The organism is Gemella morbillorum (genome assembly GCF_900476045.1).
Classification (GTDB): domain Bacteria; phylum Bacillota; class Bacilli; order Staphylococcales; family Gemellaceae; genus Gemella; species Gemella morbillorum.
Genome location: NZ_LS483440.1, coordinates 576,714 through 634,384, shown reverse-complemented (window position 1 = coordinate 634,384; position 57,671 = coordinate 576,714). Strand labels below are relative to the sequence as shown.

The following is a 57,671-nucleotide window of genomic DNA, read 5'->3' as shown; positions in this document are numbered from 1 at the left end:
CTTTTTTACCTGTATGAATATAAGGAAAAACATTAATTGCTACATTTGCGTAAACTCCTGAATAAATTTGAGACTGGTCCAATATAGGTTGAACATTTCTATCTACTATTTGAGGCTGTCTGTCAGCGTTTGAACTGGCAGTAAACACCCAACACCCTTTACATTCATCACCAAACGGAGTCCCATCTTGTTTAACTCCGTCTCCATCATGAATAGGATTAGCAACCACAGGAGGCATTATCCCGTTCCATTTTTCGTTAAGACCTTTTTGAGTAGCTGCTTGAATTGCAGCATCTAAACTTTGCTTACTTGCTAAGTCGCTTTTTGGTAATAAAATAGTCGCGCTATATTTTGGAGCTTGCTCCGGACTGTTTGAATATGGTTTAAATACGTTCACATAACTTAATCTTACATTTTGTACTACTGCTGTTGTTTCGTTTGTCATAATTTTATAATCTCCTTAATTTCTGTTTTAATTTAATGGTTTAAAAATGCTTGTCACATTTACAGTATTTGTTATTGAAGGTCGTTTGTCATTTTCAAACACTAGTGTAGGCTTACCTTCGCTGGTTACTACCATATCACCTACTAGCGTTGTAAATTGTTCTTTGCCTAAGGCTTTTTCTAGTTTAGCCAAAGTTAAAGGCACTTTATCATAAATTATCGCTTCATCAATACCTCCGTCTATTAATTTCTTAAGTGCTTCATCCTGGTTAGACCAAGAGCGCGAAGTTCTTCCAGCTACCGCCTTAAGACCTTTCACATCTTCACCAGCTAAGCATAGGTTAAGCGCATAAGCTTTTAAATCATTAACCCATTTAGCAATATCCTCACCTCTTGAGATATACTCGTATAGCTTATCTTTTGGAATCTCATTAGGGTTTAGATGTATTTCAGACTCAAGAGTTAAATTATTCTCAGCTCTAGCAGTGCAAATATTTCTCGCTTTGCAGAACTTACAAGCCTTAGCAGAAGGGACTAACTCACCTTCACCGCTTAACGCTTTTTCGGCTTGTACTTTGAAATAATCGCCCCACAGGAGAAGCTCTGTTAAATTGGCAGTCCAACTAGATATATTATTAAGTCTCGGCTGAACTATATTCATTTCAACGTGCTCTATTTGATATATCAGACTGAACGCTTCGTAAGCACCCAGCGCATACAAGATAAGCTGTTCATTTTGTTCTGCTGAAACAGGAACACCTTTACCGTATTTCAAATCAACGATAGAAAGCGTGTTGCCTTGAATAATAATACAGTCACAAGTCCCAAATCCTCCCGGAACCCAGCTAGAAAAATCAACTCTTTTTTCAATCTCAATGTAAGGCTGAGATGAATAACTCAAGGCTTTTTCTTTAATGAAATCCACATAAGAATCTGTATAAGAATCCATTTCAGTTTGATATAATCCATTTTCTTTAAGCTTTTTAACTGCTGCATTAAGCTTTCTTTTTCCAAATCCTTTTGGATCTAAATAATGCTTAAGTTTAAGTTCACTTAATTCGTGCGCTAAAGTCCCTTCCTTTGCATACACAGATTCGCTATCTGGAATACCATCTTCCATCTGCACGCTACCAGGACAAGTCGCCCACCTACTAGCACCGCTAGCGCTAAGCTTAGCATGCGCCCTTTCTTTGTGATTAATTTCAGTCATTAGATATCCGCCCCTAACTCCCTTAATTTAAGCGCAAAAGCTCCAAAGTTCTCCTGTGCTAAATGTGCCAATGATACAGCATTAAATTGTTGTAATAAGCCTTGCAACTGTTGAATTTTTCCAGCTTGCACTAATGCACCAGAAGCACGTTGTAAATCTTCTAAAGTATAAGTTTTCGCAGTCGTTGGCACTGCTGTTTGCACCGGTTGAGTTTGTACTGGAGCGGTATTTTGCGCTGGGGTAATTGGGACAACATTTTGAATTTCTTGAACTGGTTGATTTATATTAGTTGGAACTGATGATATATTTTGGGTAGAAATGCTTCCCACATTAAATTCACCATTACCCAGTTTAATAAGAACATCTTCCAACAAATTCACATCTTCTTTGCTCGCAATAATTACATTTACGTTTACTTTTAATTCCATTTTTAAAAATCTCCTTTATTTTAAATCTTTTAATAATCTTCTGCCTTCTTGAATGTATTGGATCTTAATATTGTGGTCAGTACATTCTTGGATATTGGATATTACTACATCTACTAATTTTTTAAGATATTCTCTTCTTGAGAACTCTTCGGGTGTTTGATTATACTCTTTTAAATAAGACAAGCTTTCCAGAGCCGTATAACATCCATTTTCGATTAAAATTTCACCATTATTTTTTAGTTTACTTATAGCCATCCTCATTTTGGAATAAGGAAAACCTAAGTCATTAACCAAATCATATTTGCTGCAACCAGGATTATTAAAAATATAATTCCTAATTGCTTGAGTTAAATTAACTCCAACATTCTTCCTCATTTTTAAAATCCTCCATTTCACAGACTTTGTTGTCTAAGATATCTTGTGCTTCTCTTATTTTTCGTCTTTCCAAACTGTCAAAATGTACTTCGTCAAGTATGTCAGATATTTTATTACTCATAAAACGGATATCTTCGATAATGTCGGAATATCTTCTAATTCCCATTGTGCTACATACCTCCTAACCTATCTAATAAATCTTGTGCAATCTCTTTTGGAACTTGCTTACCGTCAAGAACAACACACTTAATCTTCTTATCCTGGATAAGCTCTTTCTCTTGTTCGTTCAGCATATCTTTTAACTTGTCTATGGTTGCTATTTCTTCAACTCGAGGACTGCTTGCTGGCTTATCCTCTAAATGATTTAACCAAAATTCACCATATCTAATTATTTTCTGAATATCATCCTTTGGATTTTCGTGTTTCTTATTAGCTCTGATTCCGTATTTCAAAATGTTAGCTTGACAAACACTGCCAAAGTCTTTTACTGTTTTTTGAATTAGATCTATTGTTTCTAAATTTCCAATTTTGTAATGTTGTGGATCTTTAATGTTATTTTCTGTCACTTGCTTTTTCTCCTTTTTTGTGTTATTTTATAATTGAATTTTTTATTAAGTAGCTGTTGTTTTAACGGCTGCTTTTTTTAATACCCCTCTTTTTGCCTTTGAATATTAACCATTGATTTTTTAATGTACGCTTCAAACAAAGCTTCTAAAGAATAATAAATCATTGCAATATCTAGGATTAACTCAATAGCAAACTCTGTTGATTGGATATATACAGTGTTTCCAACTCGCTTATTAAATAAGTATCCCGTTTCAATTTCATTGATCATAGCTTTTTTATGATTTTTATTTTCAATACGTTTTAGAATAAAAGCACATCTATCAATGCTATATACTTGCTTATCATTGTTCATTAGAGATAGTGCAAATGCTAAACAGTCTGCTAATTCATCAAGTTGTTTTTCTTTTGGAGTTTTATTTTGTTTCCAATCTTTGAAAAATCCTATAGCGTTGTACCATTCGTGAAATTCTTCACATAAAGCAGTTTCTATGTGTATTTTGTTCCATATTTTGATATGACTATCAACTTTTCTTTGCAGTTCTTGTAATTCTATTAATTTGTTATGTAATTCATATTTATTCAATTTGTTCCTCCTATTCAAAATACTTTTCAAATCTCTTATCAAATCCAACCCACATTGACCCAGTTACTAATATGTATCCTGCAAAAAGTTGTTCGAACTCAAATTTAGTCATTGCTAATGCACACAGGAAAATTATTGTAAATGTCCAGTATATTAGGTTTAATGTTCTTTTTTGTAAATGTTTAATCATTGCTGTTCTCCTTTCAATTTGTTTAAATCTATGTCTAATACCGTTGCTATTTTAATTACGTGATTTAATCTAGGATTCTTTGATTCCCCTTTTAAAATGGAATAAATTGTTTGTTCAAAAATCCCCGTTAACTTTGCTAACTTGTATTTACTCATGTTTAATTCTTTTAAACGTTCATTTATTAACTTATTAAACTCTTTCATAAATGTTTGACCTTCTTTCACTATTAATAGCTCAATATGAAATAAATAAACGGAACATGTAATACTATCGCCCAGGTGACTATCTCTAAAGTTCTATTTTTCGTTTTCTGGGCGTAAATAATTAAACATAAATTTATTAACATAAGCACCACATATATACATTTAAATTGAACGCTCATCTCTATTCTTTTACCCCTTTCATTAACTTCTTTGATATGTGCTAGATCTCTTAAATTTAAATTGTATTTTCTTTTAAAAACTTATTAACTTCGCTTTCTAGGTAAATGTATTGTCTACCTACTTTAGTAGGTCTAAGTCCTCGAATATTAAGTTCAGCTAAGGTATCTTGACCTATATTTAACTCTCTGCAGAGTTCTTTTTGGTTAAACCTTCTATCAAGAACTAACTTTTCTTTTAAAATCTGATAAACTTTCTCCGCGATTGTGTCGATAAGTTTGTCAATAAAATCACTAGAGAACATATTAATCACTCCTTTCTTTTTGTGATATAATTACCTCAAAGGAGGTGAATTATAATGAATGATATTAGTTTAAATTATTCTTTAGTTTTGACTGAGGGTAAAATCAATATTGATACATCTTTCGTTGGTGACGGTGAAATTACAAGAATTATTATCGAACAAAGTAAAGATGTGATTGCTCAACTTCAACTTTTGCCTAAAGAAGTAATATTATATTTTGAGCAGCATAAAGATAGGATCATACTTAAATCAAATAAAGAATTAATTCAAAAAGAAGATAAAGTTTATATTAACTTTTAATCTTCCCCACCCTCAATTCAATAGAGTTGGGGGTAATTTTTATACTCGAATAATTTTTCCCATCTGTCACTACTGTTTCAGATTTTAATGTTTTATTATTTATAACTTTTTCTTTTTCAACCATTAATTTTCTCCTTTCTTTTTTTTATTAAGATTACGGTTAAACCGTAACTAATGATTAAAAAAAATAATTGCGATTTAATCGTTAACGTAAGTTAAAAAAATAATTTGGTCATATTTTATACCGTATACTTTTTCAATTTTTTTTATTATGGGTACATCTGGAAAACTTGTTCCGCGCTCATAATTACTAAGAGTGTCTTTGCTTACACCTATTAGTTTAGAGGCTTCTAGTTGAGATAATTTCAATTTTCTTTTTCTCCATTCTGCCAAAGGTAACCTTGTTTTATTAGGTATCATTTCCTCACCTCCTGAATTTATTATATTACGGTTAAATCGTAAAGTCAAGTATTTTTTTCGGTTTTTTCGTATTTTTTTAAAAAAAGATTGAATTTTTTACGATAATATCGTATAATAAAAGCATAAAAGAGGTGATAACATGAGTAATTTAGGTAACAAAAAAACAATGAGCAATAATTTGAAAAGATATTTAAGAATTAATAAAGTTTCAAGAACCCAACTATCTGAAAGTTTAGGAATAAGTTATTCAACAATAAGTGATTGGGTAAACGGAAAATCTTATCCTAGAATAGATAAAATAGAAATGATGGCTAATTATTTTGGGATAAATAAATCTGATTTAGTAGAAGATAAAGCAAACCAAAAAGAAATTGATATAGCAAATATGGTTAACGATTTAATGGACAATTTAAATAGTAATCAAGCCTTAATGTATAGCGGGGAACCAATGGATGAAGTAACAAAAGAATTAGTGCGTGCTTCAATCGAGCAAGCAGCAAGAATTGCTATGGCACGTCACAAAACTGAAAATGACAATTAAAGATGTCTACTATTCCTTAGTTGAGGAATTTGGAACAACTAATCCATTCAATATCGCTAGACAATTAGGAGTAACAATACTATTTAACGATTTAGGAACAAATAAAGGGCTATATCATACGTTAGAAATTAGTAACAAAACATATCACTACATACACATTAATAATAACTTATCTGACGAGGACAAACGATATACTATGGCTCACGAACTAGGACACTTTATTTTGCACAGAGGTTCAAACTTGCATTTTCTTAGACGTATTTCAAGAGTACCATTATCAAGGCAAGAGATAGAAGCTGACCTATTTGCAAGCTATTTTATTGTGTCAGATGAAGAAATTAAAGAAATAAACAATATTACTCACATATCAGAATCATTTAAGATTGATTATAGAATATGCGAAGAAAGAATTAAGTATTTAGATAGCTAAAGTTAACTAGCTATCCATTATGGTTTAAAACCGCCAAAATATACAAAGGAGAAATACAATGAAAAAAAGTAGGTTATTATTAAGTTTAATATTAACAGGATCAATAACATTGACGGGGTGTTCATCAAAAACAGAGAATAAAGAAGAGACAAAAAAAGAACAAAAAGAAGAGCAAAAAGAGAAATTAACTGTTGAGAATATTAAATATGAAAATAGAAAAGATCCAAATATAAAATACATAAGTTTTGGAATAATCAAATTAAATTCTCAAGAATGGTCTGGATTGACAGATGAGAAGATTAATAATTTCATCAAAGCATGGGAAGAAAAAAGAGATGCTTATCATCAAAAATTTCTAATAATATACAACGAAAGTACGCAAAAAGCAATAATATCTGCAGGAACAAACGAATCTATCAACTACAGAGCTTTTGAAATAAATGTATCTCAAAAAGAAAGATTTGATGTTTCAACTCCAACAAACAGTATGTATTTATGGGACGAAAAAGAAAAAGCATATATTCATGTGGAATCTAAAGAAAAATTAAATTTAAAATAGCTGTATTGCAGATTGCAATACAAAAAAACTCCCTGCACCCCGCCAAGAGTTAGAGAGTTTTTTAATAACAGTAAGTCCGTTTCGAGAATTAATATATCGTCATATATTAATAGATCTCTCAAAACTACTTAAGATGTGTATATTATATCATATACATAATATCAATTCAATCATTAATTTCTTTGATATGTGCTAGATAGAAAGGAAATGATGAAAAATGATTAAACAATATGAAAAAAACGGAAAGAAATTTTATAAATTTCGAAATATTTACATTGGTATAGATCCACTAACCGGTAAAGAAATAAGAAAATCAAAGTCAGGCTTTAAAACAAAACGTGAAACTGAAATATACATAGCAAACTTACGAACAGAATATGATAATAAGAATTACATTAACAGTAATGATATCAGCTTTTATGAGTTATATGAATTATGGTTTCAAAGTTATAAGGATACCGTCAAACCTAGTTCACTGTATGTTACACAAAACGTATTACAGCATATATTAGAGTATTTTGGGAATGTAAAAGTAAAAAAGATAACTACTCTTTTTTGTCAAAAATATTTAAACAAAAATAAAGACTTTTCTTATAGTCATGTAAAAAAGTTGAAAAGTTATACAAGTTTAATCTTAAAATATGCTGTTAAAATGCAAATTATCCAGTTCAATCCTATGGATAATGCAACTATTCCCAAAAGAAACGAAAAAACTAAAAGTGAAGATACTTTATACTATACTAAAAATGAATTAAAACAATTCCTTGAAATAGTAGACAGCTACAATAATACTGAATGGAAAGTTCTATTTAGACTACTTGCATTTACTGGAGCAAGAAAAGGTGAAATACTGGCGTTAACGTGGAATGATATTAATTTTTCAGAAAACACTATTGATATAAATAAAACTTTAGCAAGTACAAAAACTGCTGTTGTTATCCAAACACCAAAAAGTAAAAGTAGTATTAGGAATGTTTCTATAGATACAGAAACTGCACGGTTGTTAAGATTATGGAAATTAAAACAACGAGAAGAATTTTTAAAACTTGGCATTATTCCAAAAACTAAACAACTTGTATTTTGTAATAGTCAGAATGGTTTTAAATGGATATTTTTCCCTAACTATACATTAAAAAAGATATGTAATCAACATAATTTTAAATTAATAAAAATACATGGTTTTCGTCATACTCACGCTTCTTTGCTATTTGAAAGTGGTAATATGAGTATTAAAGCTGTACAACATAGGTTAGGTCATTCAGATATTCAAACTACTATGAATATATATACTCACGTTACACAATTACAAAAAGATAATTTAGGTAATGATTTTGCTAAATATATGGAGATGTAATAAAAGTCGTTACAATTCCGTTACAATCGATAAAAAAAGGAAAGCCGAAGTGTCTCAAACGGCTTTCCTATAAGTATTTAAAAAATTATCTTCTTAATCCTAGAGATTTAATTAATTCACGGTATCTTTGGATATCTTTTTTAATTAAATAGTCTAGTAAGTGACGACGACGGAAAACTTTTTTAAGTAATCCACGACGACCTGCGTGATCTTTTTTATGAGTGTTTAAGTGCTCAGTTAAAGCATCAATTTCTGCAGTTAATACTGCGATTTGTACTTCTGGAGAACCAGTATCTGATTCATGAGTACGATATTTAGCGATAATTTCTTGTTTTCTTTCTTGACTAATTGCTGCCATTGCAATTTCCTCCATATAATTTTATTTTCCCCTTAATCCTAGTATAGAATCTGGAGTGTTTCTAGACCACGAATAAGGAACTTTAGTTATTGTACACTATTTTTTTATTAATTTCAAGTGGAAAAATTTTAAAATATCTTTTTTTCACAAACATCCTTATCTATTTGCAGTTGTTCTTTTAAATGATTAAAACTATCAAATTTTTTTTCAGGTCGGAGAAACTCATAAAAATATACTTCTATTTTTTCTCCATAAATATCTTCATCAAAATCTAAAATATGAGTCTCTATAGATTTTTTATCTTTAATGCCTGATACAGTTGGATTATATCCTATATTTGTTAATGATTTATATATTTTTTTACCAACCATAGTTTTAGTAAGATAAACTCCGTTCGTTTTTGGTAATAAATAATTTTCTGTTAAATCTAGATTAGCTGTTGGAAAATTAATTGTTCTACCTAATTGTTTACCTTTTATTACTGTACCAACAATAGAATATGCTCTACCTGAAAATTTAATATATGAAACAAAATCATTATTTATAACAAAGCTTTTTAAAGTTGTTGTTGATATCTTATGATGCTCTATCTCTTCCTTTTCGTGAATACTAACCTTTATTCCAGAATCTAGAATCATTTCTGGTGTGCCCGAACCTTTTACACCATATTTATAATCATACCCGAAAAAGACCTTTTCAACCTTTAATTTTTTTAAAATTTTATCAATAAATTCTATTGCTTCTAAATTTTGTAATTGTTCATTAAACTCCAAATAATAAACTTCCTCTACACCAAGTTCTTCAAAAATTTTCGATTTCTTTTTTAATGGAGTTAAAGATTCTTCTTTAGATTTTGCAAAATACTCTTTTGGACTTTTATCTAGTGTAATTACTGTTGGTACATATCCTTCCCTGGCTTCTGATACCATTTCAGAAATTATCTTTTGATGAGCTTTATGAACCCCATCAAAAAAACCCAATGCAGCTATCCTCTTTTTATTACTTTTTTCTATTATATTGTAATCAGAAATATTAAAAATTTTCATTTCTTATTTACCTACTCTATTATTTTTGGAAATGTAGTTTTCACATGTAATAATTCATCATCTGGATTTTTCAGATAATAAATAGCTATTGCCTCGTTTTCATATGTGAATACTATTCCATCTGTAAAATCATAGTCTGGGAATTGATTTTTTCTAAATCTAAGTCCATTCATAACTTGTTGCGCCCTAAATTTAGGAATTTCTACAAACTGATATTCCTCTAAGGCATATTCTTTTTTTAATAACTTTTCTTCTAGCTTATTTTTTTCAAGTAATTGTTCTACTTCTAAAAGTGTTAAACAATTATCTAATTCTATTTTCCCACTACGAGTCCTTGTTAGCTTACTCATTGTACTCGGTAAATTCAATTTTTTACCAATATCAGTAGCTATAGTTCTGACATAAGTTCCTTTCCCGCAAGAGATATTAATAGAAAAATAAAATTTATTATCTTTATAATAATCACTACCCTCAATAAACTCAACATCATAGATATTAACTTTTCTTGACGGAATTTCTACATCAAACTTTCCTGCGCGTGCGTATTCATAAAGTTTTTTTCCTTTCACCTTTACAGCTGAGTAAATTGGCGGAGTTTGTTCAATTTCCCCAATCAAGGTTTGTAAAATATCTTTTATTTTATCTATATCGATATCATCAATGTTACATTCTTCTAACACTTCGCCAGTCAAATCTTCAGTAGTTGTTTTAATACCTAAACATACTTCCGCACGATAGCTTTTACCCAAATCCATAGCGTAATCACTAACTTTAGTTGCTCCGCCTAATAAAAGTAGTAATACCCCATCTACTTCTGGATCTAGCGTACCTGCATGTCCTATTTTCTTCATTTTTAGGATTTTTCTTGCTTTGAAAACAACATCATGACTAGTTATTCCACGTTGCTTATAAATCGGCAATATACCCTCAAACATTATTTATTTTCCTCTTTTTCTAAGCATTTAGGGCACAGTCCATATACTTCAAATTTGTGACCATCAATCCTATATCCTTTTAATTCATCAATTTTTAGATTATCACAGACATGAATATGTATAATTTTTGCTTTACCACACCCTAAGCAAATGTGGTGATGATGGTGATGATCTTCTTCTAAACATCCTATTTTAAAATATTTTTCACCCTTTATCTCTGTAGTTTCTAAAATTCCTAGTTCTTCATAAGTACTTAGATTACGGTATATCGTATCAAAACTTAGCCCTGGATAAACCTTTCCTAAGGTTTCCGACACAAACTTTGCATTTATATATCTATCTTCAGTTACTAACAACTTTACCATAGACTTTCTTTTATCTGTATATTTATATCCTTTTTCTTTTAAAAGCTTCATGATTCTATCAACTTTTTCTTCTGTTGTTGTCATAATAACCTCCAAAATTTATTTTTTGAAATCTATAAATTCTCCACTTCTTAACATAGCTATTTCATCTTTATACGGTGCTATGTCCTTATTTTCACCATACCATGGTGTTTCTAGGATTTTCGGAATATTAGTGAACTCTTGTAAATGAACTATACGATTAATTGCTTCAAAACCAATTCCACCATAACCAATGTTTTCGTGGCGATCTTTATGTGCTCCTAAAGTATTTTTACTGTCATTGATATGTAAAACTTGAATACGATCAAGCCCTACTATTTTATCAAACTCAGTTAGTACTTCATCAAGGTTGTTTACTATGTCATACCCACCTTCAAAGACATGGCATGTATCGAAAGTAACAGTAAGCTTTTCATTTAAAGTTACACCGTCGATTATTTTTGCAATTTCATCAAATGTTCGTCCACACTCACTACCCTTACCAGCCATTACTTCAAGAGCGATATTTGTTTTCATATCTTTTGTTAAAACTTCATTAAGTCCTTTTATTATACTAGCTATACCAACATCAGCACCAGCTTTAACATGAGAACCTGGGTGTAAAACTATATTTTTAGCACCAATTTTTTCAGTTCTTTCTATTTCCAATCGTAAAAAGTCAACAGCTAACTGATAAATATCAGGCTTTATTGTATTAGCAAGATTAATTATATACGGAGCGTGTACTACTATATCACTAATATTGTTTTCTTCCATTGCCTTATGCGCTTCATCAATACGTAATTCATCAATAGATTTTCTTCTCGTATTTTGAGGAGCACCTGTATAAATCATAAATGTATCACTGCTATAGCTCGCTGCTTCTTTAACAGAGCCTAACATCATGTCTTTCCCAGACATTGATACATGAGATCCAATCTTTAAATTTTTCATTATTTACCTCTATTTGCTTTATTACTTCTTTTAGCGAATTTTCTTCTTTCTTTTTGTTTAAGTTTATCCATTTTATATTTATATTTTTTCTTATAACCTGGTTTAACTTTTTTAGAAACACGCACTTTTGATTTTAATTTTTCCGTTAAATTATGATCAGCAACAACTTTTTTTCTACTTTGACGTTTATTTCTATCTTTAGTTTCAATAAACTCACCATTTTTTATATCTTGGTGATTAAATTCTATTCCTCGGCTTTCAAGAATTTGTAATTTTTCTTCATCTTTATTATTGTAGATTGTAATACAATCGCCATTTAAACCAGCACGCCCTGTACGTCCAGCTCTATGAATAAAGAAGTCTAAATCATTAGGAATATTATAGTTAATTACATGGCTAACACCTTCAATATCGATTCCTCGACTCATTAAATCACTAGCAACTACATAAGTAAAATCTAAATTATTAATACGACGTTGCATTTGTTTTCGTTCACGTGGTGTTAAATCTCCGTGAAGAACTCCAACATTTAGTCCTTTTGAAATTAAATAATTACTTACTTCCTCAACTTCTGTTTTTTTATTCGCAAAAATAAGTGCTAAATAAGGATTAATAACTGTTGTAATTTCATATAGTTTTTCTAAACGCGTTGAACTTTTTTCTGGAATTAGAATGTATTCAATTTTTCCAAATTTCGCATTATCAACTTCGATATATTGAGCATTTTTCAAATATTTTTTTAAGAAATGATTCATTTGAGTAGGAATAGTTGCTGAAAATACTAAGAATTGACAGTTTTCTGCAGTACGTTTAGAAATTTTATCAATATCTTCCATAAAACCTAAATCAATCATCATATCACATTCATCGATAACTAAAGTCTCTACTTCTTTAATAGCAAGAGCACTTGCACGATCTAATTCTAAAACACGAGTAGGCGTTCCGATTATAATGTGTGGTGCATTTGATACTCTTTCTATATCTCGATTCAAATCTTGACCACCAATGCATAGCGTAATTTTTATATCATCTTCACTAAACTCTGCAATATGGACTGCCATATCATAAAGTTGACGAGATAATTCTCGTGTTGGCGCCAAAATTATACTTTGAGTCTTTTTCTTTTCTACATTTAGCTTACTAAAAATTGGTAATAGGAAAGAGTGACTTTTCCCACTTCCTGTTTGCGATTTTGCCACAATATTTTTACCTTTTAATACAGGTGAGAATACTCTTTCTTGAATTTTTGTAGGATTATCAAATTTTAAATCTACTATTGCTTTATTTACAAATTCATTAAATTTATATTGTTCAAATGACTTTGATAACATAAAAAATCTCCTTTTTATTTTTATCTCCATTGTGAATTTCTTATGATTCACGCTTCAAATATTAAAATACTAAGTTCCTCTAGTATTTGATGTACACAATAAACCATTTTCTATTATACAATAAATACCGCTAATAAGCTATAAAAAACAATTAAAAAGGTTAGCTTAATCATTAATTTAAACACTAAGCTAACCTTTTTATTATCTTAATTATTTTATTATTTCAATACCTGAACTTGTGCCCAAACGCTCTGCACCTAATTCAACATATTTTTCAGCAGTTTCTTTATCTTTTACACCACCGCTAGCTTTTACTTTTGCGTGGTTTCCTACAACACTTTTCATAAGCTTGACATCTTCAAATGTTGCACCACCTGTACCAAACCCAGTTGAAGTTTTAACAAAATCAGCTTTTGCCTTCAATGATAATTCACAAGCCTTAACTTTTTCTTCATCACTAAGGTAGCATGTTTCTATTATAACTTTCAAAACATTTTTTCCTATAGCTTCTTTTATTTGACGGATTTCTTCTTCAACATATCCATATTCTCCATCTTGCAACTTAGCGACATTTATAACCATGTCAATCTCACTAGCACCATTTTCTATTGCTTCTTTCGCTTCAAAAACTTTAGCTGCTGTTGTCATTGCTCCTAGCGGGAATCCAACTACAGCTGCAACTTTCACATCTGTTCCTTCCAAGTATTTTTTAGCATCTTTCACATAGCAACCATTGACACAAACACTATAAAACTTATGTTCAGCCGCTTCTGCACATAATTTTTCTATATCTTTTTGACTTGCTGTTGCTTTTAATATAGTATGATCAATATATTTATTTAATTCCATATTTCTACCTCTATTCTATTATTTCTAAAATATTTTTTATACCTTTTTGTTCTTTAGAACCAACGACATATGCATCTATAATCATAGCCCTGCTTTGTTCTATATTTTTATCATCATTATAATGAATTTCTGCTATTAGGTCACCTTTTTTTACTAGGTCTCCTACTTTTTTCTTTAGTAATATTCCTACTGCATGGTCTATTTCATCTTCTTTCGTTGCGCGCCCGGCACCTATAACCATAGCAGCCTTACCTATTTCCTCAGCCTTAATTTTTTCTACAAAACCATCTTTAGTTGAATAAACTTCAATTATTGATTTTGGTTCTGGTAATAACTTATAGTTATTAACTACCTGTCCATCTCCCCCACTAAGATCTATAAAGTCTTTTAAAATTTCTAAAGCCTTCCCATTTTTTATTACTTCATCTATTTTTTCGCTAGCCTCTTCAAAAGTCTCAACTTCACCTTTATGTTTAAGTGCAATATAAACAATTTCATAAACAACTTCTTTTAAATCAGCCGACCAATGACCTTTTAGCGCCTCGATACCTTCTATTATCTCATTAGCATTACCTATATTATATCCTAATGGTTCATCCATATTAGTAAGAACAGCAATAGTTTTTCTTCCAACACTATTACCTATCTCAACCATTCGACGAGATAATTCACGTGCATCTTCTATAGTCTTCATAAAAGCACCATCACCTACTTTAACATCAAGTATTATTAAGTCGGATTGTATGGCTAACTTTTTACTCATAATACTGCTGGCTATTAACGGGATACTATCTACTGTTGCTGTAACATCACGTAACGCATAAATTTTTTTGTCCAATGGTACAATATTATCACTGTATCCCATAAGTCCAACTCCTGTTTTACCTGCTACTTCTACCAACTCTTCTTTTGTTAAGCTAAACTTGAAATTTTCTATTGATTCAAATTTATCAATAGTTCCTCCTGTATGACCAAGCCCTTTTCCAGAAAGTTTAGCTGTAGCCATTCCTAAAGCTGCTAAAATTGGTCCTAAGACAACTGTAACTTTATCACCAACTCCTCCAGTAGAATGTTTATCAACTAAGTAATAATCAAGATTATCAAAAGTAATTATGTCCCCTGAATTACGCATTTTCAATGTAAAATACGTTAACTCCTCTTTTGTCATATTGTTAAAATACACAGCCATTAAAAAAGCACTCATTTGATAATCAGGGATAATTCCTGCTAAATAACCCTCTAATAGAAAATCTATTTCTTCTTTAGTTAGTTCTTGCCTTTTCTTTTTTTTATCTATAATATCGACAGCTCTCATAGTAATCTCCTTTTATTTTTAACGACTATAATTATATAACTCTACTCCCTCTATATTCTTATTATAATTTCTGCTAAAATAAAATATGTTTTTTATATATAATCTATTATTTCTATTTATATACTCATATCCTAAACTATAATTAACAATCTTTACAATAATATTTTGTCATTCCATACTTATCGATTTCTAAAAATATGTTATCAGATATCTTTATAATCTGTAAAAATTTCTTTTCTTTCAAAAACTTATTTAATTCTTCTTCATTTTTTTTGCTATAGATTATCTTATCACGAATAAAGTACATTTTATATCCTAATAATGTTAAACTGTAATTTTTATATTTGAATAAAATTTTAAATAAAATAAAAAATATAATTAATAAGAACGCTAATTTAAAACTAAAATACAGCTTTTCATTTATAATTAAAAATGTCATAATAATCATTAAAATCAAGTATCCATAATCGATTCCTCGTTGTTTTTTTAATTCTTTATTTGAGCATACAAAAATATCGCTAGGTCTAGAACAAACTAATAAAATTAGTGAAAAAATAGAATATAAAATAAGAACTAAGCATAGTATTGTATCTATCGGATCCTGTTTTATTATAGTATAAATTAACAGGACAAAATAAAGAGGTATAAATGAATATATACAATAACTTATATAGTTAAAAGTTTTCTTCATAATTATACCTCCTAATTTTTATCTTTTACTTTTTGGTTTTGACAAAATTTCTGAAAAAATTACATCATTAACAATTTTTTCTTTATCGATAATTTTAGAGTTTGAATATATCTCTTTTTCTCTATCTACTATTACACGAGTATTTTTTTTAGGTCTATTTTTAAATTCATTTGAGCGCTTAATTTCTTGAGAACTTTTCTCTGAAACTTTTGGGTTTTTCTTTAGCTTTCTGGTTTTTTGGGTATTTTGTTTTTTTTGATTACCATCTTTCATTTTATCTAGAACAAAAGAAATTAATGCAATTAATGCAAAAAATATTGCCGTATTCATACTTTACCACCTTGTTTCCTATTCAAGTATTCTTTTGCAATTAAACCTCTTACCAGATTTTCTCTAGAAAATTCTAATCTAGGTATATTATTTTGTTCAAATGTTTGTTGTCTGAAATTTCGCTGTTGATTGAATTTACTTCTTCCTTTATTATAATTGTCATTATAATATTTTTGATATTCGTTAATAGTATTTTTATTTGTCCTATTTTCTACTGAAACTATATTTTTTCGTGCTTGAGCTTTTTGTTGTATTAGTTCACGCGAAGGTTTCATTTCACTTAATTTACTATACACACTAGACGTTACTTCTTGTTGCATCGGCACTTTCTTGTTTGTTTCGTATCCCGTATCCATAGATTCCTTTATACGTCGCATTTCTTCAACAGCTCTTAATGCAGCTTCTCTTGCACGTTCTAGTTCCATCTGTTTGGAATTATCTAAATTTTTATGATATTTTTTACTATCTGAAGCAAAAACTGTAATAAAAATAACTAAAAATATGATAACTATAATTGGTACGGCAAAAATTATAAATGTCATTTTAGCCCCTCCTTTATTTAGTTATTATTTTTCTTGTGTTTCTGGTTGAGACATACGTTTGATTGAATCTCTCATTCCTGTATCCGCTTCTAAGTTTTTATAATTCATATAATCCATAACACCTAAGTTCCCATCTTGGAATGCTTTTGCCATAGCAAGTGGTAACTGTGCTTCTGCTTCTACTACTTTCGCGCGCATTTCTTGAATTCTTGCTTTCATTTCTTGTTCAGCTGCTACCGCCATTGCACGACGTTGTTCAGCTTTAGCTTGCGCGATGTTTTTATCAGCAATAGCTTGTTCTGTTTGTAAGTTTGCACCAATGTTTTGACCGATGTCTACATCTAAAATGTCAATCGATAAGATTTCAAATGCAGTACCTGCATCAAGACCTTTATCAAGAATTGTTTTAGAAATTCTATCTGGATTTTCTAATACTACTGTATGTGATTCAGATGACCCGATAGTTGATACAATACCTTCACCTACACGAGCGATAACTGTTTCTTCCCCAGCTCCCCCAACAAGTCTTTCAATATTTGCACGAACTGTAATACGAGCTTTGGCCTTAACCTCAATCCCGTTGATAGCTACCCCTGCAATATAAGGTGTTTCTATAACTTTCGGGTTAACGCTCATTTGAACGGCTTGAAGCACATCACGTCCTGCTAAATCAATAGCGGCACATCGTTCAAATGTTAAGCTTACTATATTTGCACGGTGTGCAGCAATAAGAGCATTAATAACTCTATCTACATTCCCTCCAGCTAAATAGTGACTTTCTAGCTGATTTATTGTTACAGCTAATCCCGCTTTATGAGCTTTAATCATCGGATTAATTACTCTACTTGGAATAACACGTCTTAAACGCATACCAACAAGTGTAAAGATACTAACTTTAACACCAGCTGCTATAGCACTAATCCAAAGTCCAAGCGGAAAGAAAGTGAAAAATATTGATAATACAATTAGTACTACCACTAAAATTATACCTGTGAAAACTAATTCTGGCATAACATTTCCTCCTTTAAATTATTAAATTTTTTTTACAACTATACGCATACCTTCGACACGTATAACTTCAATTTCATTACCTTTTTCTACAAAATCCCCATCTGTAACTACATCAAATTTTACATTATTTAGAGCTGCTACTCCCGCTGGACGAAGGTCAGTATACGCTAGCAATTTTTTACCAATTAAATCTACTCGGCTCTCACTTGCAACATAACCTTCTTCTGTAGAAATTGCATCATTCAACACTAGTTGATTTAAGAAAGCTAATTTTTTATTTAACAGTTTTCTATTAAATAAATATAAACCTACGCCTAACATAAATGATACAATTATGATGAATGCAATATTATAAGTTGATTCATTAACATAAATTATTGCATAAATCAAGGTAATTATACCTACAGTCCCAACTATTCCTCCTGGTATAAACATTTCCAAGCCAATAAGTGCTATTCCTCCAAGGAAAAGAACAAATACAAAAATACTTAACCCCGTTGAATAAGAATGTAAAGCAATATATATTGCCAAACTTAGAATGGAAAGTACTCCATAAAAATTAAATTTTTTTGAGAATAGTTGTTGACAAAATGTAAGTGACATTAAGATTAAAATAATCCAATCAAGGTACAAATATAAATTTGCCATTTAATCACCTCATTTTTATATATTCTTTTTCTAAATAAGTTAGTAACTCATTTCTCGTAAAAATATTTCCATGTCCTGGAATTGCATACTCGAAATCAATTTTACTAATCTTATCGATATAATCGTGAAGTTTGATTTTATTATAACTCATTGGCTGTGTATAATAATTTTTAGCATGACTATCTCCTAAAAATAATACCTTTTCGTCAGCAATATAAATTAAAAATGCATCATCAGAATGCGAATTATCGCTACTGAAACAAGTTATCTTTATTCCTCCCAAGTTAAGATTAAAATCTGCACTTTTAGGCATATCTGGAATTTTTATTTTTATTTCATAATTCTCATAGACTTTTTTTAGCACATCTGCGCTATATTTTATTTCAGTTCCCACTTCCACTCTTTTATATAAGCTTTCGTCATCCCATTTTAACTTAGATAATTCTATTAGAGAATCTTTTGCTCGTTCTGTAGAAATCACTGGAATATCTAAGTATCCTGCACCAAAACTATGATCCCAATGATGATGAGTAAGAATAACATAACTTGGTTTTGGCAAAGAATTTTCCTCAAGTTCTTTTAGAAACTCCGCTACTTGGCTTGGACCATTGCCCGCATCAAGCATAACAGAAAAATTTTCTCCCTTTACATATCCAATGGTTGGTTCCAAATACATATAACGTTGTTTTGTGTAATAAAGCTTTTCTGAGAATTTAATTAGCATCCTTTTTTACTTCCTTTTGATTATAGATATATTATAGCATAATTAATAATTATTTACAAACTTGTCTTCTTACATAAAACAGCTGTAAAAGAGCATTTAAAGACACTTTTACAGCTGTTTTTATTTTATAATATAATATTCTAGAATAGTGCTAATGCTACTAAATAAAGATAGTAAAATAACAATCCTATAGCCAACACTACAAACATTGCATAAACTAACCAAGTTACTAGATATAAAGTATATCCTAATGCTTTAACAATATTGGTTATACTCAACCATAAATGTCTACCTATCGCTAGAAGTATAGATATTACACCACCATTATAAACTTCTTCTTGGTTGTCTAAATCACCAAATTTAAATACTGACTTTAATTTCATCATAATTACCGCCTCCCAAGATATTTTTTCTCTACACCATTATTATACTATATAAATCTTTATATTAGCAAATAATTATAATTAACTTTTATAAGAAAAAAATTAAAAAATTAATTTCGCTAACTAATATATAGAAAAATAGAAAAATACTAGAGTATTTCTACTCTAGCAATAGTATGGAGATGGCGGGATTTGAACCCGCGTCCAAGAAAACCTCCCCTTAGCTTCTACATGTTTAGTTTACCTATTAAATTTAATTTTTCACTTAAGCCGATAAACGGGCAATGAAAAACGAGTTTGATTATTCTCTTATTTACCACTACAAACGGAAGTGATAAATCGTAGACTGCTATTAATGAACCGATTAGCTTTGCCACAGTCGAACAAAGTAATCAGCCTTTAGCTATTAAGCTGCTAAAGCGTAATTTGTTTTTTCGCCAGTTATATTTAACTGAGTGTGTTATTAAAGGAGCCAACCCTCCTACATGCCACCAAGAAGACTAGCATCCCTGTCGAATCCTAAACATCCCCGTTTTGATGATGAATTTATTTTACCATAAAATTTACATTATGTAAAATTTAAAATTGTATGGTATAATCAAGTTGAATTAAAAAATTAGGAGGTAAATATGCAAACACTTATTAATGAACTTCGTCCCAAAAAAATTACTGATATAATTGGACAACAACATCTTATTGGAAAAAATAAAGTTCTAACAAAAATAGTAGAAAGCGAAAAAATGTTTTCATTTATTTTATATGGACCTCCTGGTACGGGTAAAACTTCAATAGCAAATGCATTAGCTAACGAATTAGATTATAAATTCAAAATATTGAATGCTGTAAACTGTTCTAAAAAGGATTTAACTACGGTCATTGAAGAATCTAAACGATTTAAAAAAGTTCTTTTACTTTTAGATGAATTCCATAGATTGACAAAACCTATGCAGGATATTCTTCTCCCTGAAATTGAATATGATAATATTTATGTTATCGGTTGTACTACCAACAACCCTTATCATACTGTTAATCCTGCTATAAGATCTCGCCTTATGATTTTTGAACTAAAACAAATTAATGAAGATGATATTTACAATTATCTAAAAAAAATAGCAAAAAACAATGACATATTTTCTAAAAATCTTTCTATTGATGACGATGTCTTTAAAGCTATCGCACTTAATTCATCAGGTGATTTAAGATTTTCACTTAATACATTTGAAATTTTATATAACTTATCCAACGAGGATGAACATATAACAAAGGAAAAACTTCTGAGTTTATCACTAGGAAAATTCAAAAACTATGATAAAGATGGCGACGCTTTTTATGATATTATTAGCGCCTTTCAAAAGTCTATTCGAGGAAGTGATGTTGATGCATCGTTATATTACCTCGCACTACTAATTGACAGTGGGGATTTAGATACTATTTATCGTAGAATGACAGTTATAGCCTATGAAGATATCGGGCTTGCAAATCCGAATATTGGTCCATTCGTTCATGCCGCGGTAGAAAGTGCAAGAATGCTGGGTCTTCCTGAAGCTCGTATTCCTTTAGCAAATGCTGTTATTCAATTGGCACTTTCGATAAAATCAAACAGTGCAATTATGGCAATCGATAATGCCTTAGCTGAAACAAATCGCAATCCTAAGTTTATTATTCCAGACCACTTACGTGATAGCCATTACTCTGGAGCAGAAAAACTTAATCGTGGAGTCGGCTATAAATATCCCCACTCTTATCCAAGTGGCTATGTAAAACAACAATATTTACCTGATAACTTGGTAGGTTCTTTATTCTATACACCTAAAACAAATAATAAAAACGAACAAAATCTTAATGCATATAAGAATTTTATTGATAGTCAAAAATAATCTTATTAAGCATATTAGCACATTCCTAAAAAAAACGTTAGTCATAAAATTATGACTAACGTTTTTACTATTCTCCTAGAACTTTAACTTCACATTCTAGTTTAACGCCAGAATGTTTAAATACTTCTTCTTGAACTTTTTTTATTAAGTTTTTATAATCTTCACAAGTAGCATTATTTATATTCACCATAAATCCAGCATGTTTTGTTGAAACCTGAGCTCCTCCCACAGTCAATCCTTGAAGACCAGCATCTTGAATTAATTTCCCTGCAAAATAACCAACCGGTCTTTTGAAAACAGAACCACATGAAGGATACTCTAATGGTTGCTTTTCTTCACGCATTTTATTTAGTTCATTAACTCTAGCTATTATTTCTTCTTTGTTTCCATCTATCATTTTAAAGTAAACTTTAGAAATAATCTCTCCTGTTTCTTGAATTACAGAATGTCTATAAGAAAAATTCATGTCCTCATTAGAATACACTTTCTTATTACCTTTTCTATCAAAAACTTCTACTTTTTCTACTACTTCTTTCATTTCACCACCATAAGCTCCAGCATTCATAAAAATTGCACCGCCTACACTTCCTGGTATACCGCATGAAAATTCAAGATTAGTCAAACTATTTTCTATACAAAAATCAGTAAGTTCTTTCAATGTTGTTCCTGCATAGCACGATAATATATTTTCCTCCGATAATTCTATATTATTCATATCACTAGTTATAACAACAATTCCACTTATTCCAGTATCAGAAATTAAAACATTAGATCCATTTCCTAAAATAGTCAATTCTATTTTGTGGTCATAACTATATTTGATTATATTCTGAAAATCTTCTTCTGTTTTTACACGTACTAAAACCTCAGCATTGCCTCCCGTTTTAGTAAAACTGTATTTTTTTAGCGGTTCATTAAATAATACTTCACTATTACGAACAACACTTTCTATACCTTGTGCTTTAATCATCTATTTCTACCTTCTTTAACATTTTATTTATAAACTCTAATTTTTTATTTGAGTAATCTTTAAACGTATATTCTTTATTAATAAGTTTAAATTCATTATACTCAGCCTTTAATTCCTCTTTTTCAAAAACCTTTTTTAATTTTAAAAAATCGTTATGTATTTCTGTCCCGCGTTGAACTACATATAATATTACATCATAGCTCATAGAAAAATAGTCTGTAAGTCTCGCATACTTAATTACACCCTTAGTACCATTATGAGCTATTCTATGATAACTTATATTATTTAATCTTTTTTCGTCAAATGTTGTTATCTCATGTAAATTTTCTACAACAACAAGTATATCAACTATTTTTTCCCCAATAACATCTGTTGTACTTGTTGCTCCGATATGGATAAATTCACATTTAGGCATTTTAGGAATTTCTCTTATTTTTTTTATCTCATCATCGAATATTTTAATGTATTTTTTGTTTTCTATAATTTCTTCAATACTAACAGTTCTCTTATTCATACTAAATCCTATCATAAAATTTAACACTTTTATTATTATAGACGTTATTCGATATAAAGTAAAGTTATAGTTAAATTTTAATACAATTATACAAGTTTTATTTTAATACTTATCTACCTACAGTCGCTATAACAAAAGCAGTCTACTTGGTGATCGTTTATCATTCCTATCGCTTGCATATAGCTGTATATGATTGTACTTCCTACAAAAGTAAATCCTCTTTTTTTCATATCCTTGCTTATTTTATCTGATAATTCAGTATTACTAGGCGCATCTTTATAAGATTTCAGATTTGAACTAAGTGTTTTAAAATCTGTAAATTGCCAAATGTAGTTGTCGAAAGTTCCAAATTCTTCTCTTACTTTCAAAAAGGCTAATGCATTTTTTCTCACACCATATATTTTTAACTTATTTCTAATAATACCCTCATCTTCTAGTAAAGAGTTTAAATAGTCATCGCTATAATTCGCGCAAATATTATAGTCAAAATTATCAAAAGCTTTTCTAAAATTTTCTCGTTTTTTTAGAATTAATGACCAACTAAGTCCAGCCTGCATCCCTTCTAAAATTAAATACTCAAACAACTCTCTTTCATCATGAGTTTTTCTTCCCCATTCAGTATCGTGATATTTTGTATCTAACTCTCCTTTTACCCATGGGCATCTAATCTTTGTCATTAGTTTCCTCCATATTTTCTTTTACTAGATTTATCATATCTCTAATACGACGAATATTGTAACGCTCTTTTTTATCTATTTCTAAAAAGAACCCATCTTTAGCAATAATTCTCACATCTTTATGTGGCATCAAGGCAGCAAACAATTCTTTTCCTTTTAATTTATTTACTATACCTTTTTCAAAAGTTACAATTACTTTGTTTGCAAGTTCTTTAACACTTGTAACTCTCGACTCTTTTGCTTTAACTTTTAAGTAACAAATATCAATTAAATTAGTAACCTCTGTGCCAAAATCAGAAAATCTATCAATTAAATCTTCTACTATACTATCAATTTCCTCATCAGTAATAACGCTATTTAATCGCTTATAAAAATCTATTTTGTCTGCATCACTACTAATATATTCTTTTGGAATAAATGCATCTACATTTAATTTAATCTCAAAATCATCATTTTCTGCTTCAAAAAGATCTTTTTGAAGTTTTGGAGCGGATTCTTTTATTATATTTTCATAATACTCTGCATCTTGTGTTTTATCTCGTTCCAAAATAGGTTCTAATATACCTTTTTTCATTTGAATCTCTTGCTCTAACATTTGTGAATATAATGTATACCCTACAGAGTCAATAAATCCATGTTGTCGGCCACCAAGAACATCTCCCGCTCCTCTAATTGATAAATCTTGCATAGCAATTTTAAATCCACTTCCTAAAGTTGTAAAATTCTTAATTGCTGATAATCTTTTCTCAGAATTTTCTGTAAGAGCTTTGAATGGCTGATACATTAAATAAGCATAAGCTTCTCTACTGCTTCTTCCTACACGTCCACGAAGTTGGTATAGCTGACTAAGACCAAAACGATCTGCATCTTCTACAATAAGAGTATTAACATTAGAAATATCAATTCCTGTTTCTATTATTGTAGTTGTAATTAATAAATCATATTTTCTATCAATTACATCAGACATAATACGCTCAAGTTCACGTTGTGTCATTCTACCATGTGCGTATGCGATATTTATATCTGGCAATAATCTTTTCAACTCCAAATATTTTTCATCTATGCTATCTACTCTATTATAAACATAAAATACCTGCCCACCACGAGAAACTTCATTCATAATCGCTTCTTTAACTATCATGTTATTTTGCGCGGTAACAAAAGTCTGAATCGGTTGTCGTTCACTTGGTGGGGTTTCTATTACTGACAAGTCACGAATACCTATCAAACTCATATGTAATGTTCTTGGTATTGGTGTTGCACTTAGTGTCAGAACATCAATCGTATTTTTTAAGTGTTTTATCTTCTCTTTGTGTTTAACACCGAAGCGTTGCTCTTCATCAATAATCAATAAACCTAAATCTTTATATTTAAATTTATCATTAAGAAGTTTATGTGTTCCGATAATAATATCAATTTTCCCTTCTCGTAATCTCTTGCAAATTTCTGTAATATCTTTTGCACTTTTGAAACGACTAACTACCTCTATATTAACAGGAAAGTTTGCAAAACGATTAACAAAGTTTTCATAGTGTTGCTCAGCTAAAAGTGTTGTTGGTACTAAAACTGCTACTTGCTTTGCATCCATAACTGCTTTAAACGCAATACGCATGGCAACTTCAGTTTTCCCAAAACCTACATCTCCACATAAGAGCCTGTCCATTGGACGTTGTTTTTCCATATCACGTTTTATTTCTTCAGTTGCTTTTAATTGATCATCGGTAGGTATAAAAGAAAAGTCATCTTCAAATTCTTGTTGCAAGCTACTATCAAAACTATATGCATAACCTGAACTTAATTCACGTTTTATATACAATTTAATCAAGTCTTCCGAAATATCTTCAATTTCACGACGAACTTTATTTTTACTTGTTGCCATTTTTTAGTTCCAAGTTTATTTAGTTGTGGTTTTCTGTTATCTGTTGAAGCAGTATATTTTTGAATATAATTCATATTGTTAATATCAACATAAATAACATCTCCACCATCATAAACTATTTTTAAAAAATCTTTATACACTCCGTTGACTTCGATATTCTCTATTCCCTCATAAAGACCAATACCGTGGCTTATATGAACAATATAATCGCCAATATTTAATTCTTGATAATTTCTTATTTTTTCAGAATTTGTATATTTAAATTTTACACGACGTTTTTTTCGTTCTTCTTCTGTAAATAATTCACGCGGTGTTAATAAAAATATTTTATTTTTCTTATCTTCAAAACCTTTCAAATGGTATTTATTAACGTCAATGAAAATCTTCCCATTTTTTATTCCGTAATAAATATCATCATAAAAATAATTATCAAATAAAATCTTTTCAACATAATCTTTTTGTTTTTGAGTATTTAAAGAAATTAAAACTTTATAATCATTATCTAACTTTTCTCTTATTTCTTTAGTTAAGTATTCTTCATTAACATAATACACCAGGTCCGTAATATCTATATTATAGTTTTTCTCTATAATCTTTTCGTTTAATTTTAAATTAGATAAATAGTACTTTCTCACTTTTTTATTTTGAATTTTTTCAAATGCATTATCATCAACAATATTTTGGTGAATATATGTTCTATTAATTTCTTGTAAATTTGTTAAGAAATACTGACGCAAACTTTCAACTTTTTCTGTGATTTTATGATAATTATCAAAGAAAATAACAACATCCTCTGTAAAATAATCTGCAATACTAAAAGTATGTTCATATATTAGATTAGAAAAACTCTCTAATTCACTAAAATCCCCAGTAGCTCTATATATTTCTATTTTTTCTTGTAAATAGTCACTAATATCCTTATAGTTTTCCTCTTGTTTAAGTTTTTCATCTTTCAATCGTTCTAATATTTTTGTTACGGCAATATCTTTTTCTTCATTCGTTAAGAAAAAGTCATTCGTTGGATATATAGTCACATTTTCTACTTTTTCTAGAGATTTTTGCGTAATTTCATCAAAAGTACGAATACTATCTAACTCATCATCGAAAAAATCCAAGCGTATAGGTTTTTCATTTAATGGACTAAAAATATCAACTATACTTCCTCTTTTCGAAAATTCTCCTACTACATCGACACTGTCAACACGATTATAACCCATATTAACTAGTTTTTTCTGCAAGTCCTCAAAATTTATTAATGTCTCTATATTAATTTCAAATGTAGTATTCAAAAATTTTTCAGGATCTTTTAATGTTCTGTAGCTTGCTTCAATAGGAATAATTATTATACTTGGAACTTTTGAAACTAAGTTTTCCAGCACTTTTATAGAATTTTGTACTAAATCATTACTTTTAGCTGTGTGTCTTTTTAAAATATCTATTTCTGGATAAATATATGTTTCTTTTTCTAATGTAGTAATCAATGAAAAAAGTTCTTCTGCTTCCGCTTTATCTTGTGTAATTACAACAACATTCTTATTGCTTTTAACAAATTCATTATAAATTTCTAATACTTTTGTTGTTATATTTTGTCCATAAATTCCAATATTATTAATTTTTTTGTCATAATCAAAATCTACTATCTTCAACAATTCTTGTTTTAACATGCTCTCTCCTTATCTTTCCATGACAAAGAGCAGGACTCAAAACAAGTTTCCTACTCATTTTTTATCACTGCTTTTATACTAATTATATTTATTCATTAATTCCACAAAACTCATTTTTGAAAAATCTTCTATACAATTTATACTCTTTGAGTAAATCTTTTCAATATCTATCATTTCATCTTTAGAAAATCTTCCTAGCACATAATCTACTACTTTCATAGGTGGAGTTGGTCTATCTATTCCTATTTTTAAACGATTGAATTTTTCAGTTCCAAGGTGACTTATAATACTCTTGAGACCATTATGACCACCGCTACTTCCTTTAGCTTTTAATTTAAAGTTAGCTGTCTTTGTATCTAAATCATCATAGATTACTAGAATATCTTCTATGTCAATTTCAAAATAATCATAAAATTTTCTTAACGCTTCACCTGAAAGGTTCATGTAAGTTGTCGGTTTTATAAGTAAATATTTAATTCCATTGTAGTACGTTATCGCATAATCAGCATTAAATTTATTTTTATCAAAATTTATATTCCACGCTTTTGCAAGTTCGTCTAAAATCATGAAACCTATATTATGTCTTGTATTTTCATATTGTTTTCCTGGATTTCCTAATCCTACTATTAATTTCATTTGTTGCCTCTTTCAATATATATTTTACTATCGACTCTATTAGAACTACTTAAAGAAGGCAACGAACTCGTTGCCTCCTTTTTATTTTTATTTTTTAAAATTATTCAAAAAGAACACTTACTGGTTCATTATGGTGTATTCTATAAATAGCCTTAGCTATTAAATCACCAACACATAGTGGAACCATTTTATCTAATTTTTTCTCTTCAGGTATATCTATTGTATTAGCATATACTAATTCTTTAATTGGAGAATTTTCTATTCTTTCTAATGCTTGTCCACTTAATACCGCATGCGAACAACTTGCATAAACTTCTTTTGCCCCTCTATCTTTAAGTGCTTGAGCACCTAAAGTAATTGTACCTGCTGTATCAATTATGTCGTCGATAAGAATGCAAATCTTCCCTTCGATATTTCCAACAATATTCATAACCTCAGCAACATTTGGTTTAGGTCTTCTCTTATCAATTATTGCAATAGGTGTATTAAGAGCATCAGCTAATTTTCTCGCACGAGTAACTCCTCCATGATCTGGTGATACTACAACTACTTCTTCCATATTAGAAAGTTTGCCTTTGAAGTATTCAGCAATAATAGGCACTGCCATCAAGTGATCTACTGGAATATCAAAGAATCCTTGAATTTGTAATGCATGAAGATCTAAAGCAATAATACGATTTGCTCCTGCAGTTTCTAATAAGTTTGCCACTAATTTTGCTGTAATTGGTTCACGACTTCTCGCTTTTCTATCTTGACGTGCATACCCATAATAAGGTATTACAACGTTAATAGTATCTACAGAGGCACGTTTTAATGCATCAATCATAATCAATAGTGTCATTAAGTTGTCATTTACAGGACCACTAGTAGATTGAATAACAAAAACTTCACATCCACGTACGCTTTCCTCTATATTAATAGAAACCTCTCCGTCACTAAATTTTTTAACACTACATTTACTTAGCTCTACTCCTAGTGACTTTGCTACTTGTTTCGCTAATGGAATATTAGAGTTCAATGAAAACAGCTTCAATGGTTTATCTACAAGCATATTAAATTTTCTCCTTAAAATTTTGGTTCGATAGTAATACAGACGTATTCCGCTTATTATTATAGCATAAATATTTTCTAATTTCTACTAAATTTAGGCCAGTAACACTAAAAATAAGAAAGTTTTAAAATATATTAACTACGTTCATTATATATTTACACAAAACAGAAAATTATGTGAATTACTTTTATTTTGCTTTTCTTAAAGTATATGCTATTATATTGAATTATAAGGTAAAGAATATAATTGTATTTATCAATTAGTACAATTTCTGTTTTTTAATTATATAGTAATATAGTATAAAAATGATACCTCTTCTTTTCCTTACAAATTATTTATAAAGGAGTGTTTTTATGGATAAAATTTTTGAACTTATTGAAAAAGAACAACACAGACAAAATACGAATATCGAGCTTATAGCTAGTGAAAACTTTGTATCGCAAGATATTTTAAAAGCTACTGGAAGTATATTAACTAACAAATACGCTGAAGGTTATCCTGGTAAAAGATATTATGATGGGTGTGAGGTTGTTGATGAAATTGAAAGCTTAGCTATCGAGCGTCTTAAAGAATTATTTGGTGCAAAATTTGCTAACGTTCAAGCTCACTCAGGTTCTAGTGCTAACATCGCGGTGTATATGGCATTACTTTCTCCTGGTGATACTGTTTTAGGTATGAGTATGGATGCTGGCGGGCACTTAACTCATGGAAGCCGTGTAAACTTTTCTGGAAAGTTATATAATGTTGTATCTTACGGAGTAACAAAAGATACTCATACTATTAACTATAATGAAGTTTTAAAATTAGCCAAAGAACACCAACCTAAAATGATTATTGCTGGAGCTAGTGCCTACTCTCGTATAATTGACTTTGCTAAATTTAGAGAAATTGCTGATGAGGTAGGTGCATATCTTATGGTTGATATGGCTCATATCGCTGGGCTTGTGGCTACTGGGCTTCATCCTAGCCCTCTTCCTTATGCTGATGTTGTAACATCTACAACCCATAAAACTCTTAGAGGCCCACGTGGTGGAGTTATTTTAACGAACAATGAAGAAATTGCAACAAAAATCAATAAAATGATTTTCCCCGGGGCACAAGGTGGTCCATTAGAACATATCGTAGCTGCTAAAGCAATTTGCTTTGCAGAAGCATTAAAACCAGAATTTAAAATCTATCAAGAACAAGTTCTAAAAAACATTCAAGTAATGGTGAATACTTTTAAAGAAAATAATATTCCTGTTATTAGCGATGGTAGTGATAACCATTTATGTTTAATCGATACGTACTCTACTTATGGAGTAACTGGTCATGATGCTAGCCTTTTATTGAGTAAAGCTAATATAACGTGTAATAAAAATGGTATTCCTTTTGATACACTACCTCCTATGAAGACTAGTGGTCTTCGTTTAGGGGTTCCCGCAATGACTACTAAAGGCTATATTGAAGAAGATTTTATAGAAATAACAGATATTATCTGCTCACTTCTTAAAAATGGAGAAAATTACTTAGAAGAAGCAAAAACTAGAGTGAACGCCCTGGTTTCAAAAGAAAGAAAAGAATTTAGATAATAATTATACCGAAGATTACATATCTTCGGTTTTTTATCAAGGTAAAAAAACGAAAAAAATTTCATTAAAAATAATAATTTTTCTAGGTTTGAGTTCTAAATCTTTTTGTGCAATTATAAGGGGAAATATTCACTAAATACTGTTCAAAAATTGTAGTATATTTTTTAAAAGTATAAACCTCTTTAAGTATAAATATTTTTATATGAACGTTTTAGCTCATTACTAACTACACTTTTTATTTCCCTTATTAATTAGTTGAAGAAGCGTCCTTAAAAATTCACCTATAAAGTAGAGTTTTTCTTGTTATATCTTTAGTTCACTAAAGTAAATGATTAAAATAAAAGACTTACTCTTCTAGCTATTTTACCCAAATCGCTCTAGCTTTTTTACCATATCTTTATTAATAATTATAGAAAATGTATTTTTATTTTCTTAGTTGATTTTATCAGACTTTCATGATATATTTTAGTTAACAAGTATATACTTAATAAATAAACTAATATATAACCAAAGATATTAGTTTTAGGAAAATAAAAACATTTAAGTTGCCTGCTTTAATCTTGTCTTTAGGAGTAATTTAATTATGAATAACAAATATTATGATGTAATAGGTCTAATAATCTTTCCTATTTTATACTTTTTTTATATAAAAAATACATTAAATATAAGTATAAGTCAATATCACATAAAAACCTTTATTATACTATACTTAATAATAATATTAACTATAATTATTAAAAATTTATATACAAAGAAAAATAATAAAAGAAGATAATTAATCCACTTTTATTATTTTTTTTCTAACTATTTCTTACCTTACAAATTATTTCTAATTAAGCAATACTATTTTACCTTCTAACTAATATTCTATTAAATTTGTTCATTTTTTATAATATTCTTATATCTATATTTATTTTTAAAAAATAAAGAGTTTTATATATATTTCTCTTTTTTATATGTATATTTAAATTATTACATCGAAGTTATTACCACTATTATAAATCCACCTTTATATCTCTAAAACCGTACATTACCTAAGGTAAATATAAAAAGAACTCAAGGTTAGATGTTTTACACTTGATTTTATATTTTTTTTATTGACATAGTTCGGTTCTTGTGGTATATTTATTAAACTTATAAGGAGATATAAACATATGACTATAAAAAATATTTTTAAAGCATCTCTTTTTCATAGCATTCACTACGGAAAAATCGAATTTTTAAAAGATGCTATCATCACAGTATTAGAAAATGGAATTATTAATGAAGTTATAAGAAATAATGATCCTAATTATGCGGAAAAATTAACTGAATATTCTTCTCATCAAAATTTTTATGATTTTGGGGATAAGATACTTTTACCAGGATTTATAGATTTACATATCCATGCTCCTCAATGGCCACAAGCAGGATTAGCACTTGATGATGAACTTAGTTGTTGGTTAGATAATTTCACCTTCCCTTTAGAAGCTAAGTACGAAGACGTTAATTATGCAAAAGAAGTTTATACCGATTTAGTAAAAACTCTACTTGCTAACGGAACTACATCTGCTATGTATTTCGGTACTATCCATAACGAAGCAACACTTGAACTTGCAAAAATTTGCGCTGACCTTGGTCAACGTGGATTCGTCGGAAAAGTCGTTATGGATGATAAAACTATGAACCCAAATTTTTATCGCGATTATTCAACGAAAGAAGCATTAAAAAATACTGAACAATTCATAAAGGATGTTGCAGCATTAGGGAAAAACGTGCCTCAAGGTGTCTATCCAGTTATTACACCACGCTTTGTTCCTAGTTGTACTGATGAAGCACTAAAAGGATTGGGTGTTTTAGCCAAAAAATATAATACTTACATTCAAAGTCATTGTAGTGAGAGTGATTGGGAACATAATTTTGTTTCTGAAAGATTTGGTCGTCGTGATACTGAAGTATTGGCTAGTTTTGGTCTTTTAACCGACAAAGCAGTTATGGCTCATGGAAATTTTATTAACAGTAGCGATGCAAAAATTTTCTCACATAATCACTCATCTGTTTGTCATTGTCCTATTTCAAACTCATACTTCGCTAACGCCGTTCTACCAGTAAACAAACTTAAAAATGAAGGTGTAAATATTTGTTTAGGAACTGATATATCGGGTGGTTTTTCTCCAAGTTTATATGATAATATCAAACAAACCGTTATGTCTAGTCGCCTATTAAATGATGGAGTTGATAATAATCTACCTTCTAATCAACGTGGGATTAACAACTCAAAAGTATCTATTTTTGAAGCATTTTATCTTGCAACTCACGGCGGTGGAAAAGCACTCAAACTTCCGCTTGGTATATTTAAAAAAGGGTACATTTGCGATTTTCAAGTTATTGATATAAGCACACCAAATAATAAACTACCTAATTACCTAGATAATGAAGAAGATAAACATTTACTACAAAAAATACTTTATCTTTCTACAAAAGAAAATATTCGTGAAGTTTGGATTCAAGGTAAAAGAGTTTTAAAAAAATAATTAATGTTATTTTAATCACTTTACAAAGTTAGTCTTTATTAATTACTATATTTAATTTTGTAAAATTTTAAAATTAAACTGAACGAGCAGTTATACTCGATTATTAAATAAATTTTTTAAGGAGTTTCATTTTATGTCGAAGAAAAATAGACATCTTACCATTGGAGTTGATGAAGATATTCCATTTTCTCAATCCGCAATTTTAGGGTTACAACACGTTTTAGCAATGGACGTTTATGTACCACCATTTATTTTAGCAACCGCACTTGCATTATCACCTGGTGATGCTGCAGGGCTTATCCAATCTACATTTTTAGGAGCCGGACTTGCCTCTTTAATTCAGGTTTTATTCTATCTTAGATTACCTGTCTGTCAAGGTCCATCTTTTATACCGCTTGGAGCAATTATAGGAATCTATATGGGTTCTAAGAACCTGGGAACCGTTCTTGGCGCAAGCATCGTTGGAGCTATTTTAGTTATTATTCTTGGATATTCTGGTATTTATAAATATATCGTTAGAAATTTTATACCTTCTATAGTTAGTGGTACTATTATTATGATTGTTGGATTAACACTTCTACCTTCTGCGTTTGTCAACAACATTTACATTGAAGGAAATGGATTAACTATGAAACAAAATATCTTACTTGCATTTATCACTGCAGCTTCATTAATTTTCTTTTCATCTTTAGGAAATTATATAACAAGTAAGTTAAAACGTATTTTCCAAATTTCTTCTGTTATTATTTCATTAGGAATAGGTACTTTCTGTGCTTATTTAATGGGTGGTTTTAGCACTCAGGCAATTAAAGATGCTAGTTTTTTCTCAATGCCAAAAATTTTATTTTTAGACTATGATATACATTTTGAAGCATCTGCAATTATTACTATGATTATTATTTATATGGTACTGCTTGCTGAAACAACCGGTACATGGTACGCAGTGAGCTCTGTTATGGTTAAGCCTCTTAACGATACTCAAATCAACAGGGGAGTTATCGGTGAAGGTATTGGATGTCTTCTAGCTGCTTTAGTAGGAGCAACTCCAGTTACTGGTTACTCTACGAATGCTGGTATTATATCTATTACCGGTGTCGCAAGTAGAAAAGTTTTTGTCGTTGCATCTGGTTGGTTTATTGTTCTATCATTCTTAGGGAAACTTTCAGCGATTATCAATTCTATACCTGCTGCTGTTATTGGTGGAGTTTTTGCAGTAGTATGTATTATTATTCTACTTAATGGGTTTAGAGTTGTTAAAAACCTTGACTTCTCTGAAAGAGAATTATATATTATCGGTGTTCCTTTAATGTTCACTATCGGATTATTATTTATCCCTGCTGGTCTTAAAGCTAGTGCACCACAATTTTTACAATATTTAATCGGTTCACCAATCGCAGTTGGCGCTATTGTGGCGATTATTATGAACAAACTTATACCAATAGAAAAATACTAATTAAATGTGAAGAGATAAATTTCAAACTCATCTCTTCTTCTTTTTTATTTTAGTTAAATATAGTATAATAATTTTAACAACAATAGAAATGGAGAATATCATGACTGAGAAAAAAATGAACGTTGAAAGTTTCAACCTTGATCATACTAAAGTAGTAGCACCTTATATTCGCCTTGTTGGTGTTTATAGTGGAGAAAACGGGGATAAAATTTATAAATATGATATTAGATTTTGTCAACCTAATAAGGAACATCTAAAAATGCCAAGCCTACATTCACTTGAACATTTAATTGCTGAACTTATTAGAAATCATCTTGATAATGTTCTTGATTTTGGGCCTATGGGGTGCCAAACAGGATTCTATCTTTCTGTAATAAATAATAATAGCTATGAAGATATTGAAGAGGCCCTTGCTAAAACTTTAGAAGATGTTCTTGTGGCTATAGAAGTTCCAGCTTGTAACGAAGTACAATGTGGCTGGGCTGCTTCTCACTCTCTTGAAGGAGCACAAGAAGAAGCGAAAAAATTCTTAGAAAAACGTTCTGAATGGAAAAATGTTTTTTCTAAATAAATATTAACTATAAAGAAGTAATCACTTGAAACTCAGTAATTACTTCTTTAAAATTTATATTAATATATTGTCGTACTGTACGCAAAACTATTATATTTGGTTATTTTAATTTTTTTCTAACTAATGCAGCTCCTACTAACAATGTCATCCCTATTATTCCTGTTGTTTTTGTGTTATCAATCCCTGTATTAGGTAATTTCTTGATAGTAGTATTTTTAGGTCTTTGTTTATTATCAAGTACCGGCTCGTTAATATTACTGTTAGTTTTGGCAATCTCTATCTTTGGTACAACATTATTTACTACTCTTCCAACAACTGCAAACATACTAAAGTGATTAATTTTAAACTCTACATTACCGTTCACTATTTTAGAAGCAATCTTGATCAATGTTCCATCTTCTTGAACATGATATACGCTCACATTATTAGCCCCAGAATCTGATAATGCTATACGGACTATTCTTTCTTTTTCTAGATTCTCTATTTTGCCTTTTTTCAAAATTTTCAAATCCAAAATTCGAACAGAATTTACTTCTCCTAATTTAGTTTTTATATTTTCTACTACATTAACATCATCAATCTCTGTTACACCAAGGTTCAATCCTTTTAATCCAGCATTTCCAAAATCAACTTGAACATCACCATTGATTAATAAATCACTAGGAATCTCATCTTCTGGATATTCTTCTAATGCTGGTTGCACCGCACTTTCTCCCTTAGAGTCTGTATAGACAAAAACTGGAACTTTTATGATATCTTCTGTTTTATCACTATATATTACCTTAACTGTAACAGAATTTTCACCTAATGTACTTAGTTTATCTTCTCCCAACTCATAAACTACATTTTTAGGTAATTTTTCACTATTAACTGCTTTTAGTATAGTATCTATTGATAATTTTTCATCTTGTCTTACTTTTACTGTATTAGCTGTTATTAGTTCTGGAGTATATTTTTCTGCTTCAGTAATATACTCAGGCATTGCCTCTTGAACTAATGATTCACCTTTTTCAGAAGTGTAAATTTCATAAGGAACTACTACTCTATCTATAGTTTTGTCTGGATAAGTAACTTTTACAACGACATTTACTCTACCGATATTACCAAAATTAGAAATACTTTCTACTTCTAATTTTGTTTCTGCAGGTAAGCCAGTTGTTGCTATTTTTTGAATAACCTCTAACAAGTTTAAGTTTTCACCTTGTTTCACATAATTTACTTTGTTTTCTTTTAATTGTGGATCATATTTCGCATAATCTAATAATTCTAAGGCCTCTTTTTTAGATATTAAATCTAATCCAAGATTAGCAATTTCTTTAGTTATAGCTGTTACCGTATTTATTGAAGCCAATTTATTATTTATAACCTCTTCAGCATCTTTTAATTTATTAGATAATACTACTTTACTTTCCTTATACAATGCAGCTGATTTTTCAGTTTTATCATTCAAATCTACTATAGCATCAACTAAACTTTGTGCGGCATTAACTACTGAATTTAGTTGTGCTTTATTAGCTTCATTAACCAAGATTGGGACATCAATTTCATTGGTTGTATTATCATCTAAGTATAAGACTTTAACCTTAGCATTTTTATTTCCTAAAGTTGATAAGTCTACTTTTTCCAATAATGATAATGATATATTCACCGGTAGTTTCGTTTTATCAATTTTGTCAAAGATATCTTCATCCTTAAGGCTCTCCCCCATCATAATAGATACTGGTTTTTTATCTATCAATGTTGGTAAGAACGTAGAGCTTAGTGTTCCTTTTTCTGGAGAAACAATCTTCAATTTTTTCAAATTAGGATCAATATATCCTATACCATCTACTCCTTGTCGCTTACCAAAATTAAAATCTTTATGGGAATTTATTCTTGATTCAAAATACGATGTCGAACTATGTTGACCAGCGCTTTTCCCTATACTTTTTACATATTTGGGTTGTAAAAATCCTGGGATAACATTATCATTATCCGTATAATAGTTAGTAATTTTTCCTGATATCGCTAATTTATCTGTAAGGTCACTTTCTTTCTTCATTTCTCCACCACCAAAGAAATTAAATAACCCTGAATAAATTTTAGGAGCGTTAAAAGTATATGAGCCTTTAAAAGCCTCCATTTTATCCTTTTCTGCTTGAGCTGTTGCACGTAGTGTTAAATATCCTCCTAAAGAATGACCCGTAATATATAGATTTGTTATACTTTTATCATTTTTCAATGCTTTTATTAAGTCTTTTGTCGCTATACTTTGATTAGATTCATTTCCTAGTACTAAGGCAGCATCTGCACGTATATCACCTGATTGATTTACATTAGTTCCTTGAATTGCTAAAACTTGTATTGTACTATTTTTTAAAAATGGATAATTAGCTTTTGTTTCGAATAGAACTGCATCTAAACCATTATCTTGATGAAAAATTTTCTTTACAGTCCAGTATGGTGCCAATTCATTATGCATAAATTGAAATTCTTTTTTCTTAAGTGATGCCACATTTGTATTTGGATCTAAAATACTTTTTATTTGATCATCTTTTTCATATACAAGATTCATTAGTAAAGCCATATCTCTTGCTGATATATTCCAAATAAGTTTATCCTTATCCTCTTTATCGTTTTGACCGTCTCCATCAGTATCTGCTAATTTTGGATGAACATCATATCCCAAATAAGTCCTTCCATCTTTTTTATAAATATATAGTTCATCTTTATTTAAAATACCATCTCCATCATCATCACCATCTGGATTTAACACAGCATTTTTATAAATCAAACTATCATATTTTCCACCTTCTAGACCAATATACCCCTTCGATATTGCTTCAGCATAGTCAGAAGTTAAACGTGAAATTATTTGTACACCTGGTTTTATATTTTCTACAATAACTTCTTTATCTTTGTCTGATTTTGCTGCTTTTTCGTTATTTTTTATTATATTAACTAATAAATCTTTTATGTTAGTACTGTCTGTTGTACGTTTATCAAGAACATTTAATGTTTTTTCCGATGCACTAGGTTTTTCTTGAGCCTTTACTAAATTAGAATCTGTTTCTCTTTTAGCAATTTCTATAGTTTTCTTCTCTTCAATAGCTTCTGTATTTTCTTTTTTATTTTCCTTAGGTGCTAATGTAGAGTCTACCTTCTCCACTGAAACTGAACTAGCTGTTTCTTTAATCTCATTATCACTTGCTTGTGCATTACTACCTAGAAAAACAATTGCACCTATTGTTACTGATGCAATTCCTACTGTTAATTTTTTTATTCCATATTTTAATATACCTGTTTTTTTAAACATATATTTCTCCTTGAAAAAGCCAAATTCTTCATCTGTCTTTTTTCTTTCCTTTTGTAAAATTTAACATTTTATTTTTATAAAAATTCACTCTTAACAAATGCAAATAGTTTAACTTAATAAGTTATTTACATAGTAAGAATATTCTAATTATAAAATAAAAGTTATATTTTTACAACATTAAATAAATATTTAAAATACTATTTAAGGCTATATAAAAGTTTTCTTTTTCATGAAGTTTTATACATATTTTATATATTGTGTATATTAAATATCTCTCTTCGCACCACTGAGAAATTTGCTTTACTTTCAATAATGACATATAGCGATATAAACTCCTATTGTTTTATCTAAACAAAAAAATAAATTTTTATATTATCTTACTATACTACTTACTCAAGAAAACTCTAATATTATAAAATATTTTTTTTCAAAAAAAACTAAGAATAAGACAACTCTTATTCTTAGTTTTTTTATTTATTATTTTGAAACTAGGCTACGAATAGCATTTCTATCTAATTCAATTTCCACTTTTGGTGCAATTCTTAATTTTACTGTTAGTGTCCCTACTTCTATGATTTCTCCATAGATTCCAGCAAAAGTAACAATTCTATCTCCTTCTTTTAAAGAATCTTGAAGAAGTTTTAATTCTTTATTTCTTTTAGATTGTGGTCTTATTATCATGAAATACATAAATCCAAAAAGAAACACAATCATTAATATATTAATGTATGAACCTTGCATGTTATACCTCCATTTATTTCTTTACTATATTATTCTACTATATTGACGTGGAAAAATAAACCATTTACTATAAATTTTTAGAAATTTTTAGGATTCTTCTTATTTAACCCATATTTTTCAAAAAATTCTTCTTTAAAATCTAGTAATCTATCTTCCATGATTGCCTGACGAATATCTTTCATCATATTAATTAAAAAATGAATATTATGCGTTGTTGCAAGTCGTGCTCCAAAAATTTCATCTGCTTTAAATAAATGACGAAGATATGCTTTTGTATAATTTTTACAACAATAACAAGAACACTCTGAATCTAATGGCGTGAAGTCTTCTGCATACTTAGCATTTTTTATTACGACACGGCCCTGCGATGTCATACATGTACCATTTCTTGCAATACGCGTAGGTAAAACACAATCAAACATATCAATACCACGTAATACTCCTTCAAACAATGCATCTGGAGAACCAACTCCCATTAAATATCTTGCTTTGTTAGCAGGAAGTAATGGTGTTACATGCTCTAGCACTCGATACATTTCTTGCTTAGGTTCCCCTACTGACAAGCCTCCTATGGCATAGCCCGGGAAGTCCATACTGACTAAATCTTTAGCACTTTGTTCTCGCAAATCATTAAAACCTGCTCCTTGAACTATTCCAAAAATACTCTGCGTCTTTGGATTTTTATGTGCTTCTAAACATCTTTCTGCCCAACGACTTGTTCTTTCTACCGATTGTCTTATGTACTTATAATCATGATTAAAATCTGGACATTCATCAAATGCCATCATAATATCTGAACCTAAAGCATTTTGAATATGCATAGCTTTTTCTGGTGATAAAAATAACTTTTCTCCGGATAAGTGATTTTTAAAGTGAACCCCTTCTTCCTCAATTTTTCTAAAGTCACTTAATGAAAATACTTGGAAACCACCAGAATCAGTTAAGATACTTCCATCCCAATTCATAAACTTATGTAACCCACCAGCTTTTTCAACAACCTTCTCCCCTGGTCTTAACCATAAATGATATGTATTAGATAAAATTATATCTGCACCCATACTTTTGACTTCCTCGGGTGCCATAGTTTTTACAGTTGCTTGCGTTCCTACTGGCATAAATACTGGTGTTTCAAAGCTACCATGTGGTGTATGTACTATCCCTAGCCTTGCTCCAGATTGTTTGCAGGTCTTGATATGTTCATACCAAACTGCATTTTCTTTTACATCTCTCATCTTTTGATAAATTCCTTTCTTAAACTATTATCATCGCATCGCCAAAACTAAAGAAGCGATATTTGTTTTCTACTGCTATTTTATACAAATCTAAAATCTTTTCTCTTTCATAAAATGCACTTACAAGCATTATTAACGAAGATTTTGGTAAATGAAAATTTGTAATTAGTCCATCAACACATTTAAATTTAAAACCTGGATAAATAAAAATATTTGTCCAACCAGATGCAGCTACTATTTTGCCGTTATTATCTCTTGCGATTGTTTCTAGCGTTCTAGTAGTTGTTGTTCCAACAGAAAAAATTCTACCATTATTTTCTTTTGTTTTATTAATAATCTCTGCAGTTTTTTCATCTAATGTATAATATTCAGAATGCATATCGTGTTCTTCAATATTTTCCACTGCAACCGGTCTAAATGTTCCAAGCCCTACATGTAAAGTCAAGTATGCAACATTAACTCCTTTAGCCCTAATTTTATCTAACAATTCATTGGTAAAATGCAGTCCTGCTGTTGGAGCCGCTGAACTACCTACTTCTTTTGAATATACCGTTTGATATCTTTCTTTATCTGTTAATCTTTCCTTTATATATGGAGGTAATGGCATCGTACCAAGCTCATCCAAACGTTCTTGAAAAATACCTTCGTATTTGAATTCAAAATATCTAAAACCATCATCAAGTACTCTTGTACATATTGCCTCCATAATTCCATCACCAAATGAAACTACACTTCCTATTTTTATTCTTTTTGCTGGTTTTACTAGACATTCCCAAATATTATCGACTTCATTTTTTAATAATAATACTTCTATCGCTGCACCTGTATCCTTTTTTTGTCCATACAGACGTGCTGGCATTACTCTTGTATTATTAAGTACTAAGGTATCGCCTGCTTCAAAATAATCTATAATATCTGAAAAAGTTTTATGCTCATAATTATTTTCTTTTTTGTCAATACAAAGTAATTTACTAGTATCTCTTTTTAACAGAGGGGTCTGCGCAATCAATTCCTCTGGTAAATAAAAATCAAACTGTTCTAATTTCATGTAATATCTCCTTTAAAAGTTACCTTTACTATTATAGCTTGAATGAGATAACTTCGCAAGTTTATCCATTCTTTTTATTAAAAAATAGAGATAAAGTTCGACTTTATCTCTATTTACTTTATTTTATTTTTGCTCTCTTAAATATTTTACATGTGATAGAACATTTGTTGCTATTCCTAATCCCACACTCAAAATAAGTAATGAACTACCACCATTACTTATAAAAGGTAATGGTACACCTGTCATAGGTATTGAGGCTGTTACTCCACCAATATTTACAACAGCTTGGACTATTAGTAAGCTAGCAAACCCAAGTGCATACATTGCTGAAAATGTATTTTTTGATTTAGTTCCTGCAAAAATGACTTTTCCTATAAGAAGCCCCAGTAACGCTATTACAAATAGAACTCCAATAAGTCCTAATTCTTCTGCGATAATAGCTAATATAAAGTCAGTATGTGCTTCTGGTAAATATCCTAACTTTTGAATAGAGTTTCCTAATCCTCTTCCTACTAAGCCACCATTTCCAAAAGCTATATATGAGTTAATAACTTGATCAGCAGCTGCACTTAAATTTTCTGAAAAAGGATTTAAAAATACTTTTAGACGATTTGTTCTATAAGAAGTTCCATTAGAAAAACTTGCCTGGATAAGCACATACATAATAAGAAGTGCTACCCCTATTATTGCAAGAGTAAGTATTTTTTTTATATTTTTAAAATGTATATTAGAACATAATGTCATTATTCCTATAACCGATAAAGTAATTAAAATCATCCCTGTATCATTTTGCAGTGCAATTACAGCAATTAAAGCTAAAGGTATACTAAAAATACTAAATAGCTCACTACTGGTACACAGTTGACGAAGTTTTACTTTTCTAGTTTCTAATATAAACGCCATATATATTATAATGAATAACTGAGCCAAAGTAGACGGCTGAAAACTAAGCGCACCTAATCGAATCCACGAGCGAGCACCATTTGTAGCTGAAAATAATAGTGGAATAATAAGTAAGATTAACATACCCCAAAAGCCATATTGCAATAACTTTTTATTTTTAAAAAACTCATGTGGAATTGCTACACTAAAAAATAAAAATGCTACATAAGATAAAACAGCCCAAGCAGCCTGTCTTTTAAGAAAATAACTTGCTTCTACTGGAACAGAAGATGTAAACGTCCCATATTTATTACCAATCATACTAGCACTATAAACCATAATACAGCTAAATATTAGTAATATTAACAAAGTTAAGGCAACCATCCAGTCAACTCTTACATGTCTACGTTCATGCTTTATAGATTTTCTTATTTCTCTAATCATGCCTAGTTCGCTTTACTCTCTATATCAACACTTGAATACATAGCACTTGCTTTTTCTTCTAAACTCGCCAAAATAGCACGTCCTTTTTTATAAGACATACATCCTATCTCTACTGCTAAGTTGATCTCTTTTGTTAATCCATAAATTTGAGTATCTATTACATCTTGATAAAGCGGACATTTTTTCTGACCTTTTATTGCTAAACAAGCATTAATCATATCCTCAATTTGCATAACATCTTCTTCTATTCTTTTTCTTACCTTAATAAATATAAGACTATTTTTCAATTTCTTTCACCTATCCTTTTGATAACTCATAATTAACTTCCTGCTTTATTATTAGCATCGCTCTCAAAAACTCTTCTTTGGAAATTAATTCTATACGTCTTAATTCTCTTACTTCATATTCTACCATACTAAGCGTATGTTTTCTATCCTTCATGTATATTATTATACCAAAAGTTTTTAAAAATTGCTGTAAATCATAAAAATTTTTCATGAAGCTACCTCTTTTAATCATTATTCAACTCATCAACCAAATTTTTATATTTTTCTACTTTTTCTAAATCATAAGCTTTTTGAGCATATTCCTTACTTTTACTATAATTTCCTTCTTGGCGCTCTATTAAAGCTAAATTATAATACATAGGTGCAAATGTATTATCAAAATTTATTCCTTCTAAGAAAACTTTCTTAGCATCTTGCTTAGATGATTTCATCAATTTAATCATACCTAGCTCATAATAAGTCAACACAGATTTATTATTTGAAGTCAGTTCTTTTTCTAGACTAAAAATATCTTCATCTGAATGATGTTTAAGTAATCTTTGTTCAACTTTATTCACTCGATAATTATTTATTAACCCTTTTGTATTAAGACCTGTAAATAAAACTACAAAGCCAAAAACAACTATTACAATAATACTTGATACCATTATGTACATATTCTTTTTCTTTTCTAAGAAAAGCTGTATAAAAACACCTAATATAAAGGCAAATATATATATAGACAACGCTGTATCAAAAAATATAACCGCTCCGACCAAATATAAAATAGATAAACTTCCAATATATAAAAACTTAAGATTATCATTTTTCTTAGTAAGTTGGCTTATAAATATCGACCCTAGCAACCCAAAGTTCGATGCAAGTGCTATATCTAGATTACCAGAATATCCAAAAATTAAAAATAAATTAAAGAATAGAGATATAGTTGCCAATATACTGATTGATTTAACTATATTCAGTGCTTTATTGAACAATATCGATGTAGCTAGCAATGCAACTAATATTACTATCAAACTCTTCACATTTTCTATCATAAAAACACTTGTGAAAAAACGATAAAACTGACCACTTATGATTTTTTGATAATTATAGTTTAAATACTGATATATAGAAATTTGTCTATTTGAAAAATAAATCGTTAAGTAGTTCAGGATAAATAATACTAAATAAAAAATTGCTATACCACTATACTTTACATCTAAAATATTTTTATCTAAAGTTTGTCTTTTATATAATTCTACAACTCGATTTTTATATCGAAGAGTATCTGGTGTATTATCTATAAACTTAGCATCTGATTCTCTAATAAATAATTTTCTATTTTTATCATTGTAGAGTATTCTCTCTATCATTAAACTTGAAGAAATTCTATATTTTTTGTAATCCACTACAGTACTATCAAAATCGGGAGAAACATAAAAAATTTTAATTTTTAAACAATTCAGTTTAAACATTTTTTTTAGTCTTTCTTCGTTCCTTATAATATTAGAAACAATACTATCTATTTCTGAAGATTTAAAACTATCGCTATATATGAACCTTACTAACTCATTATTTTCATCAATAAGCCAAACATCTTTTTTCTCTGGACGATAGTGTAAAATATTGTAGTTATACTTTGTTATATATAAATAAATAATTTTCCAAAATTTTTTGTCATTCATAATTTCTACATTAATAGTAAAACTTAAATAGATCTAGTCTATTTAAGTTTTACGCTTGCTACTTCTTGTGAAAAATCAACATTTTCATTTAATTTTAAAACATTAATACCTTCAATTGCATCCATGTTTGTTACTACACAAGGAGTAATCACATCCTTCGCTTTTTCTTTTACTAGCTCTAAATCATATGTTAATAAAGTTTGACCTACTTCTACTCTATCTCCAGCAGAAACCTTAACGTCAAATCCTTCACCTTTCATAGATACTGTTTCTAACCCAACGTGAATAAGTAATTCTACTTCTCCTGCTTTAATACCGAAAGCGTGTTTTGTAGGAAATACTTGTATTATTTCTCCAGCTACTGGTGATATCAATTTACCTTCTTCAGGAATAATTGCAAATCCATCGCCCATCATCTTTTGAGCAAATACTGGATCTGGTACTTCTGTAATATCTACTACTTTTCCTTTCATATAAGATTTTAATACTAACTCTTCTGTTTTAACTTCTTCTTTCCCAAATAATTTTGATAAAAATCCCATTATAATCCTCCATATATAATACCTCTTTAATATATCTATTATATACTTTTCCTACCTATATTTCAATGATTTTAAAACATAATATGTAATTAATTTAAAAATGTTCTACCACAGTAAAAAGAGGTAGTACTTTTTTCTACAACACTACCTCTACCTATTTTATTCCTGTTCTTCTGTTTTTTCTTTATAAAACAGTCCATATATATATTGTTCTGGATCAAACACTTCTAAATCATCAATATTTTCTCCAAGACCTACTAATTTTACAGGTATACCTAGTTCTTTTTTAATAGCTATTACTATTCCACCTTTGGCCGTACCATCTAATTTTGTAAGAATTACACCTGTAACATCACTTACTTCTTTGAATGTTTTAGCTTGAAGTATACCATTCTGTCCAGTAGTTGCATCTATCGTTAAAAGTACTTCATGTGGTCCTTCTGGAACTTCTCTTTTTATTACTCTAACTATCTTTTCTAGTTCTTTCATTAAGTAATCTTTATTTTGCAAACGTCCGGCTGTATCACAAAGCAATACATCATATCCTTTAGCTTTTGCAGATTGAATAGCATCAAAAATAATTGCTGCAGAATCTGCACCTTCATGTGATTTTACAATATCAGCTCCACTTCGTTTAGCCCAAACATCAAGTTGGTCAATAGCTCCTGCTCTAAATGTATCTCCCGCAGCTATTAAAACCTTTTTTCCTTCTTTTTTTAAGTTATGAGCTAACTTTCCTATAGAAGTAGTTTTCCCAACACCATTTACGCCTACAAACAGAAACACTGATAGTTCTTTTTCTGGAGCATAATTTAAATCCGCTTTAACCGTCCCCTCCATGTAGATATCTACCAATTTTTCGATAATCATCTCTTGAAGTTCACTTGGTTCTTTAAGATTTCTTCGTTGTGACTCTTCTTTTAAATAATCCACTAACTCTAATACCGTGTTATAACTAACATCTGATTGAATTAATAGTTCTTCTAAATCTTCAAAAAACTCTTCATTAATTTCTCTATATGAGCTTATTAAATTATTAAGTGCGTTTGAAAAACTATCACGTGATTTTTTCAAACCTTTTTTAAATTTTTCTGTTACCAACTGAGTCTCGACAAATTCTTCATATTCATCAAGCGAAATTAGTTCTTCATTTAGCTCCTCTTTAGCAGAAAATTTTTCTTTTAATCTTTCAAAAAAGCTTGCCATGTTATTCTCCTTTTTCTTTTTCAAAAAATAGGGAGATTCCTCCCCCTATTCTTTTCTTTAATTTCTTATTTATGCTTCATATATGGGAACAGCAGTACATCACGAATTGAAGCTGAGTTAGTCAGTAACATTACTAATCTATCAATTCCGATACCTAATCCACCTGTTGGTGGCATACCGTATTCTAATGATTCTACGAAATCTTCATCCATTTCATAAACTTCTTCATTCCCAGCATCTTTTTCATCCATTTGAGCTAAGAATCGCTCTTTTTGATCAATTGGGTCATTTAATTCACTAAATGCATTCGCATGTTCTCTACGAACGATGAATAACTCAAAACGATCAGTAAATCTAGTATCTTCAGGATTTGTTTTTGCAAGTGGTGATACTTCTACTGGGTGCCCATAAACAAATGTTGGTTGTACTAATGTTTCCTCTACAAAAGTTTCAAAGAATTCATTAATAATATGACCAACTTTCATATCTTTACGAACAGGTACATTGTGTTCTTTTGCTAAAGTATGAGCTTCTTCGTCTGTCATTTCTTTCCAAAAATCAACTCCTGTTACTTCTTTAATCGCATCTACCATATGAACACGACGCCATTTTGGAGTTAAATCTATTTCATCTTCTCCGTACATAATTTTTGTAGTCCCATGAATTTCATTACAAATATATGCAATCATAGATTCTGTTAAATCCATAATATCATTAAAATCTGCATATGCTTCGTAAAGTTCAATCATAGTAAATTCTGGATTATGACGTGTTGAAACACCTTCATTTCTGAATGCTCGACCAATTTCATAAACTTTTTCTAAGCCTCCAACGATAAGACGTTTAAGAGGTAATTCAAGCGCAATACGCATAAATAATTGCATATCCAAAGCATTATGATGCGTAACAAATGGGCGAGCCGCAGCTCCACCTGCAACTGAGTGCATCATAGGTGTTTCTACTTCTAGGTAACCACGATCATTTAAGTAACTACGCATAATTTGAATAATTTTTGAGCGCAAGATAAAAGTTTCTTTACTCTCTTCATTCATAATTAAATCTACATATCTTCTTCTATAACGCTCTTCTACATCTTTAAGTCCATGGAATTTGTCTGGAAGTGGGCGTAAAGCTTTTGTTAAAATTACAAAATTATCAGCTTTTACAGATAATTCTCCAACATTTGTTTTGAAAAGAACACCCGTTACTCCTACAATATCCCCTAAATCTAATGTTTTGAAATATTCATAAGAATCACCAACTCGGTCTTGACGAACATAGATTTGAATTTGACCACCTAAATCCTGAACATGAGCAAAACCTGCTTTACCTTTTCCGCGTTTTGTCATAATACGGCCTGCGATTGTCACAGAAACATTTTTTTCTTCTAATTCCTCTTTAGAATATTTATCAAATTCTGCTACTATTTCACTTGAAAGATGAGTTCTTTCGAATTTAGTCCCGAATGGATCTAAACCTGCTTCACGCATTGCTTCCATTTTTTCACGACGCACAAGCATTTGATCATTAAGTTCTTGCACATCAACTTTAATTTCTTCTGTCATGTTTATTTCCTCTCTAGTATGATAAATCTAGTATTTTTTCACATACATTTTATTATATCATATTTTAATTTGTTTTGTGAAATCTTTAATTATATTTTTTCTTGCGTTATATTTATTTTTTTAAAATGATGTAATTTTATTTGTTATTAATTGTCAAATTTATGTCAGATAATTTTACAATTTACTATTGTTAAGTTAGCATAAATGAGTTATAATAAATATGCATGAAAGCAATTTCAATATTTTATTGAAGTAAGTTCCCCTAGAGCTTCCATCGATAAATGTTTATTTGAAAATTTCATCAAGTTTATATAGTACAAGGAGATTAGTATGAATAATTTAAAAAGAAATATTGGATTTCTCCCTGCATTTTCAACAGTAATTGGAATTGTAATTGGATCTGGAGTATTTTTTAAAGCTGCAATTATATATAAAACTACAGGAAATGTTAGTTTGGGTATGATTGCATGGGTACTGGGAGGAATTATCACAATTTGCGCAGGTCTGACTGTTGCTGAACTCGCTGCTGCAATTCCCGAAACTGGGGGGATGATTGTGTGGATTGAACGCGCATATGGACGCCCATTTTCTTATTTATTAGGTTGGGCTCAAACTGTTATTTACTTTCCAGCAAGTATGGCAGCCGCAGCTATTATTTTTGCAACTCAATGTGTAAATTTATTTCAATTGGATAAAATTTACAATATTCCTATTGCAATTGCAGTAGCATTATCTGTAACTTGTTTAAATTTACTTGGAGGTAAAACTGGTGGAATAGTACAAACAGTTGCTACTTTTTGTAAACTTATCCCAATTTTTGCAATCGTTATTTTTGGATTATTCCAAGCAAATCCACATACTGTAGAATTATTCCCAAATTCTTCTACATTTTCTAATGATAATTCATTTACTGCTTTAGGCTCTGCGCTTCTTGCAACAATGTATGCTTATGATGGATGGATTGCAGTCGGTAATATTGCTGGAGAAATGAAAAATCCTAGACGTGATCTACCTCGAGCAATTTTCTTAGGGCTGGGGTTAGTTATGGTCATATATTTACTAATTAACACTGCTTATTTGATGACTATGCCAATGGAACAAATTTCTGGAAACCAAAAAGCAGCAAGTGAAATTGCAGTTTTATTATTTGGTGGTGTTGGTGGTAAAATCATTACTATCGGAATTTTAATTAGTGTTTATGGAACGTTAAACGGTTATACAATGACCGGTATTCGTGTTCCATACGCAATGGCTATGAAAGATCAAATACCATTTAAAAATACTTGGACTAAATTAAATAAATTTGCAATACCGCATTATTCTGCATTCCTACTTTTAGGTATAGCAATTATAATGATTTTCACAGGTCAATTCGATACTTTAACAGACTTCTTGTTATTTACAATTTGGTTTTTCTTTGTGGCTACTTTTATCGCAGTATTTATTCTTCGTAAAAAAGAGCCTAGCTTAGTAAGACCATATAAAGTTCCACTTTATCCTTTAGTTCCGATTATCGCAATTATAGGTGGTGGATATATTCTAGTTAGTACTTTGATTGCACAGTTTACTTTGGCGATGGGAGGTGTACTTCTAACACTTATCGGTCTCCTTTTCTTCAAAGACTTCCATAAAAAATTAAAAAAATAATTACATATAATGAAGAAGTAATTTAAAATAAGATTACTTCTTCCTATTTTTATGATAAAATATTAGTTATATTATAAAAAATTAATTTTAGAAAGGGATTTTATGAATTGTTCTTTATTCAGTAGACAAGGTATATTTAATCTTTTATTTGATATTGTTTTTTCAATAAGTTTCATCAAAATATTAAATTTCTATATTGAAGATGAAATAAACTTTAAAAATATTATTCATTTAATTGTTATATTTATGATTTTTCTTAATTGTTGGACTATTGAAATTGTTCATCTTAATAGATATGGAAAAAATTCTTATATAAATATAATATTTATTGTATTACAAATAATTGCCTTATTACTATTGTTAACAAATAATAATTTTAGCATAAAATATTTATTAGCTATACTTATTTTAATTAGCGTAATTTTTAGCGTTCAGCATATAACCGAATATATTCTAACAGATAAAAAACAACTTATTATGAAAAAACTAACAGAACCTTTTTGTTATATTCACACAGGGCGTACTTTAGCTCTTTTGCTTGGTCTTGTTTTTATAAATTATGCCTATTTGTTTATATTTTTAGCTTTTACTGTAAGTCAACTTTTCCCTAGCTTTATTTCAAGGAGTTTACATGCTAAAGATATGAATTTTAATAGTTTAGTTTCAAGAATAATTCAACTAACTTTAATACTAAGTAGTTTTATTATATTAAATAATTTAACAATATTAATCAATGTTTCTACTTTACCTATTATTATATCTTGTTTATTTATTATTTGTTTTATATTCATATATAACTACATTATAAGTTTAATTGACATAACTTTAATAAAACAATCAGGTAATACCTTTATACTTGGAACATATTTTATTATTTTTTCTACAATTATAACAAACCATATTATACTTGGGAAAATTAACTTATTGTTCTTTCCAATTACTTTATTTGGTTATTACATAGGATATATTTCCTATAAGCAATATAAGAAAACTCGAACTTGATAAAAAATTATCAAGCTCGAGTTTTTTATTTTATTATCTTGCTTCCTCATAATCTAATATTTCAGATATCTTGCTTGCTATATATTTAGCAAGTTTTTCGTGATTTTTCTCATCTAAGTGAAGACAATCAATCAGCGAAGCTTCTGCTACACGTCCTGCATTTAGGAAATCCACTTCATATTTATCGCTAACATCTTTATATGTTTGTGCTAAAAACTTAGATTGTTTTAAGCTATTTTCATCAAATTCGCCAAACAAACTTTGACGTTCAACAATTTCATCTCGTAACGGAACTGGTGATACAATTAAAATTTTAGGAATTTTGTAATTCTCTGCCAAATGTGGGTTTCTAATATATTTAATAAATTGTTCTATTCCTAAAGCCAAATGTTTTGCACTTGGATTAAATTGCTTTTTCAAATCATTTGTTCCTAGCATAATTATTACTAAATCAACCGGAACGTGACTTAACATCAAAATCGGTAAGGTGTCAATTCCACAACGAACTGGAACAATTGTGTCTTTTGCGGTAACCGTTCTACCATTCATTGCTTCTTCTATTATTTTATCATCTGGACGATATTCTTCTAACAATTTTGTCCATCTTTTCTCCATTCTTATACCAGTTTCTGGTGTATACCCCCAAGTATTACTATCTCCTATACATAAAATTCTCATAGCTATCTCACCTTCTATCTTTTATTACTATTAATTTTATCAAAGCAAAATACAAAAATCAACACTAAGCTCTATATATTTAATTAAGTTTATTTCATTTCACATCGTTTTATACTTATAATTAGTACCAGTCGCATTTTGTTGCAATAACGACACATTTCAGATATAATATTATAATATATGGAGGATATGCTATGATTACATATAATTTTCATCATAAAAAACATTACAAAATACAACAATATTCTAAAAAAATACTTTATACATCTTTAATATTAACTACTGCATTCGCTCTATTAGAATATATAGGGGGGATAATTTCTAATTCACTTGCGTTACTTGGAGATTCTTTTCATATGTTCTCCGATGTTGCTGCTCTAGGTTTCAGCTTAATCGCACTGATATATAGCGCCAAAAAACCAAATAAACATTATACCTTTGGTTTTGTTAGACTAGAAATAATCGCTGCATTTATAAATGGTCTTGCACTTATTATAATTTCTATTTATCTTCTTTATGAAGCAATTATGAGATTATATAATCCTAGAAATATTGATTTCAAAACTATGTTAATAATTTCTACTGTGGGCTTACTTTTTAATGTAGTTATCACTATTATCTTAACTAAAAGTTTGAAAAAAGAAGATAACCTAAATATTCAAAGTGCTTTATGGCATTTTTTAGGAGACTTAATTAGCTCAGTAGGTATTATTATTTCTTCAACAATAATATATTTTACAGGTTATATCGTTGTTGATATAATTATGAGTATAATTATAACAATCATTCTTTTTAGAGGTGGTTTTAAAATTACTCGTTCTTCTTATATTATTTTGATGGAAGGAACTACTTTAAATACTACTGAAATCTATGAAAAAATCAGTGAAATAGAAGGCGTTGCTAATATACATGAATTCCATATTTGGCATACTGATACAAACGAAACAAATGCTGCTATGCACATACTTTTAAATGAATATAGCATAAATAAAGACTACACTATTGTCGAAAATATAAAAATACTATTAGAAAAAGAATATGGAATAGAACACTGTTTTGTTGCATTGGAAAATACTTCTTTCAATAAGCATTAATAACAAAAAGAGCGTATCTTGAAATAAGATTCGCTCCTTATTTTTATATCAATTTTTATAATTCTAATATATCTATAGTTTTATTAATTTTATATGTTGGTATTATCTCACTATTTTCCACATTATGAATATCGACTAAACAGCTATCTATTCCTATATTGTTAGCTCCTAATATATCTGAGGTCAAAGTATCTCCAATCATTAATACTTCTCCTTTACTTTCAACGCCTACTTCGACAAAAATCTTTTCAAAGAACTCCCTATCCGGCTTTTTACTACCTAATTCTTCTGAAATAAAAATCTTTTCAAAATACTTATTCAAATCATTATTTTTTAGCCGCGTGTGTTGAGTAACTCCTATTCCATTTGAAGCTATATATAATTTATGTGTTTTATGGAGCTTTTCCAGCATATCTACCACACCCTCAAATAACTGATTTCCTTCTGCCAAATATGATCTATAGCGAATATCTGTTTCACGTCCATCCACATTCTTACCAAATTGTTCAAAAAATTGAATAAAGCGCTGTCTTGTTACTTCCGTGTTCGCCAATTCTCCCTTTTCAAAACGACGCCAAAGAGCTTTATTTATTTTTTCGTATTGTTCAAATAATTTATAACTATACTCTATATTTTCATCTTCTAATAATTTTTTAAATGCCAGTTCCTGTGCTTGTTGGAAATTTAACAATGTATCATCTAAATCAAAAAGTAAATATTTATATCTATTTAAAGTCATCTATCATATACTCCATTTTTTATTTATTATATATTATAACACAGGTCTATACTTTTTATCATTTTTTAGATAAATAGATTCTCTGATATTCAGAAAAGAAATTTCCACACTTCAAATGTCTAAATATTTCATTTTTTGTTTTTAAAATATTCTCTAACTCTTGGTGCTACTTCTTCTCCAAATAATCTTATAGCCTTCATTATATCTTCATGTGGCATAGATCCTAACGGAAGATGTAGCATAAATCTATCTAATCTTAATGTTTCAATCATATCAATAAGTTTATTCGCTACAGTTTCTGGACTACCTACTAACATAGATCCATCTGGACCAACATTATTTAAGTATTGTTCAAATGTAAGTGGTCTCCAAAAAGGTCTATCTTTTGAGATTGCGTCCACTACTTGTTTTGTTGGATAGAAATATTTCTTAATCGCCTCTTCATCACTTTCAGCTATAAATCCCCATGAGTGTGAAGCAACTTTTAGACGATTTTCATCAAAACCAGAGTGTCTTCCTATAGCTTTATAATAGTCAATTAACCCCTTGAAAGCTTTATACTGACCGTCAATTATTGCATATGCTATTGGTAATCCTTTTTGTGCTATTTTAATAGTTGATTCAGTATTCCCTCCTGTTGCTACCCAGATTGGTAAATCCTCTTGAACACTTCTAGGATATACCCCCTTATTTTCTACCTTTTGAGTATGTTTTCCTTCCCATATCAACTTTTCATTAGCTCTAATTTTCTCTAACATTGCTAGTTTTTCATCAAATAATTCTTCGTAATCTGCTAAATCATAACCAAACAAAGGAAATGATTCTGTAAAAGACCCACGACCTACCATAATCTCTGCTCTTCCATTTGAAATAGCATCTATTGTTGCGTACTGTTGATACACCCTTATAGGATCAGCAGATGATAAAACTGTTACCGCTGAACTTAATTTTATATTCTTTGTAACTGCTGCGCCAGCTGCCAACAATATTTCAGGTGCTGATACTGCAAAATCTTCTCTATGATGTTCTCCTATTGCGTATATATCTAATCCAACTTTATCAGCAAGTTTTACCTCTTCTACCATATTTCTAATACGTTCATCATGTGTAGGTGTTATTCCTGTCCCTTCTATTTCTGTTGTTTCTCCAAATGTACTAATTCCTAGCTCTACCATTATATCCTCCTATATTTCTTTAGTTTCGAGATACTAATTTTATGAAAAATATATTACCTTTAATTAATTTTCTTTAATATTTTTTTCAATGTAACTAACTCCTCATTACTCAAATCACTAAAAATCTTTTTAGTATTTTTTTTATGCATTGGAAAAATATTGTTAATTAAATCTTTTCCTTCTCTAGTCAACTTTATATATGTTACCCTTTTATCAGTTTCATTGACTATTCTATTAACATAACCTTTCTTTTCTAAATTATCTACGACATATGTCGCACTACCACTCGCAAGTAAAATTCTATCTCGTATTTCTTGAATACTTTTTTCTCCTTTGCTGTATAGAAACTCCATAACAGAAAATTCAGTCGTATTTATTGGATAATTTTTTAAAGTCTTCTTTAAATCATCTACCAATAAATTACTCGCTTTCAAAATTCCGATAACAGCGTTAAATTCATTATTCATTCACATACTCCTATTTTGTATAATTATCTCGAATATGAGATAATTGTACTAAATTAAATATATCTTGTCAAAAAAATAAAATCAAAAGACATCTAGAGATAATTCTCTAAACGCCTTTCTTGAATTATTCTGCAAATTGGCTTTGATATAATTCTGAGTAAAAACCTTTTTGTGCTAAAAGTTCATTATGATTTCCTTGCTCAATAATATCTCCATCTTTTAAAACCAGTATCTTATCTGCATTTCTAATAGTTGATAAACGATGTGCAATTACAAATGTCGTACGTCCTTCCATCAGTTTATTCATCGCTTTTTGAATTAATACTTCTGTTCGTGTATCAACACTTGAGGTCGCTTCATCAAGAATTAAGATTGGTTTATTAGCGAGAATTGCACGTGCAATCGTTAGTAATTGTTTTTGTCCTTGAGAAATATTTGAAGCCTCTTCATTAAGTTCCATATCATATCCTCCAGGTAAAGTCTTAATAAAATGATGAATATGTGCAGCTTTTGCAGCTTCTATAACCTCTTCATCAGTAGCATCCAAACGCCCATATCGAATATTCTCCATAATCGTTCCTCTAAATAACCAAGTATCTTGAAGAACCATTGTAAAATATGAACGTAATTCTTCTCGACTTAACGATGTAATATCACGACCATCTATAGAAATTTTTCCCCCATTAATATCGTAAAATCTCATAAGAAGTTTAACCATGGTAGTTTTGCCTGCTCCTGTCGGACCAACTATTGCAATCATCTCACCTTTTTTCACATCACTAGTGAAGTTTTTAATAATAATTTGATCTTCAACATATCCAAATTTAACATGGTCGAATACAACATTACCTTCTTTAACAACAATTGTTTCTGAATTTTCTACTGGTACCTCATCTTCAGCATCTAAAAACTCAAAAACTCTCGCTCCTGCTGCAGCCATTTTTTGAATTTCTGTCATTGACTGAGCGATTTGCCCTATTGGTTGAGTAAAATTACGTATGTATTGAATAAATGCCTGAATATCCCCTACACCAATTGTACCTTTTGCAACCAATAATCCACCTGAAAATACTATTCCTACATAACCTAAATTTCCTACAAAATTAATTACCGGAAACATAAGGCCTGATAAGAAATTTGCCTTCCATGAAGATGTATATAAATCCGAATTTTTTGTATTAAATTCTTTTATACTTTTATCCTTATGATTAAATGCTACAATAATATTTTGTCCAGCATAACTTTCTTCTACTTGTCCATTAACATCAGCTAACGCTTTTTGCTGTCCTGTGAAATATTTTTGACTCATTTTTGTTAAAATCCCTAATAAAATACCTGAAATTGGTATTAATGCTATTGCTATAAGTGTCATAAGCGGACTTATAGTAAACATCATTACAAGTACCCCAAGAACTGTTGCACTGTTAGCAATAATCTGTGTGAAACTTTGGTTTAATGATTGCCCAAGTGTATCAACATCGTTTGTTACACGTGACAATGTTTCACCAACTGTACGCTGTTCAAAATATCCCATTGGTAATGTATTAATCTTTTTACTAATATCTTTTCTTATATCGTATGTAAGGCGTTGAGAGATATTACTCATAAGCCATCCTTCAACAAACATAAACATAGAAGATAATACATATAATCCTAGTACTGTTAACAAGATTCCTGCAATTTTTTCAAAATCAATTCCACCAGTATTATTAATTTTGGCTACTAATCCCTCAAAAAGCTTTGTTGTAGCTTGTCCCATAATTTTAGGACCTACTATACCAAACACAGTACTTATTAAGGCGAATAAAACTACCAATATACTCGAAATCATGTACTTTTTAAAAATTAATTTTATAATACGTTTTAATGTTTTTCCAAAATCATCCGAACGTTTTTGTTTTTTCTCTTTACTCATGAGTATTTCCTCCTTTCGCTAATTCTTCTTCACTAAGCTGACTTTCTGCGATTTCTAAATAAGTTGGACAACTACTCAATAATTCCTTGTGTTTACCTTCTCCAACAACACGCCCTTCATTCATTACGATAATTTTATCAGCATGTAAAATCGTTGCTATACGCTGAGCAACAATAATTGTTGTTGTATCCTTCATTTTTTCTTTTAAAGTTTTTCTTAATTTAACATCTGTTTTATAATCAAGTGCTGAAAAACTATCATCAAAAAGAAGAATTTTAGGATTTTTTGCTAAAGCACGTGCAATAGATAAACGTTGTTTTTGTCCACCCGAAACATTTGAACCACCTTGTGAAATTTCACTATTGTATTTTTCTTCTTTAGCAAGAATAAACTCTGTAGCTTGTGCAATTTCTGCAGCAGTTTTCATCTCTTCATCAGTAATATTTTCATCACCAAATTTTATATTACTCTCTATAGTACCGCTAAATAAGACACCTTTTTGAGGAACAAATCCTAATAGATTACGTAATTTATTCATACTTACATCACGAATATCAACACCATCAATAGTAATTCTACCTGCTGTAGCATCAAAATAACGTGGTATTAAATGTAATAAGGTAGATTTACCACTACCCGTACTTCCAATGATTGCTGTAGTTTTACCTGCTTCCGCTTCAAAAGTAATATTACTTAATACCGGGCTATCTGCACCATCAAATGTAAAGCTAACATCTTCAAATTTTAGAGTACCATGTACATTACTAAGCATATCATCTTGAATATTCTCATTATCTAAAACTGTTATATCTGTTCCTAATACTTCGTCTATACGACCTGCAGCTACTTCCGCACGTGGCAATTGCATCATTAAGAATGTAAAGAATAGGAATGACATAACTATTTGCATAGTATATGTTATAAATGCCATCATATCTCCAACTTGAATACTTCCTGCATCAATATTTTTTCCACCAATCCAGATTATAAGTAATGAGATACCATTCATAATTAATATAATTGCTGGGAATAATGCTGACATAGTTCTATTAACAAAAAGCTGGTTATTTCTTAAAATTACATT

Annotated in this window: 63 protein-coding genes and 1 other RNA gene (2 of these 64 cut by a window edge); 12 read left to right on the top strand and 52 right to left on the bottom strand. The window is 29.7% G+C overall.

The features are described from left to right. From DQN46_RS03075 to DQN46_RS03030, 10 genes are all read right to left on the bottom strand, one after another. Window positions 1-445 carry the 5' portion of a DUF2815 family protein gene (locus DQN46_RS03075; protein ID WP_111742976.1) on the bottom strand. It extends 266 nt beyond the left edge of the window, so the window shows 445 of its 711 coding nt (coding positions 1-445); its start codon is at window positions 443-445; the stop codon falls past the left edge of the window. Window positions 446-472: 27 nt separating this feature from the next. Further along, window positions 473-1,654: a DUF2800 domain-containing protein gene (locus tag DQN46_RS03070; RefSeq protein WP_111742975.1), complete on the bottom strand. Its 1,182-nt coding sequence runs from the start codon at window positions 1,652-1,654 to the stop codon at window positions 473-475. Further along, on the bottom strand, window positions 1,654-2,034 hold the full coding sequence (locus DQN46_RS03065) for a hypothetical protein (protein ID WP_145961393.1): 381 nt from the start codon (window positions 2,032-2,034) through the stop codon (window positions 1,654-1,656). The genes DQN46_RS03070 and DQN46_RS03065 overlap by 1 nt, the downstream gene beginning before the upstream one ends. Before the next feature lie 63 nt (window positions 2,035-2,097). Beyond that, a complete protein-coding gene (locus DQN46_RS03060; protein ID WP_111742973.1) occupies window positions 2,098-2,457 on the bottom strand; it encodes a hypothetical protein in 360 nt (119 codons plus the stop codon). Continuing rightward, window positions 2,435-2,623 carry a hypothetical protein gene (locus DQN46_RS03055; protein ID WP_111742972.1) on the bottom strand — a complete coding sequence of 63 codons (189 nt, stop codon included), beginning with the start codon at window positions 2,621-2,623 and terminating at the stop codon, window positions 2,435-2,437. The genes DQN46_RS03060 and DQN46_RS03055 overlap by 23 nt, the downstream gene beginning before the upstream one ends. Window positions 2,624-2,627: 4 nt before the next feature. Next, the gene (locus DQN46_RS03050; RefSeq protein WP_111742971.1) at window positions 2,628-3,023 is read right to left on the bottom strand and encodes a DUF3310 domain-containing protein; all 396 of its coding nucleotides are present in this window, start codon (window positions 3,021-3,023) and stop codon (window positions 2,628-2,630) included. 77 nt (window positions 3,024-3,100) lie between these two features. Continuing rightward, window positions 3,101-3,607, bottom strand: a complete 507-nt coding sequence (locus tag DQN46_RS03045) for a dUTP diphosphatase (protein WP_170120626.1) — start codon at window positions 3,605-3,607, stop codon at window positions 3,101-3,103. A gap of 10 nt (window positions 3,608-3,617) precedes the next feature. Continuing rightward, window positions 3,618-3,797, bottom strand: a complete 180-nt coding sequence (locus DQN46_RS03040) for a hypothetical protein (RefSeq protein ID WP_111742969.1) — start codon at window positions 3,795-3,797, stop codon at window positions 3,618-3,620. Continuing rightward, window positions 3,794-4,000 (bottom strand): helix-turn-helix domain-containing protein, encoded by a 207-nt coding sequence (locus tag DQN46_RS03035; RefSeq protein WP_111742968.1) that lies wholly within the window; start codon window positions 3,998-4,000, stop codon window positions 3,794-3,796. Before DQN46_RS03035 ends, DQN46_RS03040 begins: the two co-directional genes overlap by 4 nt. Window positions 4,001-4,235: 235 nt before the next feature. Next, the gene (locus tag DQN46_RS03030; protein WP_224207438.1) at window positions 4,236-4,481 is read right to left on the bottom strand and encodes a MerR family transcriptional regulator; all 246 of its coding nucleotides are present in this window, start codon (window positions 4,479-4,481) and stop codon (window positions 4,236-4,238) included. A 54-nt stretch (window positions 4,482-4,535) separates the two neighbouring features. Here DQN46_RS03030 and DQN46_RS03025 point away from each other — a divergent pair, with 54 nt between their 5' ends. After that, on the top strand, window positions 4,536-4,781 hold the full coding sequence (locus tag DQN46_RS03025) for a hypothetical protein (protein ID WP_111742967.1): 246 nt from the start codon (window positions 4,536-4,538) through the stop codon (window positions 4,779-4,781). Here DQN46_RS03025 and DQN46_RS08835 read toward each other — a convergent pair. Both DQN46_RS08835 and DQN46_RS03020 read right to left on the bottom strand, forming a co-directional pair. Next, window positions 4,771-4,905, bottom strand: a complete 135-nt coding sequence (locus DQN46_RS08835) for a hypothetical protein (RefSeq protein WP_263433195.1) — start codon at window positions 4,903-4,905, stop codon at window positions 4,771-4,773. The genes DQN46_RS03025 and DQN46_RS08835 overlap by 11 nt on opposite strands. 74 nt (window positions 4,906-4,979) lie before the next feature. Continuing rightward, window positions 4,980-5,201 (bottom strand): helix-turn-helix domain-containing protein, encoded by a 222-nt coding sequence (locus DQN46_RS03020; protein ID WP_111742966.1) that lies wholly within the window; start codon window positions 5,199-5,201, stop codon window positions 4,980-4,982. 139 nt (window positions 5,202-5,340) lie between these two features. On the opposite strand from DQN46_RS03020, the gene DQN46_RS03015 reads away from it, so the two are divergent. The 4 genes from DQN46_RS03015 (at window position 5,341) to DQN46_RS03000 (ending at window position 8,085) form a co-directional block, all read left to right on the top strand. Then, complete coding sequence (locus DQN46_RS03015; protein WP_111742965.1) at window positions 5,341-5,742, top strand: helix-turn-helix domain-containing protein; 402 nt, start codon at window positions 5,341-5,343, stop codon at window positions 5,740-5,742. Then, window positions 5,732-6,172, top strand: a complete 441-nt coding sequence (locus tag DQN46_RS03010; protein ID WP_111742964.1) for an ImmA/IrrE family metallo-endopeptidase — start codon at window positions 5,732-5,734, stop codon at window positions 6,170-6,172. Before DQN46_RS03015 ends, DQN46_RS03010 begins: the two co-directional genes overlap by 11 nt. 58 nt (window positions 6,173-6,230) lie before the next feature. Then, window positions 6,231-6,731: a hypothetical protein gene (locus tag DQN46_RS03005; RefSeq protein WP_111742963.1), complete on the top strand. Its 501-nt coding sequence runs from the start codon at window positions 6,231-6,233 to the stop codon at window positions 6,729-6,731. A gap of 217 nt (window positions 6,732-6,948) precedes the next feature. Then, window positions 6,949-8,085, top strand: coding sequence for a site-specific integrase (locus DQN46_RS03000; protein ID WP_111742962.1), 1,137 nt, complete (start codon window positions 6,949-6,951; stop codon window positions 8,083-8,085). An 85-nt stretch (window positions 8,086-8,170) separates the two neighbouring features. On the opposite strand, the gene rpsO is transcribed toward DQN46_RS03000, so the two are convergent. From rpsO to ssrA, 16 genes are all read right to left on the bottom strand, one after another. Continuing rightward, the gene (rpsO, locus tag DQN46_RS02995; RefSeq protein WP_004632287.1) at window positions 8,171-8,443 is read right to left on the bottom strand and encodes a 30S ribosomal protein S15; all 273 of its coding nucleotides are present in this window, start codon (window positions 8,441-8,443) and stop codon (window positions 8,171-8,173) included. 128 nt (window positions 8,444-8,571) lie between these two features. Beyond that, on the bottom strand, window positions 8,572-9,489 hold the full coding sequence (gene ribF, locus DQN46_RS02990; RefSeq protein ID WP_111742961.1) for a riboflavin biosynthesis protein RibF: 918 nt from the start codon (window positions 9,487-9,489) through the stop codon (window positions 8,572-8,574). An 11-nt stretch (window positions 9,490-9,500) separates the two neighbouring features. Further along, a complete protein-coding gene (gene truB, locus DQN46_RS02985) occupies window positions 9,501-10,424 on the bottom strand; it encodes a tRNA pseudouridine(55) synthase TruB (protein WP_111742960.1) in 924 nt (307 codons plus the stop codon). Further along, a complete protein-coding gene (locus tag DQN46_RS02980; RefSeq protein WP_004632293.1) occupies window positions 10,424-10,873 on the bottom strand; it encodes a Fur family transcriptional regulator in 450 nt (149 codons plus the stop codon). The genes truB and DQN46_RS02980 overlap by 1 nt, the downstream gene beginning before the upstream one ends. 15 nt (window positions 10,874-10,888) lie before the next feature. Next, a complete protein-coding gene (locus DQN46_RS02975; RefSeq protein WP_111742959.1) occupies window positions 10,889-11,764 on the bottom strand; it encodes a deoxyribonuclease IV in 876 nt (291 codons plus the stop codon). Continuing rightward, complete coding sequence (locus DQN46_RS02970) at window positions 11,764-13,095, bottom strand: DEAD/DEAH box helicase (protein ID WP_004632296.1); 1,332 nt, start codon at window positions 13,093-13,095, stop codon at window positions 11,764-11,766. The genes DQN46_RS02975 and DQN46_RS02970 overlap by 1 nt, the downstream gene beginning before the upstream one ends. Window positions 13,096-13,305: 210 nt before the next feature. Further along, window positions 13,306-13,944, bottom strand: coding sequence for a deoxyribose-phosphate aldolase (deoC, locus tag DQN46_RS02965; protein WP_111742958.1), 639 nt, complete (start codon window positions 13,942-13,944; stop codon window positions 13,306-13,308). 10 nt (window positions 13,945-13,954) lie between these two features. Then, window positions 13,955-15,259: a thymidine phosphorylase gene (locus DQN46_RS02960; RefSeq protein ID WP_111742957.1), complete on the bottom strand. Its 1,305-nt coding sequence runs from the start codon at window positions 15,257-15,259 to the stop codon at window positions 13,955-13,957. Between the two features lie 142 nt (window positions 15,260-15,401). Beyond that, a complete protein-coding gene (locus tag DQN46_RS02955; RefSeq protein ID WP_111742956.1) occupies window positions 15,402-15,950 on the bottom strand; it encodes a hypothetical protein in 549 nt (182 codons plus the stop codon). Between the two features lie 18 nt (window positions 15,951-15,968). After that, complete coding sequence (locus tag DQN46_RS02950) at window positions 15,969-16,280, bottom strand: hypothetical protein (protein WP_111742955.1); 312 nt, start codon at window positions 16,278-16,280, stop codon at window positions 15,969-15,971. Next, window positions 16,277-16,822: a hypothetical protein gene (locus DQN46_RS02945; RefSeq protein WP_004632305.1), complete on the bottom strand. Its 546-nt coding sequence runs from the start codon at window positions 16,820-16,822 to the stop codon at window positions 16,277-16,279. Before DQN46_RS02945 ends, DQN46_RS02950 begins: the two co-directional genes overlap by 4 nt. Window positions 16,823-16,846: 24 nt before the next feature. Continuing rightward, window positions 16,847-17,833, bottom strand: coding sequence for a flotillin-like protein FloA (gene floA / locus DQN46_RS02940; RefSeq protein WP_004632307.1), 987 nt, complete (start codon window positions 17,831-17,833; stop codon window positions 16,847-16,849). A gap of 21 nt (window positions 17,834-17,854) precedes the next feature. Then, a complete protein-coding gene (locus tag DQN46_RS02935) occupies window positions 17,855-18,481 on the bottom strand; it encodes an NfeD family protein (protein WP_111742954.1) in 627 nt (208 codons plus the stop codon). A gap of 4 nt (window positions 18,482-18,485) precedes the next feature. Further along, entirely contained in the window at window positions 18,486-19,205 is a 720-nt protein-coding gene (locus DQN46_RS02930; RefSeq protein ID WP_004632311.1) for an MBL fold metallo-hydrolase, read from the bottom strand. Window positions 19,206-19,345: 140 nt separating this feature from the next. Continuing rightward, entirely contained in the window at window positions 19,346-19,591 is a 246-nt protein-coding gene (locus DQN46_RS02925; RefSeq protein ID WP_040461419.1) for a hypothetical protein, read from the bottom strand. A gap of 171 nt (window positions 19,592-19,762) precedes the next feature. Continuing rightward, window positions 19,763-20,119, bottom strand: a transfer-messenger RNA (tmRNA) gene (gene ssrA, locus DQN46_RS02920). Window positions 20,120-20,217: 98 nt separating this feature from the next. Between ssrA and DQN46_RS02915 the strand changes: the two genes are divergently transcribed. Further along, window positions 20,218-21,465 carry a replication-associated recombination protein A gene (locus tag DQN46_RS02915; RefSeq protein WP_111742953.1) on the top strand — a complete coding sequence of 416 codons (1,248 nt, stop codon included), beginning with the start codon at window positions 20,218-20,220 and terminating at the stop codon, window positions 21,463-21,465. Window positions 21,466-21,532: 67 nt separating this feature from the next. On the opposite strand, the gene murB is transcribed toward DQN46_RS02915, so the two are convergent. The 7 genes from murB to DQN46_RS02885 form a co-directional block, all read right to left on the bottom strand. After that, entirely contained in the window at window positions 21,533-22,435 is a 903-nt protein-coding gene (gene murB / locus DQN46_RS02910) for a UDP-N-acetylmuramate dehydrogenase (RefSeq protein ID WP_111742952.1), read from the bottom strand. After that, window positions 22,428-22,949, bottom strand: a complete 522-nt coding sequence (locus tag DQN46_RS02905; protein ID WP_111742951.1) for a GrpB family protein — start codon at window positions 22,947-22,949, stop codon at window positions 22,428-22,430. Before DQN46_RS02905 ends, murB begins: the two co-directional genes overlap by 8 nt. A 113-nt stretch (window positions 22,950-23,062) precedes the next feature. After that, on the bottom strand, window positions 23,063-23,626 hold the full coding sequence (locus DQN46_RS02900) for a DNA-3-methyladenine glycosylase I (protein WP_111742950.1): 564 nt from the start codon (window positions 23,624-23,626) through the stop codon (window positions 23,063-23,065). After that, complete coding sequence (gene mfd / locus DQN46_RS08730; protein WP_231941208.1) at window positions 23,613-25,505, bottom strand: transcription-repair coupling factor; 1,893 nt, start codon at window positions 25,503-25,505, stop codon at window positions 23,613-23,615. Before mfd ends, DQN46_RS02900 begins: the two co-directional genes overlap by 14 nt. Further along, window positions 25,448-27,169 carry a CarD family transcriptional regulator gene (locus DQN46_RS08725; RefSeq protein ID WP_231941207.1) on the bottom strand — a complete coding sequence of 574 codons (1,722 nt, stop codon included), beginning with the start codon at window positions 27,167-27,169 and terminating at the stop codon, window positions 25,448-25,450. The genes mfd and DQN46_RS08725 overlap by 58 nt, the downstream gene beginning before the upstream one ends. A gap of 78 nt (window positions 27,170-27,247) precedes the next feature. Beyond that, complete coding sequence (gene pth / locus DQN46_RS02890; RefSeq protein WP_111742949.1) at window positions 27,248-27,805, bottom strand: aminoacyl-tRNA hydrolase; 558 nt, start codon at window positions 27,803-27,805, stop codon at window positions 27,248-27,250. Window positions 27,806-27,905: 100 nt separating this feature from the next. After that, window positions 27,906-28,856 (bottom strand): ribose-phosphate diphosphokinase, encoded by a 951-nt coding sequence (locus DQN46_RS02885; RefSeq protein ID WP_004632328.1) that lies wholly within the window; start codon window positions 28,854-28,856, stop codon window positions 27,906-27,908. Window positions 28,857-29,209: 353 nt separating this feature from the next. On the opposite strand from DQN46_RS02885, the gene glyA reads away from it, so the two are divergent. The 4 genes from glyA to DQN46_RS02865 all read left to right on the top strand — a co-directional run bounded on the left by glyA (window position 29,210) and on the right by DQN46_RS02865 (window position 34,964). Further along, entirely contained in the window at window positions 29,210-30,427 is a 1,218-nt protein-coding gene (gene glyA, locus DQN46_RS02880; protein WP_111742948.1) for a serine hydroxymethyltransferase, read from the top strand. 1,154 nt (window positions 30,428-31,581) lie between these two features. After that, the gene (gene guaD, locus DQN46_RS02875) at window positions 31,582-32,940 is read left to right on the top strand and encodes a guanine deaminase (RefSeq protein ID WP_111742947.1); all 1,359 of its coding nucleotides are present in this window, start codon (window positions 31,582-31,584) and stop codon (window positions 32,938-32,940) included. A 133-nt stretch (window positions 32,941-33,073) separates the two neighbouring features. After that, a complete protein-coding gene (locus DQN46_RS02870) occupies window positions 33,074-34,393 on the top strand; it encodes a uracil-xanthine permease family protein (protein ID WP_004632343.1) in 1,320 nt (439 codons plus the stop codon). 100 nt (window positions 34,394-34,493) lie between these two features. Further along, window positions 34,494-34,964 (top strand): S-ribosylhomocysteine lyase, encoded by a 471-nt coding sequence (locus DQN46_RS02865; protein ID WP_004632345.1) that lies wholly within the window; start codon window positions 34,494-34,496, stop codon window positions 34,962-34,964. A gap of 100 nt (window positions 34,965-35,064) precedes the next feature. Here DQN46_RS02865 and DQN46_RS02860 read toward each other — a convergent pair whose 3' ends face one another. The 11 genes from DQN46_RS02860 to lysS all read right to left on the bottom strand — a co-directional run bounded on the left by DQN46_RS02860 (window position 35,065) and on the right by lysS (window position 47,870). Then, a complete protein-coding gene (locus tag DQN46_RS02860) occupies window positions 35,065-38,259 on the bottom strand; it encodes a Rib/alpha-like domain-containing protein (protein WP_111742946.1) in 3,195 nt (1,064 codons plus the stop codon). 477 nt (window positions 38,260-38,736) lie between these two features. Continuing rightward, entirely contained in the window at window positions 38,737-39,000 is a 264-nt protein-coding gene (gene yajC / locus DQN46_RS02855; protein WP_004632349.1) for a preprotein translocase subunit YajC, read from the bottom strand. A 77-nt stretch (window positions 39,001-39,077) separates the two neighbouring features. Continuing rightward, complete coding sequence (gene tgt / locus DQN46_RS02850) at window positions 39,078-40,232, bottom strand: tRNA guanosine(34) transglycosylase Tgt (protein ID WP_111742945.1); 1,155 nt, start codon at window positions 40,230-40,232, stop codon at window positions 39,078-39,080. 19 nt (window positions 40,233-40,251) lie between these two features. Beyond that, window positions 40,252-41,280, bottom strand: coding sequence for a tRNA preQ1(34) S-adenosylmethionine ribosyltransferase-isomerase QueA (gene queA / locus DQN46_RS02845; RefSeq protein WP_111742944.1), 1,029 nt, complete (start codon window positions 41,278-41,280; stop codon window positions 40,252-40,254). A 123-nt stretch (window positions 41,281-41,403) separates the two neighbouring features. Further along, window positions 41,404-42,606: an FtsW/RodA/SpoVE family cell cycle protein gene (locus DQN46_RS02840; protein ID WP_111742943.1), complete on the bottom strand. Its 1,203-nt coding sequence runs from the start codon at window positions 42,604-42,606 to the stop codon at window positions 41,404-41,406. 2 nt (window positions 42,607-42,608) lie between these two features. Beyond that, the gene (locus tag DQN46_RS02835; RefSeq protein WP_111742942.1) at window positions 42,609-42,893 is read right to left on the bottom strand and encodes a DUF1507 family protein; all 285 of its coding nucleotides are present in this window, start codon (window positions 42,891-42,893) and stop codon (window positions 42,609-42,611) included. 10 nt (window positions 42,894-42,903) lie between these two features. Continuing rightward, window positions 42,904-43,104 carry a YqgQ family protein gene (locus DQN46_RS02830; RefSeq protein WP_004632359.1) on the bottom strand — a complete coding sequence of 67 codons (201 nt, stop codon included), beginning with the start codon at window positions 43,102-43,104 and terminating at the stop codon, window positions 42,904-42,906. 13 nt (window positions 43,105-43,117) lie between these two features. Continuing rightward, window positions 43,118-44,557 (bottom strand): tetratricopeptide repeat protein, encoded by a 1,440-nt coding sequence (locus tag DQN46_RS02825; RefSeq protein ID WP_111742941.1) that lies wholly within the window; start codon window positions 44,555-44,557, stop codon window positions 43,118-43,120. Window positions 44,558-44,595: 38 nt separating this feature from the next. After that, the gene (locus DQN46_RS02820; RefSeq protein WP_004632364.1) at window positions 44,596-45,099 is read right to left on the bottom strand and encodes a PTS sugar transporter subunit IIA; all 504 of its coding nucleotides are present in this window, start codon (window positions 45,097-45,099) and stop codon (window positions 44,596-44,598) included. 159 nt (window positions 45,100-45,258) lie between these two features. After that, complete coding sequence (gene ftsY / locus DQN46_RS02815; protein WP_111742940.1) at window positions 45,259-46,305, bottom strand: signal recognition particle-docking protein FtsY; 1,047 nt, start codon at window positions 46,303-46,305, stop codon at window positions 45,259-45,261. 65 nt (window positions 46,306-46,370) lie between these two features. Then, window positions 46,371-47,870: a lysine--tRNA ligase gene (gene lysS, locus DQN46_RS02810; protein WP_111742939.1), complete on the bottom strand. Its 1,500-nt coding sequence runs from the start codon at window positions 47,868-47,870 to the stop codon at window positions 46,371-46,373. A gap of 330 nt (window positions 47,871-48,200) precedes the next feature. Here lysS and DQN46_RS02805 point away from each other — a divergent pair, with 330 nt between their 5' ends. Beyond that, on the top strand, window positions 48,201-49,517 hold the full coding sequence (locus DQN46_RS02805) for an APC family permease (protein WP_111742938.1): 1,317 nt from the start codon (window positions 48,201-48,203) through the stop codon (window positions 49,515-49,517). Window positions 49,518-50,552: 1,035 nt separating this feature from the next. On the opposite strand, the gene DQN46_RS02795 is transcribed toward DQN46_RS02805, so the two are convergent. Beyond that, window positions 50,553-51,197, bottom strand: coding sequence for a GDSL-type esterase/lipase family protein (locus DQN46_RS02795; protein ID WP_111742936.1), 645 nt, complete (start codon window positions 51,195-51,197; stop codon window positions 50,553-50,555). Between the two features lie 194 nt (window positions 51,198-51,391). Here DQN46_RS02795 and DQN46_RS02790 point away from each other — a divergent pair, with 194 nt between their 5' ends. Beyond that, on the top strand, window positions 51,392-52,291 hold the full coding sequence (locus DQN46_RS02790) for a cation diffusion facilitator family transporter (RefSeq protein ID WP_111742935.1): 900 nt from the start codon (window positions 51,392-51,394) through the stop codon (window positions 52,289-52,291). A 55-nt stretch (window positions 52,292-52,346) separates the two neighbouring features. On the opposite strand, the gene DQN46_RS02785 is transcribed toward DQN46_RS02790, so the two are convergent. The 5 genes from DQN46_RS02785 to DQN46_RS02765 all read right to left on the bottom strand — a co-directional run. Then, window positions 52,347-53,030, bottom strand: coding sequence for a YjjG family noncanonical pyrimidine nucleotidase (locus tag DQN46_RS02785; RefSeq protein ID WP_111742934.1), 684 nt, complete (start codon window positions 53,028-53,030; stop codon window positions 52,347-52,349). A gap of 128 nt (window positions 53,031-53,158) precedes the next feature. Next, the gene (locus DQN46_RS02780; RefSeq protein WP_111742933.1) at window positions 53,159-54,205 is read right to left on the bottom strand and encodes an LLM class flavin-dependent oxidoreductase; all 1,047 of its coding nucleotides are present in this window, start codon (window positions 54,203-54,205) and stop codon (window positions 53,159-53,161) included. A 59-nt stretch (window positions 54,206-54,264) separates the two neighbouring features. Further along, window positions 54,265-54,672, bottom strand: coding sequence for a MarR family winged helix-turn-helix transcriptional regulator (locus DQN46_RS02775; RefSeq protein WP_111742932.1), 408 nt, complete (start codon window positions 54,670-54,672; stop codon window positions 54,265-54,267). A gap of 124 nt (window positions 54,673-54,796) precedes the next feature. Beyond that, window positions 54,797-56,587 carry an ABC transporter ATP-binding protein gene (locus DQN46_RS02770; RefSeq protein WP_111742931.1) on the bottom strand — a complete coding sequence of 597 codons (1,791 nt, stop codon included), beginning with the start codon at window positions 56,585-56,587 and terminating at the stop codon, window positions 54,797-54,799. Next, a protein-coding gene (locus DQN46_RS02765) for an ABC transporter ATP-binding protein (protein WP_111742930.1) crosses the window boundary here: on the bottom strand, window positions 56,580-57,671 show its 3' portion. Its footprint extends 1,059 nt past the window's final position; only the last 1,092 of its 2,151 coding nucleotides appear in the window; its start codon lies off the right edge, out of view; the stop codon is at window positions 56,580-56,582. Before DQN46_RS02765 ends, DQN46_RS02770 begins: the two co-directional genes overlap by 8 nt.

Excerpts from the sequence above, each read along its gene's own strand:
- DQN46_RS03070 (WP_111742975.1), bottom strand. The coding sequence starts at position 1,654 with ATGACTGAAATTAATCACAAAGAAAGGGCGCATGCTAAGCTTAGCGCT.
- DQN46_RS03060 (WP_111742973.1), bottom strand. The coding sequence starts at position 2,457 with ATGAGGAAGAATGTTGGAGTTAATTTAACTCAAGCAATTAGGAATTAT.
- DQN46_RS03055 (WP_111742972.1), bottom strand. The coding sequence starts at position 2,623 with ATGGGAATTAGAAGATATTCCGACATTATCGAAGATATCCGTTTTATG.
- DQN46_RS03040 (WP_111742969.1), bottom strand. The coding sequence starts at position 3,797 with ATGATTAAACATTTACAAAAAAGAACATTAAACCTAATATACTGGACA.
- DQN46_RS03035 (WP_111742968.1), bottom strand. The coding sequence starts at position 4,000 with ATGAAAGAGTTTAATAAGTTAATAAATGAACGTTTAAAAGAATTAAAC.
- DQN46_RS03030 (WP_224207438.1), bottom strand. The coding sequence starts at position 4,481 with ATGTTCTCTAGTGATTTTATTGACAAACTTATCGACACAATCGCGGAG.
- DQN46_RS03025 (WP_111742967.1), top strand. The coding sequence starts at position 4,536 with ATGAATGATATTAGTTTAAATTATTCTTTAGTTTTGACTGAGGGTAAA.
- DQN46_RS08835 (WP_263433195.1), bottom strand. The coding sequence starts at position 4,905 with ATGGTTGAAAAAGAAAAAGTTATAAATAATAAAACATTAAAATCTGAA.
- DQN46_RS03020 (WP_111742966.1), bottom strand. The coding sequence starts at position 5,201 with ATGATACCTAATAAAACAAGGTTACCTTTGGCAGAATGGAGAAAAAGA.
- DQN46_RS03015 (WP_111742965.1), top strand. The coding sequence starts at position 5,341 with ATGAGTAATTTAGGTAACAAAAAAACAATGAGCAATAATTTGAAAAGA.
- DQN46_RS03010 (WP_111742964.1), top strand. The coding sequence starts at position 5,732 with ATGACAATTAAAGATGTCTACTATTCCTTAGTTGAGGAATTTGGAACA.
- DQN46_RS03005 (WP_111742963.1), top strand. The coding sequence starts at position 6,231 with ATGAAAAAAAGTAGGTTATTATTAAGTTTAATATTAACAGGATCAATA.
- DQN46_RS03000 (WP_111742962.1), top strand. The coding sequence starts at position 6,949 with ATGATTAAACAATATGAAAAAAACGGAAAGAAATTTTATAAATTTCGA.
- rpsO (WP_004632287.1), bottom strand. The coding sequence starts at position 8,443 with ATGGCAGCAATTAGTCAAGAAAGAAAACAAGAAATTATCGCTAAATAT.
- ribF (WP_111742961.1), bottom strand. The coding sequence starts at position 9,489 with ATGAAAATTTTTAATATTTCTGATTACAATATAATAGAAAAAAGTAAT.
- truB (WP_111742960.1), bottom strand. The coding sequence starts at position 10,424 with ATGTTTGAGGGTATATTGCCGATTTATAAGCAACGTGGAATAACTAGT.
- DQN46_RS02980 (WP_004632293.1), bottom strand. The coding sequence starts at position 10,873 with ATGACAACAACAGAAGAAAAAGTTGATAGAATCATGAAGCTTTTAAAA.
- DQN46_RS02975 (WP_111742959.1), bottom strand. The coding sequence starts at position 11,764 with ATGAAAAATTTAAAGATTGGATCTCATGTATCAATGTCTGGGAAAGAC.
- DQN46_RS02970 (WP_004632296.1), bottom strand. The coding sequence starts at position 13,095 with ATGTTATCAAAGTCATTTGAACAATATAAATTTAATGAATTTGTAAAT.
- deoC (WP_111742958.1), bottom strand. The coding sequence starts at position 13,944 with ATGGAATTAAATAAATATATTGATCATACTATATTAAAAGCAACAGCA.
- DQN46_RS02960 (WP_111742957.1), bottom strand. The coding sequence starts at position 15,259 with ATGAGAGCTGTCGATATTATAGATAAAAAAAAGAAAAGGCAAGAACTA.
- DQN46_RS02955 (WP_111742956.1), bottom strand. The coding sequence starts at position 15,950 with ATGAAGAAAACTTTTAACTATATAAGTTATTGTATATATTCATTTATA.
- DQN46_RS02950 (WP_111742955.1), bottom strand. The coding sequence starts at position 16,280 with ATGAATACGGCAATATTTTTTGCATTAATTGCATTAATTTCTTTTGTT.
- DQN46_RS02945 (WP_004632305.1), bottom strand. The coding sequence starts at position 16,822 with ATGACATTTATAATTTTTGCCGTACCAATTATAGTTATCATATTTTTA.
- floA (WP_004632307.1), bottom strand. The coding sequence starts at position 17,833 with ATGCCAGAATTAGTTTTCACAGGTATAATTTTAGTGGTAGTACTAATT.
- DQN46_RS02935 (WP_111742954.1), bottom strand. The coding sequence starts at position 18,481 with ATGGCAAATTTATATTTGTACCTTGATTGGATTATTTTAATCTTAATG.
- DQN46_RS02930 (WP_004632311.1), bottom strand. The coding sequence starts at position 19,205 with ATGCTAATTAAATTCTCAGAAAAGCTTTATTACACAAAACAACGTTAT.
- DQN46_RS02925 (WP_040461419.1), bottom strand. The coding sequence starts at position 19,591 with ATGATGAAATTAAAGTCAGTATTTAAATTTGGTGATTTAGACAACCAA.
- DQN46_RS02915 (WP_111742953.1), top strand. The coding sequence starts at position 20,218 with ATGCAAACACTTATTAATGAACTTCGTCCCAAAAAAATTACTGATATA.
- murB (WP_111742952.1), bottom strand. The coding sequence starts at position 22,435 with ATGATTAAAGCACAAGGTATAGAAAGTGTTGTTCGTAATAGTGAAGTA.
- DQN46_RS02905 (WP_111742951.1), bottom strand. The coding sequence starts at position 22,949 with ATGAATAAGAGAACTGTTAGTATTGAAGAAATTATAGAAAACAAAAAA.
- DQN46_RS02900 (WP_111742950.1), bottom strand. The coding sequence starts at position 23,626 with ATGACAAAGATTAGATGCCCATGGGTAAAAGGAGAGTTAGATACAAAA.
- mfd (WP_231941208.1), bottom strand. The coding sequence starts at position 25,505 with ATGGCAACAAGTAAAAATAAAGTTCGTCGTGAAATTGAAGATATTTCG.
- DQN46_RS08725 (WP_231941207.1), bottom strand. The coding sequence starts at position 27,169 with ATGTTAAAACAAGAATTGTTGAAGATAGTAGATTTTGATTATGACAAA.
- pth (WP_111742949.1), bottom strand. The coding sequence starts at position 27,805 with ATGAAATTAATAGTAGGATTAGGAAATCCAGGAAAACAATATGAAAAT.
- DQN46_RS02885 (WP_004632328.1), bottom strand. The coding sequence starts at position 28,856 with ATGCTTGTAGATAAACCATTGAAGCTGTTTTCATTGAACTCTAATATT.
- glyA (WP_111742948.1), top strand. The coding sequence starts at position 29,210 with ATGGATAAAATTTTTGAACTTATTGAAAAAGAACAACACAGACAAAAT.
- guaD (WP_111742947.1), top strand. The coding sequence starts at position 31,582 with ATGACTATAAAAAATATTTTTAAAGCATCTCTTTTTCATAGCATTCAC.
- DQN46_RS02870 (WP_004632343.1), top strand. The coding sequence starts at position 33,074 with ATGTCGAAGAAAAATAGACATCTTACCATTGGAGTTGATGAAGATATT.
- DQN46_RS02865 (WP_004632345.1), top strand. The coding sequence starts at position 34,494 with ATGACTGAGAAAAAAATGAACGTTGAAAGTTTCAACCTTGATCATACT.
- DQN46_RS02860 (WP_111742946.1), bottom strand. The coding sequence starts at position 38,259 with ATGTTTAAAAAAACAGGTATATTAAAATATGGAATAAAAAAATTAACA.
- yajC (WP_004632349.1), bottom strand. The coding sequence starts at position 39,000 with ATGCAAGGTTCATACATTAATATATTAATGATTGTGTTTCTTTTTGGA.
- tgt (WP_111742945.1), bottom strand. The coding sequence starts at position 40,232 with ATGAGAGATGTAAAAGAAAATGCAGTTTGGTATGAACATATCAAGACC.
- queA (WP_111742944.1), bottom strand. The coding sequence starts at position 41,280 with ATGAAATTAGAACAGTTTGATTTTTATTTACCAGAGGAATTGATTGCG.
- DQN46_RS02840 (WP_111742943.1), bottom strand. The coding sequence starts at position 42,606 with ATGATTAGAGAAATAAGAAAATCTATAAAGCATGAACGTAGACATGTA.
- DQN46_RS02830 (WP_004632359.1), bottom strand. The coding sequence starts at position 43,104 with ATGAAAAATTTTTATGATTTACAGCAATTTTTAAAAACTTTTGGTATA.
- DQN46_RS02825 (WP_111742941.1), bottom strand. The coding sequence starts at position 44,557 with ATGAATGACAAAAAATTTTGGAAAATTATTTATTTATATATAACAAAG.
- DQN46_RS02820 (WP_004632364.1), bottom strand. The coding sequence starts at position 45,099 with ATGGGATTTTTATCAAAATTATTTGGGAAAGAAGAAGTTAAAACAGAA.
- ftsY (WP_111742940.1), bottom strand. The coding sequence starts at position 46,305 with ATGGCAAGCTTTTTTGAAAGATTAAAAGAAAAATTTTCTGCTAAAGAG.
- lysS (WP_111742939.1), bottom strand. The coding sequence starts at position 47,870 with ATGACAGAAGAAATTAAAGTTGATGTGCAAGAACTTAATGATCAAATG.
- DQN46_RS02805 (WP_111742938.1), top strand. The coding sequence starts at position 48,201 with ATGAATAATTTAAAAAGAAATATTGGATTTCTCCCTGCATTTTCAACA.
- DQN46_RS02795 (WP_111742936.1), bottom strand. The coding sequence starts at position 51,197 with ATGAGAATTTTATGTATAGGAGATAGTAATACTTGGGGGTATACACCA.
- DQN46_RS02790 (WP_111742935.1), top strand. The coding sequence starts at position 51,392 with ATGATTACATATAATTTTCATCATAAAAAACATTACAAAATACAACAA.
- DQN46_RS02785 (WP_111742934.1), bottom strand. The coding sequence starts at position 53,030 with ATGACTTTAAATAGATATAAATATTTACTTTTTGATTTAGATGATACA.
- DQN46_RS02780 (WP_111742933.1), bottom strand. The coding sequence starts at position 54,205 with ATGGTAGAGCTAGGAATTAGTACATTTGGAGAAACAACAGAAATAGAA.
- DQN46_RS02775 (WP_111742932.1), bottom strand. The coding sequence starts at position 54,672 with ATGAATAATGAATTTAACGCTGTTATCGGAATTTTGAAAGCGAGTAAT.
- DQN46_RS02770 (WP_111742931.1), bottom strand. The coding sequence starts at position 56,587 with ATGAGTAAAGAGAAAAAACAAAAACGTTCGGATGATTTTGGAAAAACA.